At 32.0% G+C, this 57,671-nt stretch carries 59 protein-coding genes and 3 tRNA genes (2 of these 62 cut by a window edge); 3 read left to right on the top strand and 59 right to left on the bottom strand.

Annotation, left to right across the window (positions count from 1 at the left end; all coding sequences use genetic code 11):
- The 7 genes in view from pyk to murB are tightly spaced (at most 27 nt apart) and all read right to left on the bottom strand, a layout consistent with a single transcriptional unit that may run on beyond the window.
- A protein-coding gene (pyk, locus tag AB9Q04_RS00545; RefSeq protein ID WP_410023450.1) for a pyruvate kinase crosses the window boundary here: on the bottom strand, positions 1-751 show its 5' portion. Its footprint begins 1,028 nt before the window's first position; 751 of the gene's 1,779 nt are visible here — the first part of the coding sequence; the start codon lies at positions 749-751; its stop codon lies off the left edge, out of view.
- A gap of 18 nt (positions 752-769) precedes the next feature.
- Complete coding sequence (pfkA, locus tag AB9Q04_RS00550; RefSeq protein WP_410023451.1) at positions 770-1,729, bottom strand: 6-phosphofructokinase; 960 nt, start codon at positions 1,727-1,729, stop codon at positions 770-772.
- 9 nt (positions 1,730-1,738) lie between these two features.
- On the bottom strand, positions 1,739-5,191 hold the full coding sequence (locus AB9Q04_RS00555) for a DNA polymerase III subunit alpha (protein ID WP_410023452.1): 3,453 nt from the start codon (positions 5,189-5,191) through the stop codon (positions 1,739-1,741).
- 27 nt (positions 5,192-5,218) lie between these two features.
- Positions 5,219-6,118, bottom strand: coding sequence for a DNA-binding protein WhiA (whiA, locus tag AB9Q04_RS00560; RefSeq protein ID WP_410023453.1), 900 nt, complete (start codon positions 6,116-6,118; stop codon positions 5,219-5,221).
- Between the two features lie 8 nt (positions 6,119-6,126).
- Entirely contained in the window at positions 6,127-6,843 is a 717-nt protein-coding gene (locus AB9Q04_RS00565; protein ID WP_410023454.1) for a tyrosine-protein phosphatase, read from the bottom strand.
- Position 6,844: 1 nt separating this feature from the next.
- Complete coding sequence (gene rapZ / locus AB9Q04_RS00570; RefSeq protein ID WP_410023455.1) at positions 6,845-7,693, bottom strand: RNase adapter RapZ; 849 nt, start codon at positions 7,691-7,693, stop codon at positions 6,845-6,847.
- Positions 7,693-8,595 (bottom strand): UDP-N-acetylmuramate dehydrogenase, encoded by a 903-nt coding sequence (gene murB, locus AB9Q04_RS00575; RefSeq protein WP_410023456.1) that lies wholly within the window; start codon positions 8,593-8,595, stop codon positions 7,693-7,695. The genes rapZ and murB overlap by 1 nt, the downstream gene beginning before the upstream one ends.
- A gap of 154 nt (positions 8,596-8,749) precedes the next feature.
- Here murB and rpmB point away from each other — a divergent pair, with 154 nt between their 5' ends.
- A complete protein-coding gene (gene rpmB / locus AB9Q04_RS00580) occupies positions 8,750-8,938 on the top strand; it encodes a 50S ribosomal protein L28 (protein WP_394011777.1) in 189 nt (62 codons plus the stop codon).
- A 69-nt stretch (positions 8,939-9,007) separates the two neighbouring features.
- Here rpmB and AB9Q04_RS00585 read toward each other — a convergent pair whose 3' ends face one another.
- The 27 genes from AB9Q04_RS00585 to AB9Q04_RS00715 form a co-directional block, all read right to left on the bottom strand.
- A complete protein-coding gene (locus tag AB9Q04_RS00585) occupies positions 9,008-11,137 on the bottom strand; it encodes a catalase (RefSeq protein WP_410023457.1) in 2,130 nt (709 codons plus the stop codon).
- A 69-nt stretch (positions 11,138-11,206) separates the two neighbouring features.
- The gene (gene rpe / locus AB9Q04_RS00590; RefSeq protein WP_410023458.1) at positions 11,207-11,869 is read right to left on the bottom strand and encodes a ribulose-phosphate 3-epimerase; all 663 of its coding nucleotides are present in this window, start codon (positions 11,867-11,869) and stop codon (positions 11,207-11,209) included.
- Positions 11,863-12,732: a ribosome small subunit-dependent GTPase A gene (rsgA, locus tag AB9Q04_RS00595; RefSeq protein WP_410023459.1), complete on the bottom strand. Its 870-nt coding sequence runs from the start codon at positions 12,730-12,732 to the stop codon at positions 11,863-11,865. Before rsgA ends, rpe begins: the two co-directional genes overlap by 7 nt.
- A complete protein-coding gene (gene pknB, locus AB9Q04_RS00600) occupies positions 12,722-14,731 on the bottom strand; it encodes a Stk1 family PASTA domain-containing Ser/Thr kinase (RefSeq protein WP_410023460.1) in 2,010 nt (669 codons plus the stop codon). The genes rsgA and pknB overlap by 11 nt, the downstream gene beginning before the upstream one ends.
- A gap of 9 nt (positions 14,732-14,740) precedes the next feature.
- Entirely contained in the window at positions 14,741-15,463 is a 723-nt protein-coding gene (locus tag AB9Q04_RS00605) for a Stp1/IreP family PP2C-type Ser/Thr phosphatase (protein WP_410023461.1), read from the bottom strand.
- A gap of 2 nt (positions 15,464-15,465) precedes the next feature.
- On the bottom strand, positions 15,466-16,491 hold the full coding sequence (gene rlmN / locus AB9Q04_RS00610; RefSeq protein WP_410023462.1) for a dual-specificity RNA methyltransferase RlmN: 1,026 nt from the start codon (positions 16,489-16,491) through the stop codon (positions 15,466-15,468).
- Position 16,492: 1 nt separating this feature from the next.
- The gene (rsmB, locus tag AB9Q04_RS00615; RefSeq protein WP_410023463.1) at positions 16,493-17,773 is read right to left on the bottom strand and encodes a 16S rRNA (cytosine(967)-C(5))-methyltransferase RsmB; all 1,281 of its coding nucleotides are present in this window, start codon (positions 17,771-17,773) and stop codon (positions 16,493-16,495) included.
- On the bottom strand, positions 17,766-18,701 hold the full coding sequence (gene fmt / locus AB9Q04_RS00620) for a methionyl-tRNA formyltransferase (protein WP_410023564.1): 936 nt from the start codon (positions 18,699-18,701) through the stop codon (positions 17,766-17,768). Before fmt ends, rsmB begins: the two co-directional genes overlap by 8 nt.
- Positions 18,694-19,170, bottom strand: coding sequence for a peptide deformylase (gene def, locus AB9Q04_RS00625; RefSeq protein ID WP_410023464.1), 477 nt, complete (start codon positions 19,168-19,170; stop codon positions 18,694-18,696). The genes fmt and def overlap by 8 nt, the downstream gene beginning before the upstream one ends.
- A 46-nt stretch (positions 19,171-19,216) precedes the next feature.
- The gene (gene smc, locus AB9Q04_RS00630) at positions 19,217-22,735 is read right to left on the bottom strand and encodes a chromosome segregation protein SMC (RefSeq protein ID WP_410023565.1); all 3,519 of its coding nucleotides are present in this window, start codon (positions 22,733-22,735) and stop codon (positions 19,217-19,219) included.
- The gene (locus AB9Q04_RS00635; protein ID WP_394020244.1) at positions 22,717-23,808 is read right to left on the bottom strand and encodes an elongator complex protein 3; all 1,092 of its coding nucleotides are present in this window, start codon (positions 23,806-23,808) and stop codon (positions 22,717-22,719) included. Before AB9Q04_RS00635 ends, smc begins: the two co-directional genes overlap by 19 nt.
- Complete coding sequence (rnc, locus tag AB9Q04_RS00640; protein WP_394011788.1) at positions 23,801-24,514, bottom strand: ribonuclease III; 714 nt, start codon at positions 24,512-24,514, stop codon at positions 23,801-23,803. The genes AB9Q04_RS00635 and rnc overlap by 8 nt, the downstream gene beginning before the upstream one ends.
- A complete protein-coding gene (locus AB9Q04_RS00645) occupies positions 24,511-24,735 on the bottom strand; it encodes an acyl carrier protein (RefSeq protein WP_410023465.1) in 225 nt (74 codons plus the stop codon). Before AB9Q04_RS00645 ends, rnc begins: the two co-directional genes overlap by 4 nt.
- Entirely contained in the window at positions 24,725-25,708 is a 984-nt protein-coding gene (gene plsX / locus AB9Q04_RS00650) for a phosphate acyltransferase PlsX (RefSeq protein ID WP_410023466.1), read from the bottom strand. The genes AB9Q04_RS00645 and plsX overlap by 11 nt, the downstream gene beginning before the upstream one ends.
- Positions 25,709-25,756: 48 nt before the next feature.
- Positions 25,757-25,936 (bottom strand): 50S ribosomal protein L32, encoded by a 180-nt coding sequence (gene rpmF, locus AB9Q04_RS00655; RefSeq protein WP_394012234.1) that lies wholly within the window; start codon positions 25,934-25,936, stop codon positions 25,757-25,759.
- A 72-nt stretch (positions 25,937-26,008) separates the two neighbouring features.
- Positions 26,009-27,199: an acetate/propionate family kinase gene (locus tag AB9Q04_RS00660; protein WP_410023467.1), complete on the bottom strand. Its 1,191-nt coding sequence runs from the start codon at positions 27,197-27,199 to the stop codon at positions 26,009-26,011.
- 59 nt (positions 27,200-27,258) lie between these two features.
- Complete coding sequence (locus AB9Q04_RS00665) at positions 27,259-27,735, bottom strand: hypothetical protein (RefSeq protein WP_410023468.1); 477 nt, start codon at positions 27,733-27,735, stop codon at positions 27,259-27,261.
- Positions 27,732-28,223 (bottom strand): type II secretion system protein, encoded by a 492-nt coding sequence (locus AB9Q04_RS00670; RefSeq protein WP_410023469.1) that lies wholly within the window; start codon positions 28,221-28,223, stop codon positions 27,732-27,734. Before AB9Q04_RS00670 ends, AB9Q04_RS00665 begins: the two co-directional genes overlap by 4 nt.
- A complete protein-coding gene (comGE, locus tag AB9Q04_RS00675) occupies positions 28,195-28,545 on the bottom strand; it encodes a competence type IV pilus minor pilin ComGE (protein WP_410023470.1) in 351 nt (116 codons plus the stop codon). The genes AB9Q04_RS00670 and comGE overlap by 29 nt, the downstream gene beginning before the upstream one ends.
- Entirely contained in the window at positions 28,511-28,981 is a 471-nt protein-coding gene (locus tag AB9Q04_RS00680; protein ID WP_410023471.1) for a Tfp pilus assembly protein FimT/FimU, read from the bottom strand. The genes comGE and AB9Q04_RS00680 overlap by 35 nt, the downstream gene beginning before the upstream one ends.
- Positions 28,982-28,984: 3 nt before the next feature.
- Positions 28,985-29,689, bottom strand: a complete 705-nt coding sequence (locus AB9Q04_RS00685; RefSeq protein ID WP_410023472.1) for a prepilin peptidase — start codon at positions 29,687-29,689, stop codon at positions 28,985-28,987.
- A 2-nt stretch (positions 29,690-29,691) separates the two neighbouring features.
- Positions 29,692-30,060 (bottom strand): type II secretion system protein, encoded by a 369-nt coding sequence (locus AB9Q04_RS00690; protein WP_410023473.1) that lies wholly within the window; start codon positions 30,058-30,060, stop codon positions 29,692-29,694.
- 8 nt (positions 30,061-30,068) lie between these two features.
- Positions 30,069-31,088, bottom strand: coding sequence for a type II secretion system F family protein (locus tag AB9Q04_RS00695; protein ID WP_410023474.1), 1,020 nt, complete (start codon positions 31,086-31,088; stop codon positions 30,069-30,071).
- A 79-nt stretch (positions 31,089-31,167) separates the two neighbouring features.
- Positions 31,168-31,728: a ribosome recycling factor gene (frr, locus tag AB9Q04_RS00700; RefSeq protein ID WP_410023475.1), complete on the bottom strand. Its 561-nt coding sequence runs from the start codon at positions 31,726-31,728 to the stop codon at positions 31,168-31,170.
- Positions 31,728-32,444, bottom strand: a complete 717-nt coding sequence (gene pyrH / locus AB9Q04_RS00705; RefSeq protein WP_410023476.1) for a UMP kinase — start codon at positions 32,442-32,444, stop codon at positions 31,728-31,730. The genes frr and pyrH overlap by 1 nt, the downstream gene beginning before the upstream one ends.
- A 216-nt stretch (positions 32,445-32,660) precedes the next feature.
- A tRNA-Leu gene (locus tag AB9Q04_RS00710) sits at positions 32,661-32,747 on the bottom strand.
- 1 nt (position 32,748) lies between these two features.
- Positions 32,749-32,825 (bottom strand) — tRNA-His (locus AB9Q04_RS00715).
- 345 nt (positions 32,826-33,170) lie between these two features.
- Between AB9Q04_RS00715 and AB9Q04_RS00720 the strand changes: the two genes are divergently transcribed.
- Together AB9Q04_RS00720 and AB9Q04_RS00725 are read left to right on the top strand one after the other, a co-directional pair.
- Positions 33,171-33,776, top strand: a complete 606-nt coding sequence (locus tag AB9Q04_RS00720) for a regulatory protein RecX (protein WP_410023477.1) — start codon at positions 33,171-33,173, stop codon at positions 33,774-33,776.
- Positions 33,773-34,030, top strand: a complete 258-nt coding sequence (locus AB9Q04_RS00725; RefSeq protein ID WP_410023478.1) for a GIY-YIG nuclease family protein — start codon at positions 33,773-33,775, stop codon at positions 34,028-34,030. The genes AB9Q04_RS00720 and AB9Q04_RS00725 overlap by 4 nt, the downstream gene beginning before the upstream one ends.
- An 11-nt stretch (positions 34,031-34,041) precedes the next feature.
- Here AB9Q04_RS00725 and AB9Q04_RS00730 read toward each other — a convergent pair whose 3' ends face one another.
- From AB9Q04_RS00730 to AB9Q04_RS00850, 25 genes are all read right to left on the bottom strand, one after another.
- Positions 34,042-34,668 carry a P-loop NTPase family protein gene (locus tag AB9Q04_RS00730; protein WP_410023479.1) on the bottom strand — a complete coding sequence of 209 codons (627 nt, stop codon included), beginning with the start codon at positions 34,666-34,668 and terminating at the stop codon, positions 34,042-34,044.
- A 10-nt stretch (positions 34,669-34,678) separates the two neighbouring features.
- The gene (locus AB9Q04_RS00735; RefSeq protein ID WP_410023480.1) at positions 34,679-38,128 is read right to left on the bottom strand and encodes a penicillin-binding transpeptidase domain-containing protein; all 3,450 of its coding nucleotides are present in this window, start codon (positions 38,126-38,128) and stop codon (positions 34,679-34,681) included.
- Between the two features lie 11 nt (positions 38,129-38,139).
- On the bottom strand, positions 38,140-38,628 hold the full coding sequence (gene mreD / locus AB9Q04_RS00740; RefSeq protein WP_410023481.1) for a rod shape-determining protein MreD: 489 nt from the start codon (positions 38,626-38,628) through the stop codon (positions 38,140-38,142).
- Positions 38,629-39,513 (bottom strand): rod shape-determining protein MreC, encoded by an 885-nt coding sequence (gene mreC / locus AB9Q04_RS00745; RefSeq protein WP_410023482.1) that lies wholly within the window; start codon positions 39,511-39,513, stop codon positions 38,629-38,631.
- Between the two features lie 6 nt (positions 39,514-39,519).
- Entirely contained in the window at positions 39,520-40,530 is a 1,011-nt protein-coding gene (mreB, locus tag AB9Q04_RS00750) for a rod shape-determining protein (protein ID WP_410023483.1), read from the bottom strand.
- An 11-nt stretch (positions 40,531-40,541) separates the two neighbouring features.
- Positions 40,542-41,222, bottom strand: a complete 681-nt coding sequence (gene radC / locus AB9Q04_RS00755; RefSeq protein ID WP_410023484.1) for a RadC family protein — start codon at positions 41,220-41,222, stop codon at positions 40,542-40,544.
- The gene (locus tag AB9Q04_RS00760; protein WP_410023485.1) at positions 41,197-41,736 is read right to left on the bottom strand and encodes a Gx transporter family protein; all 540 of its coding nucleotides are present in this window, start codon (positions 41,734-41,736) and stop codon (positions 41,197-41,199) included. Before AB9Q04_RS00760 ends, radC begins: the two co-directional genes overlap by 26 nt.
- 3 nt (positions 41,737-41,739) lie before the next feature.
- Positions 41,740-42,123: a NusG domain II-containing protein gene (locus AB9Q04_RS00765; protein WP_410023486.1), complete on the bottom strand. Its 384-nt coding sequence runs from the start codon at positions 42,121-42,123 to the stop codon at positions 41,740-41,742.
- Positions 42,124-42,235: 112 nt separating this feature from the next.
- Complete coding sequence (locus tag AB9Q04_RS00770; protein WP_410023487.1) at positions 42,236-43,036, bottom strand: RnfABCDGE type electron transport complex subunit B; 801 nt, start codon at positions 43,034-43,036, stop codon at positions 42,236-42,238.
- 9 nt (positions 43,037-43,045) lie between these two features.
- Entirely contained in the window at positions 43,046-43,618 is a 573-nt protein-coding gene (locus AB9Q04_RS00775; protein ID WP_410023488.1) for an electron transport complex protein RnfA, read from the bottom strand.
- A 10-nt stretch (positions 43,619-43,628) separates the two neighbouring features.
- Positions 43,629-44,309, bottom strand: a complete 681-nt coding sequence (rsxE, locus tag AB9Q04_RS00780; RefSeq protein WP_410023489.1) for an electron transport complex subunit RsxE — start codon at positions 44,307-44,309, stop codon at positions 43,629-43,631.
- A gap of 9 nt (positions 44,310-44,318) precedes the next feature.
- Positions 44,319-44,858 (bottom strand): FMN-binding protein, encoded by a 540-nt coding sequence (locus AB9Q04_RS00785; protein ID WP_410023490.1) that lies wholly within the window; start codon positions 44,856-44,858, stop codon positions 44,319-44,321.
- Entirely contained in the window at positions 44,851-45,825 is a 975-nt protein-coding gene (locus AB9Q04_RS00790) for an RnfABCDGE type electron transport complex subunit D (RefSeq protein ID WP_410023491.1), read from the bottom strand. The genes AB9Q04_RS00785 and AB9Q04_RS00790 overlap by 8 nt, the downstream gene beginning before the upstream one ends.
- Before the next feature lie 10 nt (positions 45,826-45,835).
- The gene (rsxC, locus tag AB9Q04_RS00795; RefSeq protein ID WP_410023492.1) at positions 45,836-47,173 is read right to left on the bottom strand and encodes an electron transport complex subunit RsxC; all 1,338 of its coding nucleotides are present in this window, start codon (positions 47,171-47,173) and stop codon (positions 45,836-45,838) included.
- 66 nt (positions 47,174-47,239) lie between these two features.
- Positions 47,240-47,896 carry a lytic transglycosylase domain-containing protein gene (locus AB9Q04_RS00800; RefSeq protein WP_410023493.1) on the bottom strand — a complete coding sequence of 219 codons (657 nt, stop codon included), beginning with the start codon at positions 47,894-47,896 and terminating at the stop codon, positions 47,240-47,242.
- Positions 47,893-48,486, bottom strand: a complete 594-nt coding sequence (gene coaE / locus AB9Q04_RS00805) for a dephospho-CoA kinase (protein ID WP_410023494.1) — start codon at positions 48,484-48,486, stop codon at positions 47,893-47,895. Before coaE ends, AB9Q04_RS00800 begins: the two co-directional genes overlap by 4 nt.
- Positions 48,473-51,115, bottom strand: coding sequence for a DNA polymerase I (gene polA / locus AB9Q04_RS00810; RefSeq protein WP_410023495.1), 2,643 nt, complete (start codon positions 51,113-51,115; stop codon positions 48,473-48,475). Before polA ends, coaE begins: the two co-directional genes overlap by 14 nt.
- A 319-nt stretch (positions 51,116-51,434) precedes the next feature.
- Positions 51,435-51,521: transfer RNA gene (locus AB9Q04_RS00815), tRNA-Leu, on the bottom strand.
- Positions 51,522-51,554: 33 nt separating this feature from the next.
- Entirely contained in the window at positions 51,555-52,118 is a 564-nt protein-coding gene (locus AB9Q04_RS00820) for a phosphatase PAP2 family protein (RefSeq protein WP_410023496.1), read from the bottom strand.
- A complete protein-coding gene (locus tag AB9Q04_RS00825) occupies positions 52,118-53,416 on the bottom strand; it encodes a CapA family protein (RefSeq protein ID WP_410023497.1) in 1,299 nt (432 codons plus the stop codon). Before AB9Q04_RS00825 ends, AB9Q04_RS00820 begins: the two co-directional genes overlap by 1 nt.
- Positions 53,417-53,501: 85 nt before the next feature.
- The gene (locus AB9Q04_RS00830) at positions 53,502-54,017 is read right to left on the bottom strand and encodes a hypothetical protein (protein ID WP_410023498.1); all 516 of its coding nucleotides are present in this window, start codon (positions 54,015-54,017) and stop codon (positions 53,502-53,504) included.
- Between the two features lie 43 nt (positions 54,018-54,060).
- Positions 54,061-54,816, bottom strand: coding sequence for an iron ABC transporter ATP-binding protein (locus AB9Q04_RS00835; RefSeq protein WP_410023499.1), 756 nt, complete (start codon positions 54,814-54,816; stop codon positions 54,061-54,063).
- Positions 54,813-55,826, bottom strand: a complete 1,014-nt coding sequence (locus AB9Q04_RS00840; RefSeq protein ID WP_410023500.1) for an iron chelate uptake ABC transporter family permease subunit — start codon at positions 55,824-55,826, stop codon at positions 54,813-54,815. Before AB9Q04_RS00840 ends, AB9Q04_RS00835 begins: the two co-directional genes overlap by 4 nt.
- A complete protein-coding gene (locus tag AB9Q04_RS00845) occupies positions 55,823-56,788 on the bottom strand; it encodes an ABC transporter permease (protein WP_410023501.1) in 966 nt (321 codons plus the stop codon). Before AB9Q04_RS00845 ends, AB9Q04_RS00840 begins: the two co-directional genes overlap by 4 nt.
- A gap of 1 nt (position 56,789) precedes the next feature.
- Positions 56,790-57,671, bottom strand: the 3' portion of a protein-coding gene (locus AB9Q04_RS00850) for a siderophore ABC transporter substrate-binding protein (protein WP_410023502.1). 171 nt of this gene lie beyond the right edge of the window; the window shows 882 of its 1,053 coding nt (coding positions 172-1,053); its start codon lies off the right edge, out of view — the gene reads right to left on this strand; its stop codon occupies positions 56,790-56,792.

Below are 57,671 nucleotides of genomic sequence, written 5' to 3' on the forward strand. Positions count from 1 at the left end.
CACGAGCTACCATGATTCCATCAGATGCTTCGATAATTTCTTCTATATTATCTACACCTTCTTGGGATTCGATTTTAGAAATAATTTTTATGTGCTCTCCACCATGGTCTTCTAGGACTTTTCTTATATCATAAACGTCTTCTTTTTTACGGACAAAAGATGCAGCTATAAAGTCTATATCATTTTCTATACCAAATTTAATGTCATCAATATCTTTTGGAGTAAGAGATGGTAAATTTGTTTTACTACCTGGTAGGTTAACTCCCTTATGATTTGATAAAATACCAGTATTTAGCACTTTGCAAACTACATCTGTGCCATCTATTATCTCTGTTACTTCTAATTGCACTAGACCATCATCAATATAAATATTTGATCCTACCTCTACATCATTTGGAAGTCCTTCGTAAGAAACAGAAACTATATCCTCAGTACCCTCCACATCACGAGTTGTTAGGGTAAATACGTCATCTGGCTTTAGGTAAACTTCATCTACATTAAAGTTTCCCGTTCTAATTTCTGGACCCTTAGTATCAAGCATAATTGCGACTGGAGCATTTAGTTTTCTTCTAACTTTTCTAATAGATTTTATTTTTGCAAGATGCTCTTCATGGGTACCGTGGGAGAAGTTTAGTCTTGCAACATTCATTCCACTATTTATAAGTTCTTCAAGGATTTCTGGTGATTCAGATGAAGGTCCTATAGTACAAACTATTTTGGTTTTTTTAAGAATATCTGGTACTTGATTCATTATTAACTCCTTTACTAATTATTTTGATAAGTTATTTGCTAATTGGTATAGGTGTTCATCAAATTGAGATTTTGTATTGACTGCATCTTCTATACTCACCTCAATAAGCTCGCCATCTACATAACCAATAGCAAGATTTGTTTTTTCTTCTGATAATAATTCTACAGCACGCGCTCCCATTGTCGATCCTAATAATCTATCTGCAACTGATGGTGAGCCCCCTCTTTGTACGTGGCCTAGGACAGTTACTTTTGTTTCTATACCTGTTTTTTCTTCTAGTTCTTTGGCAATAGAATATGGGTCTCCAACTCCTTCTGCAAGTGTTATAAGGTGGTGAAGTTTTCCTCTTTTTCTACCATGTTCCATTTTTTCTACTATGTCATCCATAGAAAAATCATGTTCTGGAACAATTATTGATTCTGCTCCACCTGCTAGACCTGAATATAGGGCAAGGTCCCCACAGTTTCTACCCATTACCTCTACTACAACTGCCCTACCGTGGGAGCTTGATGTATCACGAAGTTTTCCTATAGCATCACTTACTGTTTCCATAGCTGTAAAAAATCCGATTGTAAAATCAGTATAGCCCATATCATTATCAATAGTCCCTGGAATACCTACGGTTTTTATTCCTAAATCTGATAGAGCCTTAGCCCCTTTTAAGGATCCATCTCCACCAATAACTATTAATCCTTCAATTCCGTAATCAGATAAGATTTGCGCAGCGCGTTCTTGGCCTTCTTTAGTGGTAAAATCTGTAGATCTTGCTGTACCTAGAATAGTACCACCCTTGTGGATAATATCAGCAACTGATGATACATTCATTTCATATATATCACCTTTCATTAGACCATCGTATCCATTTCTGATGCCCTTTATCCTCATGCCATTATTTAGGGCAGATCTTACTGCTGCTCTTATAGCTGAGTTCATACCAGGCGCATCGCCACCACTAGTTAAAATACCTATAGTATTCATATAAACTCCTTATTCTAACTTAACATTTTCTTTTCCTAAAAATTGTTCTAACTTATCTATATTTTGGCTGCTAGTATCTACCCACAGCCTTTTATCAAGCTTAAAGGATTTATTGCGGTCTGCAAAGTAAACCACAACTGGGGTCTCTCCCCTACAATCCTTTAGCACTTCTCTTAAATTATTATACTCGTTATAATTAGTTTTTAAGTATAGGGTTCTAAAATCCATGTTTTCTAAGTCTATAAATTCTTGAGATAATAATTTTACATCATCATCGTCCACTTGTAATTTACCCTTAACAAGGACTACTTTGTCATCTTCAATTAAATTTCTATACTTTTTATAGGTTTCTGGGAAGATTACCATTTCTATTGACCCATAGAGATCTTCTATATTTGCAAAAGCCATTAGGCTTCTTTTTTTGGTCATTATTTCGGATTTACTAGTAATAATTCCTGCCATGGTTACAAATCTATTATCTAAATTTGCTATCTGTGGCTCAGTTAGCTCCTCCTTATAATTTGTTCTAAAGCTAATAGTATTTTTTAATTTATCACTGGCCTCACTTAATGGATGGTCTGAAATGTAAAAACCTAGCACGTCTTTTTCCAAAGATAGTTTTACATTTTTTGGATATTCGCTAATATCTGGGAAAGTTATATCGCTGGTTTGATTTGAACTTTCATCAGCCATGTCTAGTAAATTCATTTGTCCTTTTACATTTACTTTTTGGCCCTCGTGGATATTTGCCATAGCTTTTTCATAAACAGCCATAAGTTTTGAACGAGCGTAACCCATGCTATCAAAGGCCCCTGCCTTAATTAAAGATTCTAAACCTTTTTTATTTAGCGCCCTGCTATCATAGGCTTCTACTCTTTCTAAAAAATCTTTGAAGTTTAAAAATTCCCCATCACTTTCGCGAGCTGCTATAATTGCACCTATAAAGTTTATGCCAAGATTTTTAATTCCTGATAAACCAAATATAATTTTGCCATCTTTAGCAAAAAACTTTTGATAAGATAAGTTTACATCTGGCGCAATTACTTCTATGCCCATAGATTTTGCTTCACTTACATATAAATATAGTTTTGAAGCACTATCCATAACAGAAGAAATAAGGTTTGCCATGTATTCTTCTGGATAATAGTATTTTAGATATGCTGTTTGGGCCGCTACTAATGAGTAGGCCGCAGAGTGAGATTTATTAAAGGCATATTTTGCAAAAGAAATCATCTCATCATAGATTTTATTAGCAGCTGCCTCACTGACACCATTTCTCACACAACCTGGGACTAAAATATCTCCGTTTTCATCTACTTTACCGTGGACAAAAACTTCTCTATTCGCTTCCATGATGTCCATTTTTTTCTTACTCATCGCTCGTCTTAGATTATCAGCCTCTCCTAGAGAAAATCCTCCAAGTTGCTGAACAATCTGCATTACCTGTTCTTGGTAGACAATAATCCCATAAGTAACTCCCAATATAGGCTTTAATTTTTCATCTATAAATGTAACATCTTCTGGGTGATTTTTATTGTGGATGTAGGTTGGAATCTCATCCATTGGCCCTGGCCTAAAAAGTGAGTTGGCGGCAACCAAGTCATCAAAAACTGTCGGTTTTAAATTTTTAAGGAAGTTTCTCATACCTGGAGATTCAAATTGAAAAAGACCAATAGTTTTCGCCTTGTTAAATTGATCTATAATATTTGGATCATTTTCATCTATGTCTTCTATATCAACCTCTACACCATGATTTGTTTTTACATCTTTTATAGTATCTTTAATAACTGTAAGGTTACGAAGTCCTAAAAAGTCCATTTTTAATAAGCCAAGTTCTTCTATCTCTGTCATATTAAATTGAGTTACCACTTGGTCATTTGATAAGGCTAGAGGAACAATATCGGTAAGTATTTCCTTACTCATAACAACCCCTGCAGCATGGATGGATGTATGGCGAGGAAGTGCTTCTACTTTTCTTGCAGTATCTATCAGTCTTTTACTTTCTGCATCATTTTCATAGGACTCACGAAACTTATCTGACTCTTCTAATGCGCGGTCGAGGGTCATATTAATTACAGCAGGTACTAATTTTGCTATTTTATCTACCTTGCCATAAGAAATATCTAATACACGACCTACATCACGGATGGCATTTCTAGCCTGCATCCTACCAAAGGTTATGATTTGAGAAACGTGGTCACGGCCATATAGCTCGTTTACATATTCTACAACTTCATCACGTCTAACATAGTCAAAGTCGATATCTATATCAGGCATAGAAACTCTTTCTGGGTTTAGAAATCTCTCAAAAATAAGATTATATTTTAATGGATCTATCTGAGTTATGTCAAGGGCATAAGAAACCAAAGATCCAGCTGCAGATCCACGGCCAGGCCCCACTGCTATATCATGTTCTCTAGCAAATCTTACAAAGTCCCAAACAATTAAGAAATAATCTATATAACCCATACTATTGATTACATTTATTTCTTTCATAGCACGGGCTCTGATCTCTTCATCTACATTTTCATATTTTCTAGCAAGTCCCTCATCAACTAATTGGGTGAGATATTCTAGATTCGTCATACCTTCTGGTAATTTTGAAAAATATGGCAAGTGGGGATTGTGAAATTCTATTTCAACATTGCACATATCGGCAATTTTATTAGTATTTTCAATGGCTCTTTCATAATTTTTAAAAATAGCATGCATTTCATCAGGTGATTTTAGATAAAATTCATCACATGGCATCTTCATCCTATCATCATCTTTTAAAAGAGCTCCTGTTTGTATACATAATAAAACATCCTGGTAGTAGCTATCTTCCCTATTTATATAATGGGCATCATTTGTAGCTACCAGTTCTATATCTAGGTCTTCATGCATTTTAACTAAGACTTCATTGACCCTTTTTTGCTCTGGCAGACCATGATTTTGTAATTCTAAATAATAGTTTTCCTTACCAAATACTTCTGCATATTTTTTTGCAGTCTCATAGGCTCCTTCTATATCATTTTCTAAGATTCTTTGGTTGACTTCCCCACTTAAGCAAGCACTTAGGGCTATGATATCTTCTGAGTAATCTTTTATAAAATCAAGATCCACACGCGGTTTATAATAATATCCATTCACATAAGCCTCAGAAACTATTTTTAAAAGATTTTGATAGCCATTATTATTTTTAGCTAATAAAATCAAATGGTAATATTTTTTATTACTAGGATCTTTTAAGGTATGGTCTTTTTCATTTATATAAACTTCACAGCCTATAATTGGTTTTATACCAGCTGCTGTAGCTTTTTTATAAAACTCAATTACCCCATACATTTGCCCATGATCGGTTATGGCAAGGGAATCCATGCCATATGACTTGGCTTTTTCAATTAATTGATCTATCCTAGAAAAACCATCTAGCAAAGAATATTCAGTATGCACATGTAAGTGAGTAAACTTATTTTCCATTATTTTTCTCCAATTAAAAAGATTTGCTTATAACAAATCTTCAGCCATTTTTATAAATTTTTGTAACCTATAATTTACCTTTGATTTGCTCATAGGCGGGTCTACCATTGCCCCTAGTTCTTCTATAGATGCGTATGGATTAGCAAGCCTTAGCTCACCAATTTCTATCATGTCATCAGCTAGCTTATAAAACTCATTTTGCTTTATTAAGAGATTTATAGCATCTACTTGCTTTAAAGATGCATTTACCGTCCTATCTATATTTGCTTTATCAAAGTTAGTTTGCCTATTAATATCATTTCTTATAGAACGCATAGCTCTAACATTTTCTAGTTCAAAAAGTGACTTATTTGCCTCAATAATTGCTAAAAAATCTGAAATCTTATCACTATCCTTTAAATAGACTACTTGGCAGTCTTTTTTTATATTTATCTTAGGATTTAGTTCAAAGACCTCCATAGATTTTTTGACTAAGTCTGCACTTTCTTTATCTGCAGTAGAAATTTCTAAATTATATCCCCTTTGAGGATCATTAACAGATCCTTTAAAAATAAAAGAAGTTTTTAAAAAAGATTTAATATACTCAAAGGGTACATCTTCTAAATCAGCAGAATTATTTATAAAAAATTCATTACTTTTTTTCATAATTTCTTCAGAAATCGGGTCATTATCTATAAGTACAGTAAATAGCCTATCTCCATTAGCCAAGTCTTTTATCTCAAAGACTGACGAATAGTTATAAGCATCTTTTATAATATTGTAAATATATCTGGCCTCTGTATTAGAATAAGTTTTAAAAACTATATTGTAGCCACCATTTGATATTCTTATAGAACCAATAAAATTTAATACACACAAAAGCTCCGCTTCTGGATTTATTGGTTCTTTTTTTAGTACTTCTTTTTTGCATCTTTTAGAAAAAGACATACCATCACCTAATTAGTTAATTTTTCTTTCACCTTATCTATTGTTACTTGACCTACCCTTGCGTATAAAAGATAGTCTTCAAATGTTTTATATTTTCTTTCAATATATTCGTAGGCTTCATTCATAGCATAAGGATTTGTTATCCTGAATACAGAATACGGTTCATCCTCATCATATCTTTCTATATAACCAAGATGGGCAGCAGAAACTTCATAATCTGCAATTATATCTGCTCTGCCGACATTAGCTAGGCCCATTAAAATCATAGAAATAATTCCTGTGCGGTCTTTACCTTCTTGACAGTGAAATAAAGTTGCTCCATCTGTATTTGCAAAAACTTCCATTATTTCTCTTATTTTTGGGAAATTATCAATAAGATTTCTATAGGTTGATCCGATTGATATTTCTCTATTTATTATTTGCTCCACTTCTTCCCTGCGAAATTCATCATTAGGTGCAAGAGATATGTTATTAAAGTTAAAGTTATCAGTTATTTTTTTATGTTCTATACTATCAAAAGGGATTTCTCTTTCTCTTCTTAAGTCAATTATAGTTTCTATCCCATAATCTTTTAAAATCTCTATTTCACTATCACTGATATCATCTAGGTTTGCAGTTCTTAAAAACTTATTCCATTGTGTGACCTTGCCATCTATAGTAGGAACGCCTCCTAAATCTCTTGCATTTTTTATATTTTCTAAAGGTAGTCTTTTATAATACTGCATTTCACCACTTTTCCTTGTCTCTATGTTTCTTTATTACTATGTAATTTTCATCTTTTAATTTTTTATAAATACGCTCAGTCATATAAACTGACCTATGCTTACCACCAGTACATCCAAAGGCTATGGTTACTGTGTTTTTACCTTGGTTTTTAAATTCTGGTATAAGGTAGCTTATGAGATTATAGACATCACTTTCAAATTGGTCAAGTATTGGAAATTCATCCAAGTATTCTTTAAGTTTTTTATTTGTCCCATTTAAAGGCCTTAGCTCATCTATGTAGAAAGGATTTGGGAGAAATCTCATATCAAATACATAGTCAAAGTCTTCACTAATGCCATTTTTATAGCCAAATGAAAGTATGTTTACAATCATCGAATCTTTCTTATCTAAAGAATTTTCTATAACTTTTTTTAATTCTTTAGCTGTATAATTACTGGTGTCTATAAATCTATCTGAAATTTGCCTGATATCCTTTAATAGTTCCTTTTCTTTTGCTATCCCGTCTGATACATTTCCAAACTCTCCTAAAGGATGTGGTCGGCGAAGTTCATTATATCTTTTTAAAATCATAGAATCACTGCAATAGATGTAAAGTATTTCGGTATCAGGATTTTTATCTTTTAAAGATATAAAGGACTTGTACATATTGCTATCCAAATTATGAGACCTAAAGTCAATAACTACAGCCATTTTTTCTATGGGTTTTTCTTGAGTTTCGTTTAGCTCTATAAACTTTTCAACTAAATATGCCGGGGAGTTGTCCATAGCATAGTAGCCCATATCTTCATAGGCCCTTAGGGCTGTAGTTTTTCCTGATCCACTTAAACCAGTAATTATTTTAAGTTTCATTATAATTCTCCGATTAATTTAACCTCACGCTCTAAAGTAAAGCCTGTTTTTTCGTAAACTATAGCTGCTACTTCTTCTATAAAAGCAAGCATATCACTACATGTTGCATTACCAGCATTTATTATAAATCCACAGTGTTTTTCACTTACTTGGCAGTCTCCAACCCTATAGCCACGTAAGCCACATTCATCTATTAGCTTTGATGCATAGGATCCTTCTGGTCTTTTAAAGGTAGAACCAGCAGATTTTTTATCAAGGGGCTGTTTTGTTTCGCGTCTATTGGTATAATCTTCATATTTTAAAACTGCTTGATCTAAACTATCTGGTAAAAGCTTAAAGGTTGCAGATGAAACTATCAAGTCTTGTTCAAATATTTTTGAGTGTCTATATGAAAAATTCATCTCTTCATTAGTAAAATTATATTCATTTCCTTCAAAGTCAAAAGCCCTTACACTTACACAAACATCTTTTATCTCTCTGCCATAGGCCCCAGCATTCATGGCTACTGCTCCACCAATTGTACCAGGTATACCAGATATTTCTTCCATACCTGTTAGGTGGTTGGCAATTGATGTTACTGCAGCTTTATTTAAAGAAGTTCCTGCAAGGACTGTCATTGATGTTCCATCTAGGGTTATATCATCATAATTTTCAGATAAAACTAAAACACAGCCACGGATACCCTTATCTGTTATAAGCAAGTTTGATCCAAGTCCAATTACTGTTGTTGGAATTTCATTTTCATAATTAAATTTTAATAAGTTTTTCAATTCATCTTCAGTACTTGGTTTTATAAGCACATCAGCAGGACCGCCTATGCCCCAAGTTGTGTAGTCTTTTAAGGGTTCGTCAAAAAGTAATTCGCCAAATCTCTTTCCCTCATAAATAGATTTGTAATTCATATTTCCTCCTAGATTTAATAAATTAAATCAAAGTTTTCTATCTAAATTACTATACCGTAATTTAAAATCTTTGTTTATTTTAAAAAAATTTGTAATTTGAGTAAATTATTGGTAAAATAATAAAGATTAATTGTAAAAGCTAGGAGGTGTTTATATGGCAAAAGTATGCGAAGTTTGTGGTAAAGGCACAAAAGCAGGTAAAACTGTAACTTTCTCACACAAAATCAACAACAGAACTTTTAAACCAAATGTGCATAGAGTAAGAGCTATAGTAGATGGATCTCCAAAATCAATCAATGTATGTACTAAATGTTTAAAATCTGGAAGAGTACAAAAAGCATAATCGAATGCTTTTTTTATTTTGAATTCAAAATAAAACCACTAGGAATTATCCTAGTGGTCTTTTTTTTATCTAGATAGAACCATCTCTATCCCAGAATCTTTGTTTAGTTAAGTTTTCTATAAATTTATCTATCTCTTTACTATCTTTTGTTACCATTACCCCTTCAGCTTTTTGTTTATCATCAGCAAGTATGTCTGTTGGATCTCCTATAATCCATAGTGGTTTATAGTGTTTAAAGGTTTCTTTAACAAACTCGCCTACATTTTTCTTAAAGGCTTGGCTTGGTTTTTCTGGTACTACTACAATAAGAGCATCTTCGAGTACTGGATGTACTGTTTCGTATCTATGAGTTACCATTACACCATCTTTTGTATCTTGTAAGTTTTCTTGGATAATTTCTGGTTTTGCTTTTTTATCTTTAAGGGCTTTTGTAAGGCCTTTAAAGTCAAAGTCATCCTCATCATCAGAGTAAATACCTACTTTTAGTGTGTCTGGCTTAAAGATAGTATCTTCTTGTGAGAATTCTGGCATTCTAACTTTTAAAGCTTCCTTAGTAGGTTTAACACCTGCTGGGTCAAATCCTCTCTCAGCATTTGGTGAATCAGCACCTATATTTTTAGCAATTTCTTTAGCTAATTCTTTATCAACGTTAGCAAACATATCTACTACATTTTGTCTTATCTCTGGCCTTTTAACCTTAGAAAGTTCAAATGAGAACGCATTTTTGATGTGGTCTTGTTCTACTTCACTTAAAGATTTATAGAATGCTGTAGCTTGACTAAAATGATCTTTAAAGCTTTCTGCACGAGCTTGAATTTTTCTAGCATCTATTTTTTCTTGGTAGTGTTCATAGCCACCTTCTTCAGGTGTAGCATAGTATGGTGATTGGTCATCAATAGCTGATTTCATATAAGAAACTGGTCCTTTTGGAATCATATGTTGGTGCCATCCATCTCTTTGGTTATTGTGAACATCTACTATTGGTCTGTTAATTGGAATTTGTGCAAAGTTTGGTCCACCAAGTCTGATTAGTTGCGTATCAGTATATGAGAATAATCTACCTTGAAGTAATGGATCATTTGAAAAATCAATACCTGGCACTACATTACCTGGGTTAAAGGCAACTTGTTCAGTTTCTGCAAAGTAGTTATCTACGTTTTTATTTAAGGTGATCTCACCAATTTTGATTTTTTCGATATCTTCTTCCGGCCATACTTTTGTAGGGTCTAGAATATCAAAGTCAAAATCAAATTCTTTTTCTTCTGGTAGAAGTTGTACACAGAAATCCCAAACTGGATAATCCCCTTCATCAATAGCATCATAAAGATCTTTTCTTTGACTATCTGGGTCATTACCAGAAACTTTTAAAGTCTCATCCCAAACTCTAGAGTGAACTCCTAGATGTGGGTTCCATTGGAATCTTACAAAGGTTCCTTTTCCTTCTGCATTTACAAATCTATAAGTATGAATACCAAATCCATCTATCATTCTAAGAGATCTAGGTATTGCCCTATCACTCATTTGCCACATTGTCATGTGTGCTGACTCTTGGTTACGAGTTACAAAATCCCAAAAAGTATCGTGGGCTGATTGAGCTTGTGGTACTTCTGTATCTGGCTCAGGTTTTACAGCGTGAACAAAGTCAGGGAATTTAATTGCATCTTGAATGATGAAAACAGGCATATTGTTACCAACTAAGTCATAGTTACCTTCATCAGTATAAAATTTTAAGGCAAAACCACGTACATCACGAGGTGTATCAGTTGAACCTCTAAAACCTGCTACTGTCGAAATTCTTGTAAATAAAGCTGTTTCTTTACCTTCTTCTGTAAATAAACCAGCCTTAGTGTATTCACTCATATCTTTTGTACATTTAAATACACCATGAGCCCCTACACCACGTGCGTGAACAATTCTTTCTGGTATTCTTTCGTGGTCAAAGTGCTGCATTTTTTCCCTAAAGTGGAAATCTTCTATAAGAGTTGGTCCTCTTTCTCCAGCTTTTAGAGAAAATTCATCTTCAGCTATTTTAAGTCCTTTATTTGTAGTAAAGGCTTGGTCTTTATTATCAACTTTATGGTTATTTAATTGTTTTTGTTTATCATTATCAGCAACTTCTTTTACCTTATCTAAATCCGGTGGAGTTAGAGGGGCTTTTTTAAAATTCTGTTCTTGATTTTTATCTTCTTTTTTAGCCATTGTTACCTCCTTTTTTATATTAACAATACGTCTTAATATACATACCCATAAATAAAAAAAAGTCACTGATTAAAGTGACTTTTGTTTAAATATTTCATAATATTTATCTATTTGATTTTTAATATCTTTACCAAAAACATCAGACCCTGACACAATGATATCTGCCCCAGCATCTATGACCTTTTCCACATTTGTAGTTTTAATACCACCATCAACTTGGAGTTTTACATCTAGATTATTCTTATCAATATAGTTTCTAAAGAATTTTATTTTATCAATAGAATCTTCCATAAATGTTTGACCACCAAAACCTGGCTCTACACTCATTACTAAAATTAAATCAACCTTATCTAAGTAAGGAATTATTAAAGATATATCAGTAGCAGGTTTAAAGGTAAGCCCTACTTCCATGCCAAAATTTTTAATTTCCTCTATAGTTTCATCTAGGTTTTCACAAGCTTCATAGTGGATAGTCAGTCTATCTACACCAACTTTTTTGAACTCTTGGATATATTTTATAGGTTCTTTAATCATAGCATGAGTATCAAAGAAATAATCATTTTTATCACGAATATCACTTATTACCTTAAAACCGAAGGAAATATTTGGCACAAAAATCCCATCCATTACATCGATGTGGATCATTTTTAAATCCGTATCCTTGGTTTGCTCCAAGTCACCTTGTAAATTTGAAAAGTCACAGCTTAATATTGATGGGGCTAGTTCTACCATTTGTTTTCTCTCCTATCTTTAATTGCATTAAACATCATTAGATAATTTTCATACCTTGATTTTGCTATCTTGCCTGTTGTAACTTTTGCTTTTACTTCACAATCTGGCTCGTTGATGTGATTGCAGTTATTAAACCTACAATTTATATCTGCCATTTCCCTAAAAGTATACTTTAGATTGTTTTCATCTTCTAAAAAGTCAAAGTCGAAACTATCAAAACCTGGTGTATCAAAAACATAGCTATCTTCTCCTAGGGTAAAGATTTCTGTATGGCGGGTAGTGTTTTTACCACGTTTTAGTTTTTCTGAAATTTCACCGATTTCTAAATTATTATCAACTAAATTATTTAAAAAAGTTGATTTGCCAACTCCAGATGCGCCTGATACTGCTGAGGTTTTCCCCTTTAGGATTGAGTTTATTTTTTCCTTTGGAAAATCATTATAGTTATCTAAAGTTATTAGTTCATAGCCAATATTTTCATAGATACTAGTAATATTTTTAATTTTTTCATCTGTAGCCAAGTCTTTTTTAGAAAGGACTATAACTACATCCATTTTTTCATATTCGCACATGGCTAGGTATTTATCTAGGTTATATAAGTTTAAGGGTGGGTCAGTTATAGTTACAAAAACTAACATTTGATCTACATTTGAAATATTTGGCCTTTTTATAAGATTTTTTCTTGCTAAAATCTCTGTTATATAGGCAGTGTCCTCATCTTGGATATCAATTATTACATCATCACCTACAAGAGGCTTGATTCCTTTTTTCCTAAAATTACCACGTGCCTTTGCCATATAAATCTTGGGACCAGTTTCTACATAATACAATTCTTTTTGAGCTTTGGTTATTTTACCCTTCATTTTTTACTTCATAAACTCCTAAAGTTTCATCATCTATTATTACTTCTAGCTGGGTTCCTACTCTAGCTTGGACATTTAAAATTAGCACTCCATTTTCATTTATATCTGCACTAGACATTTGTTGGTTAATTATAGCTTGATTTCTTTGTCCATTTACTACATCAAAGACCATTACATTAAAGTTATCTTTTGCTTCTGGCAATCTCACCCTTAATATGACGTTTTTAATATTATCTGTGGACTGGGTTTGATTATTTTGGTCATTTTGATTACTTTGTTGGTCTTCTTCTGGTCCTAGACTTACAGTGAGATCAATTTTTGATTGGTTTGCTACTTGGGTTCCTCTGGCAATTGATTGATTCATTACAATACCTTGAGCAACGTCTCTAGAATGTTTGTAGTTTACATCTCGCAAGCTTAGCCCATATTGACTTACTATTGCTCTTGCATCTTGTTCTGATTTGCCAACTAGATTTGGTACTTCTATGGTAGTTACCCTTTGATCAGGCCCTGTACTTACTGTAACATCTATTTCTGTCCCAGTTTGTAATTTTGAGTAGGCCCTAGGATTTTGAGTAATAATTAAATCTTTTTCTACACTATCGCTTGCTTGAGGATTTGTTCTACCAAGTCTAAGTCCTATTTCTTTTAGGCTCTCATCTGCTTGGGATAGGGTCATATTTCTTAAATCTGGTACTTCTACCTCACGACCTCCACTTATAACAAGATTTACAACCGATCCTCGGTCTACCTTGGTGTTTTGCTCTGGATCTTGGCCCATTACCTTGCCTATTTCGTATTCATCGCTTTCTTCTGTTCTAGAAATATTTGCTTTTAGTCCTCTTCTTTCTAGCTCATTTACCGCCTGGTCTTGGTCAAGGTTAAGAACCATTGGTACTTCTACTGTGCCAGTATTATTAGTCCTACCCTTTAGGAAATATACTGCTCCTAGTAAAATTATTGCTAAAAGAAATAATGGCCATATTTTCTTGCCAGTTCTTTTACTCTTATCTTTTTTTTCTGTTTCTGGATTAGAAACATAGACTGCTTCTTTTTCTTCTTCCTCTTGTTGATTTATCTTTGCTTGTTCATTGTAAACTTTTTGATAGGACCTCTCTTGGGGTACTACTATGGGTATTCTTGCAGTATCTGTCAGATCCTCTTCTTCTTTTATAAAATTTTCATCATCCAAGGCACCTATAAGTTCACGTGCATTTAAAAATCTGTTGGATGGCTCCTTATCCAAAAGTTTCATGATTATATAATTTAGGTGCTCAGAAAGTTCTGGATTTAAATTTTTAGGGGCCTCTGGCTTATCTTGGATATGCATAACAGCAATTCCCACAGAATTATCCGCATCAAAAGGTACACGCCCTGTAGCCATCTCATACATGACAGCTCCTAGAGAATATAAGTCTGATTTTTCATCTACTATCTTCCCCTTGGCTTGTTCTGGTGAAATATAATGCACCGTTCCTAAAATAGAGCTAGTATAGGTAATAGTTGCATTTGAAGAAACTCTAGCTATACCAAAATCTGTTACTTTTAATAAACCATAATTATCTATTAAAATATTTTGTGGTTTTATATCCCTATGGATAATGCCTGCATTATGAGCAGTTTTTAAGGCTTGGGCTATTTGTGTTGAGTAATCTATAATATCGTGGTTAGAAAGTCTACCTTCTTTTACGATTAAATCCTTTAAAGTTTGCCCATCGACATATTCCATTACTATATAATAAATACGCTCACCTTGATATAAGTCTTCTCCAATATCAAAAACATTTACAATATTTATATGGGAAAGTTTTGCTGCCGACTGTGCTTCGTTATTAAATTTTTTTAGAAATTCATCATCTTCAGCATATTGGTCTTTGAGTATTTTGATAGCAACAAATCTATCTAGGAGTTTATCTTTTGCCTTATAAACTTTGGCCATACCTCCTACACCGATTTGTTCTATAATCTCATACCTATCGTCCAAAATTATTTTTTCCATAACATCCTCTTAAATCTTAACAGTCGTAACTGTTATATTGTCTCTACCGCCTGATAAATTAGCAGCTTCTATTAATTTACTAGAAATATCATAGACATCTTTATTTTCACTGATTATATTTTTTATATCATCTAAAGATATTTCGTTAGTAAGTCCATCTGTAACTATTAAAATAATATCATCATTTTCCATGTCAATTGTCTTACTATCAATCTTTATTTTTTCTCCAATGCCTATAGCACGAGTGATTGCACTTTTATTGATAAAGTTTTCAGCCTCATCTTCTTTTAAGGCACCACTTTCTATTAACTCATTAACTAAGGAATGATCACGAGTTAGTTGGCTAATATCCCCGGCACGATATAAATATAATCTAGAATCACCAATGTGACTTATATGATATTTTTTATTTTTATAGTCTACACAAAGACAAACTGCAGTAGTACCCATTTTTTCTTGCTTTTTACTAGCTAGTTCATATACCTTTGTATTAGCATAAAATAGGGCTTCTTCTTGTAAATCTAGGATTGATTTATAAGTTTCAATATCACAATTTTCAATAAAATCTGTAAATGATTTACTAGCTAGGCTGCTTGCTAGTTCGCCATCGCTATGGCCGCCCATACCATCAGCAACTATAAAAAAATCATAATCTTTGATAGAAACATTGCTATAAGAGTCTTCATTTGTTTCTCTTAGCTTTCCAATGTTTGATATCGAACTAAATTTCATTTCTACCTCGCGTAATTATTTCTTAGCTGGCCGCAGCTAGCATCTATATCTTGGCCCATAGAATATCTAATAGTAGCATTTAGACCATTTCTAGTAAGTTTATCTTTAAAGTCATTTATCACTTTTTTGCTGGTTTTACCATGTTTAAATTCTTCTATAGGATTTAGAGGGATAAGGTTAATGTGGATATTTTTTCCACGCATTAATTTTGTAAGATTTTCTACATCAATATCCCTGTTGTTTACCCCATCTATTACTACATACTCAAAAGATACACGCCTTTTTGTTTTATCTAAGTAATAATCAGTTGCCTTTAAAAGCCCGTTTATATTATATTTACGAGCAACAGGCATATATTCTTTTCTCTGTTCATCTGTTGCATAATGAAGGCTTACAGCAAGATTTACATCTAGGCCTGTATCAGCTAGTTCATAGATTTTTGGTGTAAGACCTGAGGTTGAAAGAGTAATTGACCTATGGGAAAGATTTCTACCATTTTCATCTGTGATAATTTCTATAAATTTTGTTATATTTTTAAAATTATCCAAAGGCTCACCTATACCCATGATTACAATATTATTTATATCCCCATTTAATCTTTCAAGTTCATAGACTTCATCAATTATTTCTGCTGCACTAAGGTGTCTTACTAGGCCGTTTTTGGTTGATGCACAAAATGTACATCCCATCCTGCACCCTACTTGGGATGAAATACAAATAGTTTTACGGTCATCATATTCCATAAATACTGTTTCTATAATATTGCTATCATTTAGCTCGAAAAGATATTTTTTTGTAGAGTCTATCTTCGATGCATAGGTTTCAAGTAAATTTACTTTTTGAATTTCAAAGTCTTCTTCAAGCTTTTCTCTCATATCTTTAGGTAAGTCGGTCATTTCATTAAAATCATTTATTTTATTTACATGAATTTGACGATAGACTTGCTTAGCTCTAAATTTTTGAAAACCAAGATTTGTGAAAATCTCTTCTATATCTTTTATTGTCTTATCATTTATAGTTTGTTTCATATTATATCTTCTTAAATTTGCTTATAAAAAATCCGTCTGTCTTATCTATATAATTTACATACTCTATGTAATCTTTTCCATCGATTGGAATAACGTTTAAATCATCCATAGCAGATAAATAAGAAAAATTATCCTTATTTTCTATATTACCAACCGTACAAGTTGAATAAACTAGAATTCCATCTTTTTTCAAATATTTTATAGCTTGGTTAAGTATATCCTTTTGAAGTTTTGCTAAAGCTTTTATATCTTCCATAGACCTATTATAGCGAATTTCAGGTTTTCTTCCCATTACACCCAGACCTGAGCATGGTGCATCTACTAAAACATAGTCAAAAGTATTTTCATATTCCTTTTTAAAGACACTTGCATCAAAATTTGTCAGCTCAATACTTTCTAAACCCAGCCTATCAGTGTTTTCTTTTATCAATGGTAGTTTCTCTTTTGATATATCATTAGCTATTATATTTGCTTTATTTTTAGTATACTCACCAATATAAGAAGTTTTTGTTCCTGGAGCTGCACATAGGTCTAGGATTTTACTATTTTCTTTTGGATCTAGGATTTCGACTGTTTTCATAGACCCTTCTTGCTGGATAGTAAATAGTCCTTCTTTAAACTCACTTGTATTTACAAGACCAGCTGGATTAAAGATTTTAAGGGCATTTTTAGATAAGTGTCCCTCTTCTATTTCAAAGCCCTTGTCTGCTAATAATTTTAATAGACTCTCCCTATCAGTTTTTAAATTATTTACCCTGATAGATAATATTTGCTCATTATTTATATATCTTAGGAAATTTTTGGTATAGTCCATGCCATAGTTATTATAAATATAGCGGGTTAACTCTTCTGGTAAAGAATATCTAATGGAAAGTGATTTTATATCATCGCTTTCTTTAATTTTTGCAATCTCTTCTTCATCCCTTATAAAGTTTCTTAGAATTGCGTTTACAAAGCCAGTTGACCTCTTGTTTTTCTTTTTTGTTAGGTCTACTAGCTCATTTACAATAGCATAGTCCTTGGTATTTAAAAAGCGAATATTGTAAATACCGATTTCTAAAATAACTAATACAGATGGATGAATTTTTTTAAGCCTAACTGTAGATAATTTTCTTATCATATAATCTATATAAATTTTATTTTCTAAAACCCCATAGATATTTTTTGTTATAAAGGCAAGGTTACTGGCTTCATCTGCAATTTTATTTATTTCATCATTTGACTTGGCTTCTTCATTTATGACCTTATATAGGATACTAAAGGCTAATTCTAAGTCAGTCATCTAACTTAATTCCCTTTTTAAAATCATTACCCATCAAAAATGACTTGGTATCCATGACTTTTTTACCTGGAAATTGCAACTTATTTATCCTTATAGCCCCATCTCCAGTTCCAATTATGATATTATTTTTATTATCTGCTTCATAAATGTAGCCAGGATTTGCCTTATAGTTATTTAAAACTTCTGCTTCTAAAACTTTTACATTATCCCCTTCATAAGAAAAATATGCCTTTGGAAAATCTACTAGGGCTCTTATTTGATTATAAATTTCAAAGCTAGATTTTTCCCAGTATATCTTACCCATTTCTTTTGAAATTTTAGATGTATAAGTAGCCTTATCATCATCTTGTTTGATACGGTTTTTATAAAGTTCATCAAAATTTAATAGGGTATCTCTAATAGCTTTTGATCCTAAGTCTGACATTTTTTCTTCTAAAGAATAATAATCATCTTTTATATCTACATCCACAATGTTTTGCATTAAAATATCACCACTATCCATACCTTTTTCAATAAGCATAGTAGTTGGTGCTGTTTTTTCATCACCATTTAGCAAAGTAAATTGCATTGGTGCTGCTCCCCTATATTTTGGCAGTATTGATGGGTGAAGATTTATAATGCGATCGTTAAATTCTTCTAAGAGTAGCTTGCCTATCAGTTGACCAAAGGCAACTACCACTATAAAATCAATTTCTAAGTCTTTTAATTGCTTTACAAATTCTTCTGTATTTACAGAATCTGGGGTTACCACTTTTATATCATTATCCAAAGCATATTGCTTGATTGGGGTTGGGCTTACTTTATTTCTTGATCTTTTCTTATCTTTTGATGAAACTACAAGTTTTACATCAATATTTTCTTCCTTATAAAGAACATCCAAAGTCTGCACTGCAAACTTTGGATTGCCCATAAAACATATATTAAGCATTTTCGACTTCATATGAAATCTCTTCTATATATTTATCTCTAAATAATACTCCATTTAAGTGGTCTATTTCGTGAGATAAAATTACTGCTGGGAAACCATGAGCATCCCAGATTTTCTCTTTTCCATTTTCATCTAAATATTTTACTTTAACGTGTTCTGGTCTTTTTACAGTTGCGTTAAAATTAGGTATAGAAAGACAACCTTCTACTCCTACTTGTTCTCCATCAGCTTCTATAATTTCTGGGTTTACTAACTTAACTAGCCCAGTTTCATCATCATGTGGATCTACAACTATAACACGTTTTAATATTCCAACTTGAGGAGCTGCTAGGCCTACTCCATTGGCATGGTACATGGTTTCACCCATATCATCTAATAATATTTTTATTCTATCTGTTACTTCTGGAACTTCCCTACATACTTTTCTAAGAATAGGGTCGCCTTCAATTCTTATATTTCTAATAGCCATAAAGTCCTCCTATTTACTCATATTTTACTTTTTGACTAGGATATAATCAATTTTTATCAAAGTCTATAGAATATACCTTACTTATCCCATCATCACCTATGGTTACCCCATGGATTTTTTCTGCAAGTTGCATAGTAGTTTGCCTATGGGTAATCATAATAAATTGTGAATGAAATGATAAGGATTTTAGATATTCTATATATCTTTTTATATTTGTCTCATCTAAGGCTGCATCTATCTCATCTAAAATAGCAAAAGGAGCCGGGTTTGTTTCAAAGATTGCAAATAAAAGTGCAACTGCAGTCAGTGCTTTTTCTCCACCTGATAAAAGTGAAATAGATTTTAAAGATTTAGATGGAGGACGAGCTACGATTTCTACTCCTGCTAGTAACTCATCATCATTATCTAATTTTAACCTCGCATCTCCACCCATAAATAATACTTTAAATATTTCAGAAAACTTGTTATTTATAATATCAAAGTTTTTCTTAAACTCATCCTTCATTTCTGATTCTAAAGTTTTGATTAGCTTTTCTATATTATTTTTAGATTCTTTTAAGTCTTTTACTTGGGAGTCTATAAAGGCAAATTCGTCCTTAGTTTCTTTATAATTATTTAAAGAATCAGCCGTAAAATAACCTATATTATTTATCTTCCTTTGAAGGTTAATAAGGTCAGTTTTACTTACTTTTTCGATTTTTAAATCTCTAAAAGTTTCTTCTAATTCATCCATTTCTTTACTTAAAAATGGTTTTATCTCATCTAAGAGGTTGTCATAATCTTTTACAACACCCTCTAATTTATAGGATAGCTCTACTTTTTTAATATTTATTTTATTTAAGCTTTCTTCTAAGTCTTTGGATTTTTCAATTAACTTAGCATTTTCTTCTTGAGACTTGTTTAAAAAATTATTTTTATCTGATAATTTAGTTTCTAAATCCGCAATTTCTACTGTGAATTCTTTTATTTGATTAGCTAATTTTACATTATTAGCTTCAATATCAGTAATTATTTTTTCTGTCTCACTTTTTAGCTTGCTTTCTATTTTTTTGCTTTCAGATAAGTTTGCTAGTTCTGCCTTAAAACCTGCTATAGCATTTTCTATCATAGTAATATCACGATTCAAAAGCTCGACTTTATTTTCATTTTTATTTAGGTCATTTTCTAAACCTTTTATACTAACTTCATTAGTCCTTAGTTTTTTATTATTATCTTCTAATAAGCTTTCATATTTATTTTTAGTCGCTTTTAATTCACCTAAGTCTAAATCGCTAGCTTCTTTTTCTACTATTTCTAAACTATTACATAAGTCTTTCTTTTGACCTTGTAAGTTTTGTAGTTTATATGATAGGTTTGCTATTTCGTTATTAGTATCATTAATTAACTTTTTCAACCCTTCAAAATCTGTTTGATATTTTTTCTCTTTATTAGCCAGTGCATTTTTAGATGATATTATCTCGTCTAATTTTTCCTTTGCCTTGTTATTTTCACTCTTTAAGAAATTTATTTTTTCCTTAGTTTGATCAATTTTTTTATTACGATTAAGTAAGTTAGTATTGGTCTTTTTATTTTTATTTGATCCCGCAACCATAGATCCCCAGCTATTTATCACATCTAGGTCTAGGGTTATGATGCGATAGCCCTTTATTTTTTTTGATAGATTTGTTGCATCATCTATATTTTTTACAACTACAGTTGAGCCTAAAAAGTGATTTATAATACCTGCATATTTAGGATCAAAATCTAAAAGTTCATTGGCCATAGCAATTACTTCTGGCTCATTTGGTTTTGATTTTTCGTAGGATTTTATGGAATCTACTGGTAAAAATGTTATGCGACCAATGTTGTTTTTATTTACAAAATTAATAAGTTCTTTACTATCATCCTTGGTACGAGTCACAATATTTTGCACAGCTTGTCCCATCAAATTATCAATAATTTCTTCATAACCATTTTTTACATTTATAAGGTTTGCTAGGGTATCTTCGTACAAGTGGTCTAGCTTATTTGCCTTTGTTTTATTTAAAAAATTTTGTACCGAATAAAAATATCCTTCGTTAGATTCTACCAAATTTTTGTTAAACTTATATTCATTTATAGCTGTTTTTAAATCAATATTGATATTATTTAATTTTTTTTGATAGCTTGATATTTCCTTATCAGCCTTGGATAAATCAGCTTGGATATTTTCTAAAGACTTACTTAGCTTATCACTAGCTTCTAAGTCTTTGATTTTTTTTGCTGAGAGTTGGTCAATATTTTTATTAACATTTTCTATTTCTAAGTCTAAATTTTTAATTTTTTCTTGATTTTCACTTAGTTCTTTAGATCTTCTTTCTTTTAAAAGCTCATTTGTCTTAGCATTTATTTCTAAATCGTAAATTTGCCCAGCTATTTTTTCACTTTCTTTTTTTATAGTTCTTATATCTAAGCCTAGCTTAGTATTTTTTTCTTTTAAAGACTTTATCTCCAAGTTTAAGTTTTCTATATTTTCCTTAGACTCATTTAAATCAATTTTTTTATTTTTAAAATTTTCCTCATCAGCAGCTAATTTTTCATTGAATGTTTCATATTTTTTTTCATTTAAGGTAAGATTTTCTGTAATTCTTGCTAGGTCTTTTTTATTATAAGTTAACTCTTTTTCGTTTAGTTCGATCTTATTTCTATTAGTTTCAATTAGCTTTTTATTTTTGGATAATTTACTTTCTATATTTTCCTTTTCACTTGATAAGGATTTGAAGTGTTCGTTAAAGGGATTAAGGTCTGCTTTTATATTTTCTAGGCTCTTAGTTTTTTTATTTATATCATCAGAAAGATTTTTAATTTCTGTGATTAACTGCTCTTTTGAATTAAGCAAGTTTGTAGATTTTTCCCTAACATAGCCGTAGGCTTTTTTATCCAATTCTGTACTTAACCCCTGCCATTTTTCGTAATTTTTTGCCTCATTAGCAAGTTTTTCTAAATCTTTGGCCTTATATTCCCACTCACGTTCTATAATTTCAAGGTCATCAGTAACTTTTGTAAGTTTTTTACTAGCTTCATCTCTTCTGTACTTATGTTTTGAAATTCCACTAGCTTCTTCAAATAAGGCCCTTCTTTGTAGGTTTGATGAGCTAATTATTTCATCAATACGACCTTGACCTATTAAAGAGTAGCCTTCTTTACCAATACCAGTATCTAAAAATAGTTCTCTAACATCTTTTAGTCTTACTTTTTTACCGTTAATCTTGTATTCATTTTCTCCATCACGGTAAATTCTCCTAGAAATGACTACTTTTTCATAATCTAGGGCTAGGGCATGATCTTCGTTTGAGAAATATAAATTTACCTCTGCAAGATTCATCGAATTTTTACCGCCTGCACCTTGAAAGATTACATCATTCATTTTTGATCCACGAAGGGATTTTACGGATTGCTCACCTAAAACCCACCTAATGGCATCAGAAATATTTGACTTTCCAGAACCATTTGGGCCTACTATGGCTGTAATTTGTTTTTCAAAAGGGATTATTGTTTTGTTTGCAAAGGACTTGAAGCCCTTAAGTTCTATACTTTCGAGTCTAATAGTAAATCACCGCCGTAGTTTTCTCTTACATAATCTTCTATAAATTTATCTATATTAAAATCTATTTTTATACCTTCATATAAAATATAATTACTATCACTTGCTTTAAAGTTTAATTTTATCCTATATCTATCATAAAAATATTTTTTATTAGCCTTATTATTTCCAGCTATTAAAGAAATATTTCTGTTATTTGTATAGATAGTAAATTCATTAGATATATTATTTTTATTTATAATTTCTTCTAGGTATTTTTTATAAATTTCTGCTTCAACCAGCTGCCTAAAGGCTGGGTGGAAGGGGCCTGCTACCACATCCGCCCCTTCATTTATATTTTCTGTTGGTTGGAGACCTATTCTTATAATATTAACTCCCGCATATTTATAAAGCATAGCAGCTTCAGCAGAAACTTTAATCGCCTCATCTATGGTTAGTGGATGATAAATCCCAGCATCATAGAGCATTTCTAGTTTTGTATCTTTTATCACAAGAGTTGGATAAATTCTCACTAGATCTGGTCCAATGTTTATAGATTTTAAAACTGTATCTATAGTTTTTTCGTAGGTATCATTAAAAAGCCCAGGCATTATTTGATGACCTAGGGTAAAACCATAATCTTTTATAAGCTTTGAGGCTTCATAACTTGCCTTTACACTATGGCCACGCTCGTTGGCATCTAAAACTTTTTGGTCTAGAGACTGAATACCTAATTCTATGATATCAACCTTATATTCTTTTAATGTATCAAGAATGAAATTATTTATATAATCAGGTCTGGTTGAAAGTCTGATTCTATCAATAATTCCCTTCTCTTTATATGATTTTGCAATTTCTAGATAACCTACCATTACATCATAATCAAGACCTGTAAATGATCCTCCAAAAAATGCAATTTCTTTTATATTATCATTTTGAGGAAAATAAGAAAGATTTTTCTCTATCTCACCTATTACCTTGCTAGGGTCCATTTTGTCCTTATAGTTAGTAATTTTTATCTGATTACAAAAAGCACAATCATGGGGACAACCTAAAAATGGGATAAATATTGGTATAATATATTCTTTTTTAGTCATTTTTTATTCTTTCATAGGCATTTTTTGCTGCATCTTGTTCTGCTTTTTTCTTATTTTTGCCAATACCAGTCGCAAGAACTTTATTACCAGCTTTTACTTGCATAGTAAATATTTTATCGTGCTCTGGCCCTTCTTGGGCTATCAAAGTGTATTTTAATATTTTTTTATCATGAGCATTGTGGTATTCTTGTAGCTTGGTTTTATAATCGTTAAAGATAGTATCATCATCTATAATTTCTTTGGCATCTTCGGTATAATTTTCTACTAAAAAATTATATAAATAGTTAAAACCCGCATCAAGATAAATTGCTGCACATACTGCTTCAAAAGTGTCTGCTTTTACATGTTTTTTAAGCTGACCACCGTGTTGTTTTTCTCCCCTACCAAAATTTAAATAGCTAGTTAAATTATATTTTTCGCTAGCCTTTGCAAAGGAATCTGTACACACTAAACGAGACCTAGTTTTTGTAAGCCAGCCTTCTGGTTTGTTGTTGTAATTTTTAAATAAAACCTCACTTACAACTAAATCTAGGACACTATCTCCTAAAAATTCTAAACGTTCATTTGATTTTGCCTTAGTTTTTGCTTCATTTGTGTAGGAAGAATGAGTAAAGGCTACATCTATCAATGATTTGTCATTGAATGTGTAGCCAATCTTATCTTCAAATTCTTTAATTTGTTCTAAACGTACTTGTGATATCATCAAAGTTTGCTCTCTATAAGACTTGCTATATCATCTAAGCTTTCGATTTCATCTAGCTCATCTTCTTCAAATTCTATGTCGTACTTTTCTTCTATAAGCATGATAAAATCAAGCATATCAATAGAATCTATATCAAGGTGTGATAATTTTGTATTTATATCTAAATCACTTGTATTTATGTCAAGATTTTCACTTGCTAGTTTAGTTAACTCATCAATTATCATGTAATTCTCCTTCAATTTTTTCTATTACATTCATATCTATATAGTTTAATAGGCCTAGGATAGCATTTGAAAATGCAGTTTCGTTGGTATTACCATGGGCCTTATATACATAAGATTTTACCCCAAGTAAGGGTGCTCCTCCAACTTCATCTGGGCTAAATTTACCCGCTAATGATTTGATATCATTTTTTAACATAGCACCTGCAAGTTTATTTTTAGTAGAACTATAGATGAGATTTTTTAGCTCTGATCCTAGGGTCTTTAAAACACCTTCAGTTGTTTTTATTGCAATGTTTCCATCAAAACCATCTGCAACTATTACATTAACTTTTCCTGTAAATAAGTCCCTAGCTTCTAAATTTCCTGTAAAATTCATATCAGACTCTTTTAAAAGCTTGTAGGTTTCTTTAGTTAAAGCATTCCCCTTATGTTCTTCTACCCCTACATTTAATAGACCTATTTTGGGATTTGAAATATGCATAGCATTTTCTAAAAATACCTTACCCATTAAGGCAAATTCGTATAAAAATTCTGGCTTACAGTCCATATTTGCACCTGTATCCATTAATAAAGTTATATTATCATTTATTGATGGAATGCTTGCAGCAAGGCAGGCTCTTTTTATGCCAGGGATTCTACCTGCGATAAATAACCCACCAGCTAGTAAGGCTCCTGTAGATCCTGCTGATATTAGGCCATCATAGCCTTCTTCCTTTAATTTATTATAGGCTAAAACTATAGAGGCTTCTTTTTTCTTTCTTATAGCTCTAACAGGGTCTTCGTTATTTGAAATAAATTCATTTGTAGGAATTATTTCATAATTTTTTATCCTATCACGTACTAAGAGTTTAATCTCCCTATCATTTCCAACAAAAACCGGTGTAAAATCTCTTTTTTCTAAGGCTTTTATAGTACCTTCTATAATAGGATTGGCTCCAGCATCTGCTCCAAAAGTGTCAATTAATATTCTCATATTTTTCCTCATTTTTTGTATAAAAAAAGATAGTGCATTAACACTATCTTATTCTACATCAATTCTTGCTTCGCCTTTATATTCTCCACAGTTTGGGCAAACTCTGTGTGGAAGTTTTGGCTCGTGGCAATTTGGACACTCAACATAGTTTGATCTGTTCAAAGTATAAGCTGAGGCTCTTCTTTTATTTTTTCTAGTTTTAGATGTTCTTCTTTTTGGTACTGCCATCATTACACCTCCTCTTATCAGATTTAGCAATCTTTTATATTATATATTGACTTATCCTCTATGTCAAGGTAATTATTTTACTAATTCTTGTGTATCCCTTGCAATCATAAGCTCTTCGTTTGTAGCGATTACCATAACTTTTACTTTTGAGTCATCTGTTGAGATTATGTGTTCTCCACCGCGTACTTCGTTAGCTTCTTTATCAATTTTGATACCGAATTGTTCAAATCCTTTAAGGATGTCTTCTCTCATATCAATTGAGTTTTCACCAATACCACCTGTAAATACGATAGCATCTGTATTTTCTATTTCAGCCATATATCCTGCAATGTATCTTTTAGCTCTTGTTGTAAACATATCAAGGGCAACTTGTGCTCTTTCATTGCCATCTTTAGCTGCATCTTCTAGGTCTCTAAAGTCTGAGCTTACGCCTGATACTCCAAGTACACCAGATTCTTTATTTAAAATGTTATTCATATCTTCTGGAGCAACTCCATCTTTTTCTTCAATGTATGTTACTACAGCTGGGTCTAAGTCACCAGATCTTGTTCCCATTACAAGACCTTCTAATGGAGTAAGTCCCATAGTTGTATCAAATGATTTACCTTCTTTAACAGCTGTAATTGATGAACCATTTCCTAAGTGAGCTGAGATGATGTTTGTATCTTCTACTGATTTTCCTAATAAATCAGCTGCTCTACCTGTGATGTATTTGTGGCTTGTTCCGTGGAAACCATATTTTCTAATAGCATCTTCTTCATAGTATTTGTAATCAATACCGTAAAGATATGTTTTTGCTGGCATTGTTTGGTGGAAAGCTGTATCAAATACTGCTACATTTGGTACACCTGGTAGTAATTCTTCACAAGCTTTAAGTCCCATTAAGTTAGCTGGGTTATGAAGTGGTGCAAATTTAGCAGCTTCATTGATTGCATCTTTTACTTCATCTGTTATTAGAGCAGATTTAGTCATTTTTTCTCCACCGTGAACGAATCTGTGTCCTACAGCATTGATTTCTTCAAGACTATCGATTACTCCGTTTTCTTTGTCTAAAAGTGCATCAAATACATGTGATACTGCTTGTGTATGGTTTTCCATAGCTTCATCGATTACAAATTCATCTCCGTTGTTTTTTTGAACTAAACGGCTCCCTTCAATACCAATTCTTTCTACAAGACCTTTTACCATTACTTCTTCATTTTCCATGTTGAATAATTGGTATTTAAGTGATGAACTTCCGCAATTAATTACTAATATTTTCATTTTTTCTCCTTATAATTTAATACATACATTATTATACCTATACCCTAATATTATAAAAGTTAGTAGGTATATTTTGCCATTAATTTTATATCTTTTTGACCTGAATTTCCCTCAGGATCAATTACTTTAAAGATAGCCTCAGCTCGTGCAATGCTATCTCCTACTTCTATTTTACTAGTTTCTATCCTATATACATCCGAAAGTTTCGCTTCTTCTTTTCTATACATATAGGCTATTTTAAAATAATAAGTTTTCCCATCATAAATTAACATCTCATCTTCTGAAACCCAGTAGGATTTATTTTTATTACTTTTATAAGATTTTTCATCTTTTAAAATATTTTCTTTTATAGTTGCATAATTTTCATCTATATAGATATTTAAGACTGTTTCTGCTAGGTATTGGGCTTGTTTTTTATTATAAAGATCGCTTGCATATAGGCTTGTAGCTTCATTTTGCTCGTATATAAAGCTTAGAGTAAGGCTAAGACCTATAAAAACTAATAAGGTAAGTATTGATATAAAACCTTTTTTCATAGGCGGTCTCCAAGATATATTTTAGTCTCTTGTCTAAATTTTGTATCATTATTTAAAATGATAGTAACTACTTCAGTTGACCCATCATAGTAAAGATATAAACCATCACAAGCAGCTATTCTTATAGTTCCATCCCTGCTACTTTTATTACTAATGTTATCCCTAACAGCCATTAGGAACCTTTGCTCATTTTTTACTGTAGTTTTAAAATATATACTGGATATCTCATTACTACTTTTATCCAATACATAGGCCTTGAAATTAGTTTCGCCAGTATCTGCTATTAGTTCTATCTTATAGGCACTTTTTACAATATTATCTATATACATCATAGCAAGATTTGTTTCTTTATATGAATTTTCATTTTCAAAAGCACTTTTACTAGCTTTTATATTTACAGAAAATATTAAAACTGCGACAGTAGTTAGTAGGGAGCAAATAGCAAGGCTTGCCAAAAGCTCAATTAGAGTGAATCCTTTTTTTCTCATGATTTTCCTCTATTACTTCTAGCTTATATTTGCCATAGTTTACTGATATTTTATCCAAATTATCAGTATAAGGCTCTCTATTAATTTTAATTGCAAATTCATTTATATTTTCTAATTTGCTACCATAATTAGAGTCTACATTTGCTTTTTCTTTTTCTATAGCAGCTTCCATGGCAAATATTATTTTACTTTCATTCTTCAATACGTTTGAGCTAGTCATTAGAGTATTTAAAGATGGTAAAAAAAGGCTTGCTATAAAACCTAAAATACCAAGTGCAAATACTGCTTCAATCAAAGTAAACCCATTCTTTATTTTTTTCAATTCTAGAATGCCCTCCTGCCACAGTTACTACTAGTTTATAAACTTCATCTATATCAAGTCCATCTTTTCTTTTGATAAAAACCGTTCCAGCATTATTTACACTTCCACTAGCAGTGTAGGTAATTGTTTTTGCAAAATTATTCTCATTAAAACCTATATCTAGGTAGGTTAAATCTTTTTGTATAATTTGATCTTTACTTTCTTCACCTAATGGTTTTATTACATAGGCATCTTTGGTTAAAATTAAGTTATAGGGTCTACCCGTAGATAATGCTTTCATCTTAGCAAAGTTTATGTCATTTATCATAGTTTGGATCTCATTGCTGGCCTTAAGTCTATCAATAATATTAAGTCTAAAAACTCCTATACCGATACATATTGACATTATAGCTAAAACAGCTATTAGTTCTATTAAAGTAAAACCGCGTTTTTTCATAAGTTAACTCCAAGATAGAGATAAAATTAGAAAAGCCATAAAAATATAAATACAAAAAGGGATTTCTATTTTAGTAGACTTATTTTTTATAGCAATAAATATGCCAGATAAGGCACCAAGCCATAGGGAAATTAAAATAAACCATAAAAGCTTATAATTTGGTAAAAATAAGAACAAGGCTAGATAATAGTAAATATCTCCATTACCCAGGCTACCCTTAAAGAAATAATAAATAATCCCATAGAAAATGCTAAATATTAGGATATTTTTAATAAATAAAAAGTCTAAGCCCACAAACTTTATTCTATATATAAGTCCTATGATAGATAAATATAGAATTTGAACCATATAAATATCAAAGGTTTTAAAGTCTATTACTGCTATAATTAAAGCAAGCATTATGCCAAAATATAGGAGACTAGATTTTAAAATATTTCCAGGATCAAAAAATATAAGCAAAAGTAAACCAGAAATAATTTCTACAAGCAAATTTTCTTTAGAAATCTCTGCCTTGCAATACTTGCACCTACCCTTTAAAAATATAAAACTAAATATTGGCACTAAATCTAAGGGATGTAGTCTATGGTCACAAGAATCACAGTGACTAGGTGGGCTTACTATGCTTTCTTCTTTGATAGTGCGGTTTATTACTAGGTTTGTAAAAGATCCAAAGATTGCGCCTAGGAAGAATATAAAAGTATTCGTCACTATTACTTTGTTAAATCCTCTTCTGAAGGTTTTATATCAATGCTTGTGGAAGAGATTGTTACAGTGTAAGTCTCAGGAACCTTGTTATTATCTTTTGATTTTAAACCCGCTGGAACTTTTGGCCATTTTTCCACGTAATTATCGGGTTTTTCATCTATTGGCCAAGTAACACTCTGGTTTCCTGATAATTCATTTTGCCTAACTAAAGCAGCAGACTTTAACATCTGTACATTACTCTTATGAGCTGCCTCAGCTGCCGCTAGTCTTGAATTGTTGTATTTTGGAAGAGCAACTGCAGCCAAAATTCCTATAATCGCTATTACTATTACAAGTTCTATTAAAGTAAAGCCTTTTTTCTTCTTATTTTTCATATTTTCTCCTAAAATCCAACCCCATTAACAGATTCAAAAATCGGTAGGGCTATGGCAAAAACTACAAAACCTACGACCACACTCATAATAATTATCATAAGCGGCTCAGCAAGACCTGCTATGTATTTTAGCTTATAAATATAGTCTGTAGCAAAATATTCACTCGATTTCTTCAAAGTCTCTGTCATCTGACCAGTATCTTCACCAATTTTTACCATAGAAATTAGTAAAGGTGAAAATATTTCTTTACTAGCTAAACTAGTACTTAGCTTATAGCCTTTTTCAAGATCATAAATGATTTGACTTAAAACTCCTTTTATATATGTATTTTTGAATGATTCCTTAATAATATCTAAACTTGTCACTATGTCAATATCCCCAGCCTTTAATATATAAAGTAAGGATGTAAGCTGATATTCTAAACTTAGCCTCCTATATTTAAAAAATGGTAAATGTAAGTAGGTAAACTTATCTAATTTTAAGCGGATATTCTTATCTTTTCTTAACACTAGGATACAAATGCTAGATAAAACTAGAAATAAAAAGATAAAAAATCCGTAACTTTTAAAAAATTCTGCAATCTTTAAAAGTATTTGTGTTATAAGTGGCAATTCTTTGCCATAGGATTTAAAAATACTTACAAAGGTCGGCAAGACAAAGTTAATTACTATTATATTTATAATGACCATTACAAACATAATCATAATGGGATAAGTCAGGGCCTGTTTGATTGTTTTTTTATTTTTACTTTCTTCGCTAATATAGATTGAAAGCTCATCTAAAACCTCAGCCATGCGACCACTTTTACTACCACTTTTTATAAAAGCTACTAGGATAGGATTAAAATATTTTTTATGGAGGTCAAAGGCTTTATCTACTGATATTCCTTTTGCCAAAACTAGATTTATTTTATGTAAGGCTTGGCTTAGCTTTTTATCTAAATTTTGCTCTTCTATTATTTTTAAGCTCTTATCTAAAGGAAGGCCTGTCCCAATTAGCAAAGATAGTTGCTTTAAAAATAAGGACATAATCCTACTGTCAATTTTGACAGAGGATATATCCTTATTTAAAAAGTCTTTTATTTTATTTAAATCTAAACTAGCCACATTACACTGTAAGTAATTCTTGGTTTTTCTTATCAGCTGCTTGTTCTAATTCGTTGATGTATTTATCTGTGATATCTTGAAGTTCTTCTTCAAGTGAAAATCTATCATCTTCAGTAATATCTCCAGATTTCTCACTTTTCTTCACTTCATCCATAGCATCACGTCTTTTATTTCTTATAGAAATTTTTGCATCTTCAGCGTATTTATTTACTTCTTTTGTATATTCTTTACGTCTTTCTTCTGTAAGAGCTGGGAATGGAAGTCTTATAACTTCTCCATCATTTTGTGGGTTAATACCTATATCAGCTTTTTGAATAGCCTTTTCAATTGGTCCTATATTTGTTTTATCCCAAGGTTTTATAACTAGTAGTCTAGCTTCTGGGATAGTTACTGTAGCCGCTTGGTTGATTGGTGTTTCTGTTCCAAAATAGCTAAAAGTAATACCATCTAAAACTGCTTCTGAAGCACGTCCAGCTTTAATATTAGCAATTCTTCCTTCAAATGATTTTACAGCTTCCTGCATTTCCTTATCAGCTGTTGATTTAATTTCTTCGTAATTCATTAAAATTTCTCCTTTACAATTGTACCAATGTCTTTATTCTCAGTAAAAATCCTTACCATGTTATAAGGATCATCTATACCAAAAGCAATAAGGGGCATTTCATTATCCATTGCCAAGCTTGTTGCTGTAGTATCCATAATTTTAATTTCTTGTTGTAAAATTTCTTTGTAAGTTAACTTATCATATTTTGTTGCATCATCAAATTGATTTGGATCCTTATCGTATATTCCATCCGTACCTGTTTTGCCTAGAAGGATTACATCCGCATCAATTTCTAGAGCTCTTAAACTAGCTGTGGTATCTGTTGAAAAATATGGTAGTCCAGTTCCAGCAGAAAATATTACAATTCTATTTTTTTCTAGGTGTCTTATAGCCCTACGTCTGATATATGGTTCAGCTACTTCTTTCATGTCAATAGCTGTCATTAGTCTAGTATCCATACCCATTTCTTCAAGGCTACCTTGGATTCTTAGACCATTCATAACTGTTCCAAGCATACCAATAGTATCAGAGCTAGCTCTTTCTATTTCAACCCCTGAACGTCCTCTCCAGAAATTACCCCCGCCAACAACTATGGCTATTTCTACTCCTAAGTCGTGAACTTTTTTTATTGATGAGCAAATATTTTCTATTACCTTATCATCAAAACCAAAACCCTTATCACCTGCAAGGGCTTCTCCACTTAATTTTAATACAACTCTTTTAAATTTTTGCAAAACTGCCTCCTATTAATATAAATTATAACCTATTTTAAATTTATAATAAAGATGGGTAACAAGAGTTTTCTTAACAAAACTTACACACTATTAATTATAACATACCCTATATAAAAAAGCAGAAAAAAAGAAACCATTTAAATGGTTTCCAAAAAGCTTGTATTGATAACTATAAAAAAAGAAACCGTTGAATTAACAACGGTTTCTCATATTTATTGGTGCGGGATAAAGGAGTTGAACCTTCACGAGAAAATTCTCACTAGATCCTAAGTCTAGCGCGTCTGCCAATTCCGCCAATCCCGCATGGGGTGAGTAGTGAGATTCGAACTCACGGCCTCCTGGGCCACAACCAGGTGTCTTAACCAACTGGACCATACCCACCAGGTCATTACCCTATACATTATATAACATATAATTTGTTTGTCAAGTTTTTTTAATATATTTTTTACAATAACTTAACATTCAGATTATAGCCATATCATAAGGCCATCCATGCATTTCTTAACTGCAAGAATTATTATAATACTTTTAGCTATACCTTGTCAAGCTTTTTTTTGAATTTTTTTATTAAGTTTTCTAATGTATTTTTTTGTTTAAATAGTAAAGTAAACAAGAGGTGAATTTGATGAAAAATAACAAGACTATACTTAAAATTTTTGCAATTATTATAGCTATTGCCATGGTTGCTCCAATACTTTATAGCGCTTATGCTTCATTTGCTGGTCTATGATTATTGAGGCTATAGATTATTCTGATAAGTACAATTTAGTGATCCTAACCATATCTGGTGAGGATTTTTCTATATCTTATGACCTATATAATGATTTACTTTTAAATGTAGATGATGAACTAAGCTTTGCCACTTATAAAGAAATTTTGGCTGATGATGAGTTTAATAGGGCCAAAAATATTGCTCTTAGCAAAATATCTTATGCCCAAAAAACTAGTTTTGAAGTTGAAAAGATTCTAAAAGAAAATGATTTTTCGTCTGACTCTATTGAGAAAACCATAGATTTTTTAAATGATTATGGAATATTAAATGATGAACTTTATGTAAAATCCTATGTATCTGATAAGCACAATATTGCTAGATGGGCAAAAAATAAGATAAGTTATTCTTTGAAAGCAAAAAAAATAAATGAAGACTTAATAAATACTTATCTAGATCAGATAAGTGATGAGGATGAGTATGAAAACGCCTATAATTTTGCTGTAAAAAAGGCTCGCAATGATTTTTCTATAGAAAGCAAACAAAAAGTTTATAGGTACCTGTCCGGCAAGGGATTTGATTTTGATATTATAAATAAAGTTGTAGGTGAACTTTTCAAATGAGTTATGGCTATGTTTATATTTTAAGATGTAAAGACAATTCTTTGTATACTGGCTGGTGTGTCGATCTAGAAAAAAGATTAGCCTTACATAATGCGGGCAAGGGTGCCAAATATACTAGAGCCAAGGGGCCTTGTAAATTAGTTTATTATGAAGAAATATCAAATAAATCTGAAGCCCTAAAAAAAGAATTAGCTATAAAAAAATTATCAAAGACAAAAAAAGAGGACTTAGTTAGAAATTTTAATCTAACTTAGTCCTTATTTTTTTATCTTCTAAAGCTTGCTTTCAATTTTTCAAAAAAACCTAATTTAGGTATATCTACTGCCCTATCGGCTACTAAGTTTTCAATGACATTTTTAAAATATTCGCCATTTTTTACTGAACCTAGGTAGTTACTATTTTTACTATCAATAGTATCCTTGTAGTTTCTTATATCAAAGTCTTCGCTTTCTTTATTTATGAAAAAAGCATCACTATCATTTACAAGGTTTAATTCATTTTCGCTAACTATATCTACCGATGTTTTATTGGAAATAATATTTTTATCAACACCGTCTATAACTACATAGTCATAGGATACACTGCTTAAAAGGTTGTTTATATCATTTCCTGTAATTTCATATTTATCTTCTAAAAGTGGACTTATGATGAAATCTAGGTTTTGATTTTCATGGACTATCACTGTTTCAAGAGGCACTAAACCTGTAAAATAATCTGCCAAATCATAGGTTATCATCCCATCTTTTTGAAAATAATCTTCTATATTAGAAGTAGTAGCACGTTTACCTTGTAGTAATAAAACTTTATTATTTTGTTGTAAAAATTCAGCTAAATTTACTGAAAAATCTGTTTTACCAATGGCCTTAGGGCCATTTATTACATAAACTTTCATTTTTCTTCCTTTAGTTTGGACTACCACCAGCTTCAGGATTTTCTTCTGCTGGTTCAGTTTCAGAATTTTTTTCCTCTTCTAGAGCTGCTGGTAATTCCTGGTCATCATTTGTCACAGAATCTCCCAGTTCTGCTATATCAGCATCTTCTGGAGTATCACCTGAGTTTGTAATAAATACATCTAAATCAAAGTATTTAGATATAACATCACGCATGATTGGTGTAGCATTGTAGGATGTATCACCTTGGGTTAGGACAATACTTATGGCAATTTCTGGGTCATCATATGGTGCAAAACCTACCATCCATGCATAAGAATCATAATCTGTACCATCTAGGTTTTTACCTTCTACTTCTGCTGTACCTGTTTTTATACCAATATCTACTGGCATTTGATTTAAAATTTTATTATTTTGAGAAACTAGAAGTGTACCGTATTTGATATCTTCCAGATATTTTCTATCCTTTAAATCAATTCTTTCTCTTTCGGGAACATTATTAAATAATACATCACCAGAATCATGATTAGTTACCTTATCTACCAGAGTAAATTTATTTAAATATCCACCATTTGTAAGGGTTGCTACTGCTCTATTCATCTGAATTGGTGTATAAGCGTTTTGTCCTTGGCCAATTACGATATTAAGCATGTCTGTAACATCCCACTCAGCTTGATTAAGATAAGTATATCTTATGGTATCTGCTAGACCTGCCCTATCTTTTCCGAGGGCCACTTCTGCGTTATATCCTTTTTCATCTAAAAATTCTATAATATTTTTTCTTGTCCATTCGCTAGGATTTGTTGTCATTTTAACTATTTCTAGGACATCATTTTCAAATTCACTTCTTGATTTTTTGACCCCATCTTTTAGGTATACTGGCAATTTATCTTCTAGATAAGTTTGTAGCATCATTTTTGTGATTTCTACCTTTTTACCAACTGATGGAATATTACCAGTTGTTTCTTTTGGTATATTTACTTCAATTCCTGTTGGTTGATCTAGTCCTAATTTTTCTGCTGCAATCCTAATATCATTTAGGTCTAATTTTGTACCTATAGACCTACCATCATGTGGATTTTCTCCAAGAGCTAATACATAAAAATAATAGTTACATGAATCTCTAATAGCTCCATATAAGTTTTCTTCCCCGTGGGTTGTACCATATTCTGTCCATACCAAATCGTTAAATCTTCTATTACCTACTTCTACATAACCATAGTCTGTTATAACTGATTGTGGATCTAAGCCACTTTCTAAAGCTGCAAGACTTGTTACAAGTTTAAAAGTAGATCCTGGCATTACCGCAGTTTGGCTGGCAATATTAAGCATAGGACGAGGTACAAGTGGTCCACTATCTTCTTCTACTTGTAAACTCTCCCAGTCTGATTGGGAAATACCAGTTGAAAATAAATTTGGATCATAGTCTGGGAAAGAAGCCATGGCTAAAACTTCACCAGTTTTTACATTTGAAACTACAACAGCCCCACTTGAAGCATGAGGAGCTTGTCTTAATGGCATAAAACTTCCATAGTCTGATTCGTATTGGTAGCCTTTGCTTATAGCATCAAGTACTCCTGTTAGGGATTTTTCAGCTTGTTCTTGTAAATCGGCATCTATTGATAAATATAAATCATCTCCAGGCTCAGATGGTGTCTGAGATATGGTTTGTCGTCTATTTCCAGCTGAGTCAACTGTTACTAAAGATTTACCATTTTTTCCTTTCAGGTTATCTTGGTAAGATTCTTCAATACCTGTTTTTCCTATGATCTCATCACGCAAATAATCACGTTCGTTTACATATTTATCAACTTCTTCTGCAGTTGCAATAGGCCCCATATATCCTAAAATGTGACTAGCCAGGTATCTATTTGGATATGATCTTATAGGTATAGTATCTACTTGGATACCAGATGTTGCATCTATATTTTCTTCTATTTTTAAAACTGTAGATTCGTCTATATTATAAACTAGATTTATTGGTCGATAGCCGTAGTTACCTTGGCGACTTATTTGATTATCTATAGTTAATATACCTACAGCTTCTGGGTCAGAATAGTCTTCTAAATCATTTATTTTCTTTAGGTAGTCTAAGATAGCCTTAGCATCTTTTTCATTTTCTAATACTGATACGACTTTGTCTCGTTCATTTACCTTATCCTTTGCCGCATAATAAGTATAGAAATTATGCTTTTCTATATTAAAAGTGTAGTCCCAGTCATCTGGGTCTTCTTCTGATATATCTATGGATGGATAAATATTATTTAAAGTGTTGGCATTTTGAGCCATATACTTAATTTCTTCTGATAAAATAAGGGGTTTTAATAAACCATTTTCGTCTGCAATTCTTGCCAGCTCATCAACAGGAGAGCCTGCTTGAGGGTTTTTGAAATTTATATTTACTGTATATGTATTTCTATCATCCTCAGTTTGGGTTATAACTTCTGTTTCAAAGTTTGCATATATTCCCTTATTTTCTAGCTGTTGGATTAAAATATCAGCTGGGATTACATAGGATCCATCATCATTTACATTTGCCTTTGTTAAAACATCATTTATGGTGGAGGTTTTTACAATTTCATAAAAATCATCGCTTGGATGACTTTTTAGAGAAATTTCAGGATAAACTTTAGAAAGCTTTGCCTTTTTTTCTATCATATCTTCACTAGCCTTAACTACATAAGGTTCCATGGTAATGCTTCCAAGCAAATTATTTGTTTTTAATATATTATAGGCTAGGATTCTAGAGTTAGAGTTTTGCAATATGGATAGTAAAACCGACCTATCATTACCCACTGCATCTATTACTACATCTATGGGATTATCATTTTCGCTATAGCCAACTGCTTCTAGTTTATTTTTTGAATTGTCCCTGTAAGTAACTTTTAACCTGCCTTCTTCTTGGCTAACGTTGGCTGGGATATCTATCCCACGTTTTTTTAGAGCAAGCAGGGCAGTTCTCATTGTTTCGTATTCTATATTTTCATCCTTATAGACAGATGTTAAAAATTCTTCTACTAGATTATTGTCTATCAAGGTAGAAACAACGACCTCTGTTGGCATCTGTCCTAGGATGAAGTAGTCTTCGTCTCTTTTATATACAAATGAATTTAACTTTAAAGCAAAATCATCTGTATAGTTTACCCCATCAGCCTCTAGAATATTTACCAATTTTGCTAAATTTTGTGTTATTTCTTCCGGTTCTTTTTCTAATAGCTGGTCCTTATAAATTTGAACAGCAAAGGATGGGATACTTGTTGCAAGGATTTTTCCATTTCTATCATAGATATTTCCACGGCTTGCTATCTCATCTACTTCTTTAACTTTTCTATTATCCGATAAGTCCCTGTAATAATCCCCCTGGCCTATCATAACTGAAAAAAGTCTTCCAATTATTATAGCCATTAGGAGGATAACAAGAACTTGTATAAATACTAAGCGTCTTTCTTTTTGTTTTTTCACAGATTTTACTCCTAAATTCTATAAGTTGGAATATACATTATCCTCTTTATTAATCTGTAATAAATTAAATAAATGAGTGTATTTAATACAGATTCCACTAGGAGAGGTAGTGGGAAATAATTTGTAAAATTATTAACTCTTATGAAGATATAGTAAATTAAACTTAAAAACAAGAAATTAAATATACTTGCTAAAAATGTAATAATAAGTCCTGTAGTTTTATCTTTAGCAAAATTAAACCTATCGCTAGATACAAAAGATCCTATTAGAAAATACGACAAGGCACGAGGACCTATTAAACTTGTAAATAAAAAGTCTTCAAATAATCCTGTAATCATAGACCCGTATGGTCCTATTTTGCGTCCAAGAATTTGAGAGATGGCTATTACAGCAGGTATCATTATATTTATATTTGCTCCAAAAATATCAATCTTTGAAAAAATAGTTGTTTGGAGGATAAAGGTTACTAAAAACACTAAAAAAGTTTTAAATTTATTCACTTATATTCTCCTCCCCTTCAATTTCGTTAGATTCTCATTAGTTTCATAATCTTGATTGCCTTTTAAAACTAAAACTCTGTATATGTGTGAAAAATCTACTGGTGAATCTACTGTAATATTTTTTCTAAGACTATCTTGGCTCATAGAAACATTGCTAACTGTTCCTATATAAATTCCATATGGATATACTCCACCAAGACCACTAGTCATAAGAATATCAGAATTTTTAGCTTCACTTTCTACATCTAGCATATAACCTTGGATGGTTCTTGATGTAAATTTATCAATAACCCCATAGTCACCACTACGAGTATTTATAAAAGAAACATCATTTGCTTGATTGTTTATTGTTTCTACTCTAGCAGTAGTATCATAAACTTGTGTAACTTTTCCAACTAGGCCTGTGTAGTATTTGCTATCTCCTATGGCTTGAAGGATGATGTCATTTTTCTTAATGCCATCTTTCTTACCCTTATCAATGGTAAAGTTGCTGGTTAAGGATGTGACATCAGAGTTTACTACATTTGCCTTTAAGAATTCATTTGGAGAATTTTCGATGGCTTTGGCTTCATTTCTTAAAAAGTCTTCTTTATTTATAATGGATAAAAGTCTAGCATTTTCCATAACTAAAGACCTATTTTCTGATTCTAATCTCATAACTTCAGACCTTGTTTCTTTAGAACCTACTGTTCTTTCTATTTGATTCATAATCTCTGATGAAACAGAATAGGTGAAACCTTCTATTGGTTTAAATATTGTATTAGCAAGGTTAGAGCCAGCACCTGTTAAGGCCTGTGTCTGAGATGATACACCTATGGTTATAAGTAATGCTAAAGTTGTTATTAAAAATGATTTATTAGATTTCTTTCTTCTTCTATATGCCATTTTTACCTACTTACGATATTTAAAAAATCTATCTGGATCATCTAAAATCTGTCCAGCTCCTAGAATTGCATCTGTTTGTGGGTCATCTGATGTATAGGATGTTAAATGTAATTTATTTTCTATATATTCACGCAGACCTCTTACCTGGCTAAGACCACCACTTAGTGCAAATCCATCTTTTTTGATATCTGCTGTAAGTTCTGGTGGTATTTTTTCTAGTACTTCATAGATCATATTTACAATTTCATCTGCATATGGCATGATGCACTCTACTAGATCCTTACTTTTAATATCCACTGACTTTGGAGCAGCTGATACTAAATCTCTACCATCAACATTCATAGAATTTTCTGCATCTTTTACTCTAAGACTGAGCAAATTGTTTTTTATTTCTTCTGCTGTTGCCTCTCCAATATCCATTTGTCTTTTTTCTCTAAATAAATCTATAATTGCATCATCTATGTAGTCTCCACCCTTATTGATGGTTTTGCTTGTTACAATACCATTTAGAGAAATAACACTTATCTCACTTGTCCCAGCACCTAGACTTAATAATAAAATACCCCTAGGATCTTCTGGAGTAAGCCCCATACCAAAGGCTGCTGCAAGTGATTGTTCAACTAAAATAATATCACGGCTGCCAGCATGTAAAGCTGCATCTTCTATAGCACGTGATTCTATATCTGTAATCCCACTTGGAACGCAAATTACTACTTTTGGTTGGATAATGGCAGTACCTGGATTTACCTCAGCAAAAAAATGTTTTAGCATAGCTTCTGTAAGGTTAAAATCTGTTATCACTCCATTTTCAATTGGTTTAACAACATGAATATTTGATGGGGTTTTGCCAATCATATCCTTTGCTTCCTTGCCAATAGCTAAGACCTTAGTATTATTTTGGTCTAGGACTATCATAGAAGGTTCGTTTATGATTACACCCTCATTTTTTTTATAAACTAAAATATTGCTAGTGCCAAGGTCTATGGCAAAGTCTGTAGCAACCATTTTTAAACTCATTTGTAGTACTCCTATAATAAATTTTCTTTCTTAAAACTATAATAACCATCCTTACCGATTATTATATGGTCTAAGACTTCTATATCTAAGATATCTCCTGCTTCTACAAGTCTTTGGGTAGTTTTAAAGTCATCATTTGATGGAGAAAAATCTCCACTAGGATGATTGTGGGCAAAGATAATAGATTTTGCCGATTTTTTAATTGCAGGTTTAAAGGCTTCTCTTGGATGAACTAAGGATGCATCTAGAATGCCTACACTTATTACTTCTTTAGATATTATAACATTTTTAGTGTCTAAAAGGATAGCGTAAAAGCATTCGTTTTTCATATCAGCTAGCTCATTTTTTAGATAATTATAGATATCCTCACTAGAAGAAATTTTTCTTATTTTTTTCTCCATAGTTTTTTGAGCAATTCTTTGCCCAAAGCGAAGTGAAGCAACAATAGAGCTTGCCTTAGCAGATTTGATGCCCTTTATTTTTGTAAGCTCACTTACCTCTATATCGGATAAACTCTCATAAGAAAAAGTCTGTAAAATTTCTCTTGATAATTCTACCACATTTTTTTCTCTAGTTCCTGTGCCTATTATGATAGCAAGAAGCTCCTCATCACTTAAACTATCAGCACCCTTACTTATTAGTTTTTCACGTGGTCTATCTTCTTGATCAAACTCTTTTATTGACTTTCTCATCTTTCATATCCCTAATACCAATTTTTTCCATGTGACTTGCTACATAATTTACACCTAGACCAACAAAAAAGCTTGTAAATACTCCCATAATTACTAGGGCTGGAAAATAAATAAGCATTTTTATATTGCTCATAAATACTGCAGCTACTAGTATTTGACCTAGGTTATGAAAAAATGCACCTATTTCACTAATACCAATAAATGAAGTAAATCTATTTAAAAGTTTAAGTGATGCTGCCATACCTATAGATGCTAAAACAGCTCCTGCAAAGGAGTAGAAAAATGCTGTAACTGATCCTGTTATAAGCATAAGTAAAAACGATTTTAAAACTCCAACTAAAAGGGCTGATTTAAAACCATAAAAATATAGACTTAGTAAAATTATCATATTAGAAAAACCAAGCTTGGCTCCGGGTATGGGAACAGGAAGGGGAATCATATGTTCTATCAAAGAAATAGCCAGTGCCATAGAAGTTAAAAGTGCAATACTTGTTACTTTTTTTAAATCTTTCATCTATTACCTACTTATCCTATCTATGCCATCATCGTTTGATTGGTCAGTATCAATTACTTCTAGAAAAACTCTATTTGGTAAGCAAATTATAGTCTCTCCATTAATACTTATCGGTGGCATATGAGTACAAATCTGATCTCTACAATTTGCCTCTTCCATATAAGCTTTACCATCTTTTATGACTACCTTATTGTAGTGAACCCCATCATCTATTTCTATTACTTTGTCTTCATTTAAGGAAAATTCCCCATACAATTCAGAATTATGTTCAATTCTTACTATTTTCCCACTTGTTTTTGGGCTATTATTTGAAATCCCAAAGGCCATTACTATACTTAAAAGTAATAGACTCAGGGAAATAATTATATCACCTTTTTTAATTTTCATAAAAAATACCTCATTATATGAGTTTACGTTTAATAGTTTTTCTTGTCAATTTAGGGCAAAATATGAGTTTATAAAAAAAATAAACCGGCAAAACCGGTTTATCTTTATACTATTAATTAAAAACTTCTATACATTTGTTTGGACATTTATCTGCAGCTTGTTGCAATAATTCTACATCAAGGCTTGGATCAATGTTTTCAACTGATAGGTTTTTCTTCATTTCGAAGCCTTCTGGATAAGTTTTTGCACAAAGTGTACATGCTATACATGCCTTATCACATTTTTTACGTGCATCCTTACCCTTTTCTTGGTTAGAACACAAAACTACAGCCTTTTGTGCGTATGGTACTAAAGTTATGATATCTTTTGGACAAGCTTCTACACATTTTCCGCAAGCAACACACTTATCACGGTCTAATTTAGCTACTCCATTATGTACGTGGATAGCATCGAATGGACAAGTTTTTTCACATGTACCGCATCCAATACAACCATAGTTACATTCTTTTTTACCACCAAATAGTGCAATTTGTGCCCTACAATCATCAAGGCCTGAGTACTCAAATAAGTCTTTGGCACTATCACAATCTCCATTACACTTTACAACAGCTACTTGCCTACTATCATTAGAAACAGCTTCTACCCCCATAGCTTCTGCTACAGCTTCGGTTACTGTTGGTCCACCGATAACACAAGCACTTACTGGTGCTTCTCCTTTAGCAATTGCTGCTGCACAACCATCACAACCTGGATAACCACAGGCACCACAATTGGCACCTGGTAGAGCGTTTCTAACTGCTTCTTCTGTAACTGATGTTTCTACCTTAAATTTTGAACTTATAAGTCCTAGAGCTACAGCAAATAAAAAACCTAATGCCCCCAGAACTACAATTGGTAATAATATTTCATTCATAAATGACTCCTATAATCCTGCAAAGCCCATAAATGTGATTGACATAAGTCCCAGGATAATAAGACTCATTGACGCACCCTTAAAGGCTTCTGGAGTATCATTTTCTGCAATTCTTTCTCTTATGTATGATAGGATCATCATAACTAGCATAAATCCTAATGATGCTGCTAGAGCATAAACTATTGTTTGAAGCAAATCATATTGGTTTCCAATTGTTTTTATAGCTACACCTAGTACTACACAGTTAGTTGTAATAAGTGGTAAGAATACCCCCAAAGCTCCATATAAGCTAGGCATATTTTTTTTCATTACAGTTTCAACTGATTGTACTAAAGATGCTATAACCAAGATAAATACTACAGTTTGTAGGTACTCAATATTTAATGGTTCCAATAGGTAATATTGTATAAACCATGTAACTATAGAAGATATAGTAATTACAAAAATAACTGCAAAGCTCATACCACGAGCAGTCTCTGGTTTACTAGTTACACCTAATACAGGACATATTCCTAGGAATTGTCCTAAGACGTAGTTTGATACAAAAATTGCACCAATAATTATTGAAATTAAATCTGTCATATGTCCCTCCCTATTTAGCTAAAGCAGCTTTTCTTTCTTTTTTGTTAGTATAAGCTGCATATGCTGCAAATAATAAACCTAAAACTATAAATGATGATGCTGGTTGTTGTAAGAACCCAATAGTGTATTCTGCTGGAATAATAGTTTTTCCAAATACTGTTCCTGCTCCAAATAATTCTCTTACAAAAGCTAAAACTGAGATAGCAAGAGTATAACCAAGTCCTTGACTAAGTCCATCCACAATTGATGCAATAGGACCATTTTTTGAAGCAAATCCTTCTGCACGAGCAAGGATTACACAGTTTACTACGATTAGTGGGATAAATATACCTAAAGATTTATATAAAGAAGGTACATACGCCCTAAGTACTAACTGAACTATAGTTACAAATCCTGCAATAATTACGATAAAAGCTGGGATTCTAATTTCATCTTTTATAAAATTTCTAAGTAAGGATACTACTAGGTTACTCATCACTATTACAAATATAACTGATAATCCCATACCAATGGCATTTTTCATAGTTGATGAAACCCCTAGTACCGAACACATCCCAACTAATTGTACAAAGACTGGATTATTTTTAAATATACCATCGGAAAATACCTTACCTAGGCTTACTTTTTGTTTTCTTTTACTATCTACTTTTGCATCTTCATCCACAAAAGGTCTATCTAATTGTTGTTCCATAAATAACTCCTAATTTAGATTAGCTAGAACTTTTCTAGCATCATTTATACCATTTACAATAGTTTGAGTTGAATATGTTGCTCCAGAAATACCTACTATTTCATTTTCGCCACCAGCTTCTGAATAGCCAACTTCATTATCCATATTTACTCCAACCATTCCTTTTTTAAAGAAATCTTGTTCCATTTCAGCACCAAATCCTGGTGACTCTAAGTGATCTAATGGAGCAAATCCTGTTATGTTATGGTCTGGATCAACACCAATTAGGTATTCGATGTCCCCACCATAACCACCTGGAGAATTGATTTGGAATACATACCCTTCTCCATCACTTGTAATTGCTTTATAAACATTTTCTATTGTTTCTGGTTTGTCTACATCTATTTCTTCATAAGAATCTGCAGGATATACTACAGATAAGGATTCTTTTAATTCTCGCGCTTGATTTTCTGCAACTACTGGAGCTGTTAGACTATTTGTAAAAGCAAGAGCTAGGGCTACTACTGCTGTTATGGCAAATAATCTTAAACCTAACTTAAAATTATTCATTTGCTACTCCTTTTTGTTTGCTATAATCTACACCAAATACTTTTGGTCTAGTATATTTTTCTATAATTGGTACAACTAGATTTGCAAGTAAGATAGAATAACTTACCCCTTCTGGATATCCACCAAAAGCTCTAATGATAGCTGTTAGTAATCCTGCAAGTACTGCATAAACTACTTGTCCTTTTGGGGTTACAGGGCTAGTTGTATAATCTGTTAGCATGAAAAATGCTCCTAAAAGCATACCACCGGATAGTATATACTTTAATATGTCATCAAATCCTTGGAATAATCCACCTAAAACTGTTGCTGTTACTATGTATATAAGAGGCATTTTGATATTTACTACTCTTCTTGCTAGTAAGTAAATAAAACCAATTATTAAGGCTAGAGCTGAAACTTCTCCTAAAGAACCTGGGATATTTCCTAAAAATAAATCCATTAAAGAATATGTCCTAGGTTCTACAAGTGGTGTTGCAGCTGATAAGGCTGAGACTGTGCTAACTGATTTTAAGGTTGCTACTCTTTGTGGTGGTACAAAGGTTGACATATTTTCTGACCAAGATGCAAGTAAGAATGCTCTTGCAGCCAAGGCTGGGTTTACTATATTTTGTCCAAGTCCACCAAAAGCCATCTTTACAACTACTATTGCAAATATTGCCCCTATAACTAATTGCCATACTGGTAAAGTAAATGGTACGTTAAAGGCTAGTAATATACCTGTAACTACTGCTGAGAGATCTTTTATAGTTTGCTTTCTTTTTGTAGCTTTATTAAATAAAAATTCTGATAATACACAAGCGATTACTGATGCTAGTATTAAGATTAAAGCCCTGTAGCCAAAGTAATATACTGCTGCAATACCTGCTGGTACTAGAGCAATAATAACATCTCTCATCTCGCTTTGAACGGTTTTATTGCTTCTCACATGAGGAGAAGATGTGATTAATAATTTTTCTCTATTTTCCATTTATCTACTCCTACTTACCTTTTCCTGCTTGTCTTATTTGCCTTTTACCAAATCTAATAGCCTCTACTAGTGGTCTTTTTGATGGGCAAATGTATGAACAAGACCCACACTCGATACAATCCATAATTCTATAATCTTCTGCTTGGTCAAATTTCTCATTTAACGCAAATTTATGGATATATAAAGGCATAAGATTTACTGGACAAACATCCACACATCTTGCACATCTGATACATGGTTCAATTTCTGCTGGTATAGCTTCTTCTTTTGTTTGTACTAGGATACAGTTAGTAGCTTTTTCTACAGGATTACCAGAATTTGGTTGAGCAATACCCATCATAGGTCCACCACTTATAAGTTTTCCTATTTCTCCGTTAAGACCACCTACAGCATCAATTGCATATTCAAAAGAAGTTCCTACTTTTACAACCACATTTTGTGGATTTTTTACATTATGACCTGTAACAGTCATCACTCTTTCATAAAGAGGCTTGTCATAGTAGATTGCTTCATAAACTGCATTTACAGTTGAAACATTGGATACTATTACTCCCGCATCCATTGGCAGACCACCAGATGGCACAACCCTATTTAATGTTGCATCAATTAATCTTTTTTCATCCCCTTGTGGATATTTTGTAGCAAGTTTAACTACTTTTAGATTAGGTTTGTTTGTAGCATTATTTGCATAAGTTTCTAGATATGAAGAGATTGCTTCAAAAGCTTTTGGCTTGTTATCTTCTATTGCGATAATTCCTTCTTTGGCTCCTGATGCTACTACTAAGATCTCTAGACCCTTTACAATATTTTCTGGTCTATTTTTTAATATAAAATCATCACATGTTACATAAGGCTCACATTCTGCCCCATTTACAATAACTGTATCGATTTCCTTTGCAGGTGTGTATTTGATGTGAGTTGGGAATGCAGCTCCCCCCATACCAACTATGCCTGCCTCTTTTATCTTCGCTACGATTTCTTCTTTATTTAAGCTTACGTTTTCATTTAATATGTACTCTTTTTCTTGATCGTAGCCTTCTGTGTCTATAACAACTGCTTGAGAATTTTTACCAGATGCTGTTTGAATATCTATTATGTCTTTAACAACCCCATTTACTGATGAATGGATATTTGCTGAAAAGTTACCAACAGCTTGGCCGATTAAATCTCCAATATGTACTTCATCTTTTTTGTTTACAAGACATTTACTTGGTGCACCGATATGTTGAGTTAGTGGGATTACTACCTCTTGTGGTGTAGGAAGGTTGAGTAATTCACTGTTTTCAGAAAGTTCTTTAAACTCTTCAATGTGGACACCCTTTTTAAATGTCAAAGCATTTCCTGCCATATACATCTCCTTAATATTTTTTATGTTCTTTTTTATTATAAATGAAATTTAGACATTCATCAACAACTAAGCTATATTAAAAAATAGCTCGTTGATGAATGTCATAAAATTATTATAGCTTAATTGTCCTAAATCAGATAACTCAGTATTTGTAGGTAGTCCATCCTTATAAAAAGTTTTGTAAACATCATAGGTTGATTCTACCTTTGTCACATATTGTCTTGTTTCTTCAAAAGGTATTTTTGATATGTCCGGATTTTCTTTATCAAGAATGCCTTCCTTAATCCATTTATCGACATTTCCTACACCACCGTTATAGGCTGCTAGGGCTAATTTTTGGTTGTTATAATATTTTATTAAATAATTATAATAGCCTACCCCTAGTTTTAGGTTGTAATCAATATCATTTAATTTTTCTGGATAATACTCCATGCCAATTACTTCTGCTGAGTGTCTGGCTGTATCATCAAGAAGCTGCATTAACCCTTGAGCTCCTTGGTGGCTTTGGGCATCATTATCAAAGTCTGACTCAACTTTTACAATAGATGCTGTTAAAAGCGGATCTATATTAAAATTTTCTGAAGTTTCAGTGATCTGATCTTGGTAATTTATTTTCGTTCTTGAAGTCTGGTAGGCAATTATACCATAGGATAATACTATTGCTAAAAGTATAGCAAGGAGAATATATCCTATAACTTTTCCTATAAATTTTAAAACTTTCATAATAAATCCTTTTGTTTTAAAACAATTTCTAATTCTTTTCTTAGATTTTCTATACTTGTACTATTGTCAAAGACTACATTACTATTTTCTTTCATAGTAAGCAGTTGGTCTTGACTTTCTATCTTTGCTTTTGCATAGTCGATATCAATATTATCGCGCATCATTAGCCTTTGTAGCTGGGTTTCATAATTAGCTACTACCAGCCAAACCTCATTTGCAGCAAACTTTTCTTCCATTTGAAAGAAAAGTGGAATTTCGATAAAAACTACACTTTCATCTAGTTTTGCAATTTGATTTTCTATCTCATCCAGGATATTCCTATGAGTTAGCTGGTTTAATTTTTTTAATTTTTGAGAATCACTAAAGATTATTTGAGCTAGGGCCTTTTTATCTAGGCTTTCATTATTAAAAGCTTCATCAAATTCACCTGAATTTTTAATTGCTTCAAAATTTTTTGACCCAGGTTCTAATAAAGCTCTATTTGCCTCATCTGCGGAAATAACCTTATATCCCATTTCTTCTAAAAGTTTACAAAGGGTTGATTTTCCCGATGCAATTGTCCCTGTAATTACAATTTTACTTGGACTCATACATGCTTTCTCCAGTATCAATTTCAACTAATAATGGTACTTGAAGTTTAGCTGCTGACTCCATAGAATCTCTTAAAATTTCCATGGCCTTATCCTTATCTTCTATAGATGATTCAAGGATAATCTCATCGTGGATTTGTAGGATTATTTTTGCATCAAGGCCAGCATTCTTTAGATTTTCTTCAGTCTTTATCATAGCGATTTTTATAATATCTGCTGCTGTTCCTTGAATTGGTGTATTTAGAGCAACTCTTTCACCAAAGCTTCTTACATTAAAGTTTTTTGAAGTAATTTCTGGTATATATCTCCTACGGTTAAATAAGGTATCGGTGTAGCCAAGCTCTCTTGCTTCTTTTATGATATTATCCATATATTTTTTTACATTTGGATAACCTTCAAAGAATCCTTCTATATATTCTTTGGCTACAGGTCTAGGAATATTTAAGTTTTGAGATAAACCATAATCACTTATCCCATAAATTATACCAAAATTAACTGCCTTAGCATTATATCTTTCTACTTTTGTGACCTCATCTAGGGGTCTATCAAATACTTCCGAAGCTGTTTTTGTATGGATATCAACACCATTTATAAAGGCATCTATCATATTTTGATCATTTGTTAATGAAGCAAGGATTCTAAGTTCGATTTGAGAATAATCCGCATCTATTAAAATTTTGCCCTCACCTGCCTTAAAGGCTTTTCTAATTTTTCTGCCTTCTTCTGTCCTAATTGGTAGATTTTGTAGGTTTGGCTCTGTTGATGAAAGTCTTCCAGTTGATGCTATACTTTGCTTAAATGTTGATCTGATTCTGCCATCTTCATCTATAGAATTTTCTAGCCCCTCTATATAAGTAGAACGAAGTTTGTACATTTCCCTATATTGTTCGATTTTTGGGATTATTTGATGTTCATCACGTAGTTTTTCTAAAACTGACGCATCAGTGGAAAAACCTGTCTTTGTTTTTTTGATAACTGGTAAATCTAAGTCCTTAAATAATACTTCTCCTAGTTGTTTTGGAGAATTGATATTAAATTCTGATCCTGCAAACTCATAGATTTCTGTAGTAAGGTCTTCTAAAACATCATCAATTTCAGCCTTTAGTTTTTCCAAAACATTAATGTCAGTTACAAAACCACTTATTTCCATATTAGCTAAAACTTTTGAAAGCTTTATTTCTATATCTTTATATAAATCATACATTTCTAAGTCTTTAAGTTCTGCTACTAATTTTTCCTTAGAATTTTCTATGGTATAAAGAATAGAGGCAAAATAAGGATTTAACTCGTCTTGGTCAACTTCTTCATATTTTTTAGTTTTTTTACCTTTGCCAATTAAATCTGCTTCACTAATCACTTCAAAATTTGAGTAAGTTTGGCTTAATGTTTTTACATCATAAGATGATCTAGATGGATCTATTAGATAATGCATCAACATCAAATCATCATAAGGCAAGGCTAAATCTATACCTAATTTATCAAGTAAAACCACATCTTCTTTAATATCAAAAGAATTTTTTATAATCTCTTTATCAGCAAATATTTCTTTAAAACTAGCTATAAAGTTTTCATCTGGTTTTACGATATAAGTATCTGTATCAGTTGTTTTTATAGCCAATTTATAAATTTTAGAATGGATATAGTTTTCTCCATCATAAAATGATTTAAAGGTAAATTCTTTATTTTTCTTTATAGAATTTATCAAATCATCATAACTATTAGCTTCCACAAAATCAAAGTCCATATCTATATCGGTATCTGCTACATCACCCTCTATTTTTTCTAGAAATTTATTAAAGTTATACTTAGAAAATTTTTCTTTAAGGGCTGGATAGTCTGGCTCGGTAAGTTTTAAATCATCTAACTCTATATCAACTGGGGCATTTTTAACGATTGTCCCAATTTTTTTACTCATATATGCAATAGCTTCACTATCGATTAAAGTTTGCTTGGTTTTTTTACCAGAGACTTCATCTATATGCTCATATAGACCCTCAATTGAACCATATTGTTGGATAAAGCCAATAGCTTTTTTAGGCCCAATTCCATCTACACCTGGGATATTATCTGATTTATCTCCTTCAAGACCCTTTACATCTATTAATTGCGCTGGGGTAAGTCCATATTCTTCCTTTATAGAATCAAGATTATACTCAACCATATCAGAAATACCTTTTTTGGTTAGGTAAACTGTAATATTTTCATCCACAAGTTGTAAATAATCACGGTCTCCAGTTATAACAACTACTTCATAGCCTGATTCTTGACCCATTTGTGCATAAGTTCCTACAATATCATCTGCTTCAAAACCATCAAGGTCAGTGTAGGCTACTTTCATAGAATCTAATATATCTTTTAAAATTCCAAACTGGTAGGAAAGCTCGCTTGGCATCTTATCACGAGTTGCCTTATAATCTTTAAATTCCTCATGGCGGAAAGTCTTACTTGACCTATCAAAGGCCACCAGTACAGAATCCGGTTTATATTTATCAAAAGCATTTTGGTACATAGTTAAAAAACCATACACACCGTTGGTCATGACTCCATCGTTATTAGTAAGGTTTGGGAGGGCAAAAAACGCCCTAAAAATTAAACTAGAACCATCAATTAGCATAAGTGTTTTACTCATTTGTCACTCCTTAGTTATAGTATAACGTAAAATGGGGATATTTGAAAGAAACAGATGAAAAAAGCTTATGGTCTTTAAGAGGATAGAAAATTTAGAAAAATAAAGAAAAACTCGCATTCTAAATGACTACGAGTTTTTTATATATTAATTTTATACACTTTTAAACCTAATCTATTTTGGTCTTGCCATAACTTCTAGACTATAGATCACAAGAATATATCTAAGATGAACTGAAAAAATATCATCAAGCACGGTTGGTAACTGATTGGTTACAAGCAAAAAAGAAACCGTTGATAGTTCAACGGTTAAAGTTAGCTTTTGGTGCCGGTGGAGGGGATCGAACCCACACGCCCTAATGGACAACAGAGTTTGAGTCTGTCTTGTCTGCCAGTTCCAACACACCGGCTTAATGGTTACCCATTAATTATAGCACAGTTGGTTAATTTTGCAAATATTTGACTGGCAGCATTTTCCTTAAGTTTTTATTAAAATATATCTTTATTGCAAGGATACCAAGAAAAAAACCTATGATAGATCCTGCTAGGACATCTGTTGGGAAATGGACATATAAATAGAGTCTACTAAAAGCTATTAAAAAAGATAAGACCCCTGTAAATATTTTTAATGATTTTGATTTTGTCATAAATAAAATTATGGCAAAAAATGTAAAGGCATAGGAGCTATGGCCTGATGGAAAAGACCCGTCTTTTAAAGGTGGGATGAGCAAATTAAAATTGCCCACTACTTCAAAGGGTCTTGATCTATCAAAAATATTTTTTAATAATAGATTTACTATTATGATATTTAAAATAAAACCTATTATCATCACCTTGCCCACTCTTTTGTACTCCTTAGTAGATAAAAAGATAATGATAAAGGCTAGCCATAGGATAGAAAAATTACCCAAGCTTGTTATATCTACCATTGCTCTATCTAAGATTGGTGTTGATATGTTTTGAATGGCATCTAAAATCCCTAATTCAAAGCTAGTCCACAGACTCATTAATAATTTACCTTGCTAGTTATAGTTGCTGTGGTCGCATCATAAGCTTTTTGTATCCTATCCCTTTGATTTTGATCGACCTCATCATAGTATTTTCCACCTTCTAAGAAGTCTTCTGCAATATAAGTTCTTACACTGCGTCCATAATCATTATAGGTCATGCCAACCCAAAGTGGATAAGCCTCAAATTTATCTATAGATGTTGAACCATCAGCAAAATTTTTGCTAAGTTCAAATTTATAAGACACAGATTGCTCAGTTCTGATATCATTTACAGTTTCTAGATTTTGTATACTAATGAAATTTCCACAAGCATAGGCTATAAAACCCTTTCTTCCATCTTCACTTTCATATTCTTCATATGGCTCTACAACGTGTGGGTGATTACCTATTACCAAATCCGCACCCCAGTCTACCATCTTGCGGCCTAACTCAATTTGCTTAGGATCTGCTTCAGAACGTAATTCGATACCCCAGTGAGGGTAAACTACTACAAAGTCTGCCCCTGCTTCTTTAGCATCTTCTATATCTTTTTTTATTTCATCTTCGTGTAGGTAATTTACTTGATCCACTTCCTCACGAACTTGAAATAAGTCTTCTATGCCATTGCAACCATAGGTATATGATAAAAATGCAATATTTATATCATTTACTTTTTTTATTATAAATCTACTATCATCACCCTCAGCACGTGTACCTACATGGTCTAAACCTGCATCTTCAATTGCAGCAATAGTTGTATCTATTCCCTCAAGGTCTGTATCTAAAGAGTGGTTGTTGGCAGTTGTAACCACATCAAAGCCCGCCTCACTTATAGCCTCCAAATACTCTCCTGGTGCATTAAATCTAGGATGGCCTGCATAAGGCACATTTGGATTTGTAGTTGTTTCATAATTTGCAATAGCAATATCAGCATCTTTTATAAAATCAGAAACGTACATAAAAGAGTCAGAGTAGTCATAATTTCCTCCACCCTTATTGTAAGCATATTCAGTTTGACCCATATTTGCCATGAGGTCTCCACCTGCTATTAAAGTCACAGTTTCAGTTCTTTCTTCTGGCTGATCCTTATTTTCTGTATCCTCTGTTTTTTCATTTTCTTCTATGATTTCATTATTGTCTATATCATTTTCTTCACTAACAGTGACTTTTTGATCACCATTTGTCCTAATATTTTCTATTAAGTCTACTGTTCTTAAAGGCTCTTTTGCTACTTCCTCTTTTACTTCATTTGCCCCACAAGCTGTTAGGGCTGCTAGGCTTAATAGTAAAGTAAAAGTTCTTTTTATCTTTTTCAAGGTTTCCTCCTAATTTATTACTCCTTCTATTGTAACCCATAAGCTTAAAAATAAGCAAAAAAAACACCTATTACTAGGTGAATTTTTAAAGTAGATTGTTATAGGCTTCTTTTTTACCCTTACTATAAAGAATAATAAATACTGCAATAGCTAATATTAAAATCAATATAGAATTAAAATATTTATTTGAATTATCTGGTATAAGACTTGCTTGGGTGTGGATTAGATAATAAATAAATGGTACGAGTATGATTAGTAGGATAGATATAATTGCATCTTTCCTGAAGTTTTTCCTACTAGATTTTTGTTCTAAATCTATAAATTCTACTGCTGCTACTGTGTACTTGCTAAGTTGCTTTTCTTTTAACTTGTTTCTTGCTATATTACTAGCAACTGCCATTACAAGGCCTACAAGAACAATTATAATAGAAGGTAGTATCCTATTTTCTACTTTTGGATCGGATATAAGTAGGTATGGTATTATAGAAACTATAATAACAAATATGCCTAGGGCAAATAATAAAGAATAAATATTATACCTACTTACATATTTTCTTACCCCATCAGTATCTTTGTAGTCTGAGTTAAAATTTTCGTTCATATTTATCTCCTTAAAGAATTTATACCCAATAAAGAGCTAAAATTTAATTATAAACTGCAATTTTCCCGTAAGGACCATTTACTATATTGATACTTGTATCAAAAATTTTGCTAAGTCTTTTACCATCCATAACTTCATCGACAGAGCCTTCACATATCAATTTCCCATTTTTCATAGCAAATATCCTATCAGAATATTGGGCAGCTATATTTATATCATGAATTACTAAAACAAATGTTTTATTTAAGGCATCACAAGCCTTTCTTAAGTGTTTCATCATAGAAATAGATCTAGCTACATCTAAGTTATTTAAAGGCTCATCTAGTAGAACATATTTTGTTTCTTGGGCTAAGACCATGGCAACATAGGCCCTTTGCCTTTGCCCACCAGATAATTCATCTAGGTATCTATCTTCTAAACCTCTTAATTCGAAAAAGTCTATATATTTATCAATAATTTTTATATCTTCTTCTGTAAGCCTTCCCTGGCTATATGGAAATCTACCAAAGCTAATAAGTTGTTTTACTGTAAGTTTGCTAATAAAATTATTTTCTTGTTTTAAAATTGAAACAGTTTTAGCCATTTTATTTGAATCTGTATCATCTATATCTAGGCCGCCTATAGAAATTTTTCCACAATCTTTTGGGAGCAATCTTCCTATCATCATAAGAAGGGTAGACTTACCGGCACCATTTGGGCCAATAATAGAATTGATCCCACCTTCTTTTATATCAAGATTAACTGGTCCTATACTTACTTCATCATTATATTTCTTCTCTACATTTGTTAGACTTATCATAATTTTTCTTCCTTAAATATTAAAATTAGGAAGGCTATTCCTCCTATAAGTTCAATTAAAACAGAAACCACTCCATTGGCATTAAATATGTGATTCATTATAAAATATGATCCAGATAAAATTACAAAAGCAAGTAATATAGCCATGATAAAGATATATTTGTGGTCATAAGTTTTTGCAATTTCATAAGTTAAAGTAGCTATTAAAAATCCATAAAAAGTCATCGGTCCTACTAAAGCAGTTGAAATACTTATTAAAATCGCTACTGCAATTAAGGATAAGAAAGTAGCTTTTTTGTGGTTTAGACCAAGATTTGTAGCAACATCCTTACCAAGACCTATTACATTTATCTTGTTAGTATTTAAAAATATAGCTGTTATAACTACAAAAATAATAGCTATAGATAGGGTGAAATATTCTGGATCTGAGTTATTTACTGATGCAAAAAGTTTTGCTTGTAATATATCAAATTCAGATGGTGAAAGAAGTCTACGCATAAAAGCAGATATAGACCTTAACCCTTGGCCTAAAATCACTCCTATTAAAAGCATAAGCTCAATATTACCATCTCTTTTATTAAATATTCCTATAAAAAGTAAAAGACATATGCCTACCATAAGGATAATTTGAAATATAAAAAACTTTTTACCGCCTATAGCCATAAAGCCACCTATGCCTAAAATATACATGATAGCAGTATTTATAGTAGAATAAATAGCCTCAAAACCTAGGATAGATGGAGTTATTATTTTATTATTTGTTACACTTTGAAAAAGAATGCTACCCACTGCTTGGCAAATAGCTGCTATGGCCATGGCAATGATTGCATTTTTCCTGCGTTTTACCACTGGTAAAAACGAAGGCGAATCAATGGCTACTGGATTGTTATATACTAAAAGGCCGTAAATAATTAACATGGAGAGTAAAGATAAAATTATTAAAGCTAGTATATAAGATTTTCTTTCCTTATCTGATCTAAAACTACTTACCATCAAAGATTTATCTTTCATATTTTAAATCTCCTTTGGTTTAAAAGAATTATAATAAATATAATCGAACCTGCACTTCCTAAAATTAGTGAAACTGGCAATTCAAAAGGAGCGATGATTATCCTAGATAAAATATCAGCAACAAGCATTACTATCATGGATACTAGACATACCCAAGGGATATTTGCCCTTAAATCATCTCCCCTATAAAGAGAAACAAGATTTGGTACAATAAGTCCTAAAAAAGGAATATTTCCTATCACTGCAGCAACTATTCCACAGGCTATGGCAATTAAAATATTGGCCCTTAAAATAATTTGATTATAATTAAGACCAAGGTTAGTTGTAATATCTTCTCCAAGTCCTGCTATAGTTAGTTTATCAGCATACCTATAAATTGCTATAGTTATAAGAATTATTACAAATAAATACTCATAACGCCTACGCTGAACTGGGGCAAAAGACCCTTGAAACCAAACTTCAATAACTTGGGTCATATTAAACTCAAGCCCTATAAAGGTAGATACTGCTGATATTACTGCTCCAAGCATAATTCCAACAATTGGAACAAATAAAGATGATTTGAGTTTTATATTTTTTAATAAATAAAAAAATACCATTGACCCTATAAAGGAGGCTATAATTGCACCAGTCATTCTTTGAAATAAGCTAGGACTTGGAATTAGTATATAAACTAAAACCAAGCCTAAGCCCGCCCATTCGATAGTACCTGTTGTGGTTGGTTCTACTAATTTATTTTGAGAAATTAATTGCATCACTATACCAGATAGGCTCATAGCAACTGCAGCCAGCATTAAAGCCAGAGTTCTAGGAATTCTAGTGATAAATATCATCTGAGGTGAATTGCCCTCTTTAAAAATATCATAAGCTCCTATAAATATAGAAGCTATGGCAAGGACAATCACAGTAACAATTGCTGCAATAAATGGTTTTGTAAATATTTTTTTCTTAGTATCTTCCATTTTATTTACTAAATAATTCTGCTAGGCCATTAAAGATTTCTGTGTAGGTTATAATTGACTCATTGGTATAGGTGTCATTTGGAGCGTAATAAATCTTATCATTTTTTATAACATCTAAATCCTTAAGAGCTTGTGATGCTTCTAAAACTTCTTTGGCTGGTTTTGCACTTTCTTCAGTGCTTATACCTGCATCCCTATCTAGAACCATTAGATAGTCTGGTTTTGATTCTGCTATTGCTTCTACAGAAATATCATCACCCTTGTGGTCTGAAGAGTCATTATTTACTTCTAAAGAAGGTTCTAGGTTTAAGATTTCGTAAATAGGACCCCATACTCTGCCGTATTTTGGAGCTGAATATCCAATTTCACCACCTGATGTTATAACTCCCATAACAGAACCACCTTTATAGGCATTTTTAGCTTTTTCTATAGATTCTTCTAAATCTGCAATTAATTCATTAGCTTTTTCTTCTTTATCAAAGATTTCTCCAAGGATAGTAGTTGAGTTTATAAAGCCTTCTAATAAATTATTGCCTGGTGATTCTGCTTCTTCTGATACATCAGTATTTAGATCGATTACAGATGCATTTGGAACAAGCTCTTTTATATCATCATAGTAATCACCAAATCTTTGACCGACAATAACTAAATCTGGATCAGCTGCTGCAATTAACTCTAAATTTGGCTCTCTATGATCACCAATATTTTCAACTTTTTCATCCTTTAAGTATGAGCTAGTTGCTGGCATTACATCTTTTGGAGCTGCTACTAAGTCTACACCCATAGCTTCTAGAACTTCGTAATTTCTACTATCTAGAGCGACTACTTTTTTAGGATTTTTTGGGACTTCTACTTCTCCATGATTGTCAGTAATAGTAACGGT

The sequence above is a fragment of the Anaerococcus groningensis genome, from assembly GCF_046365465.1.
Lineage (GTDB): Bacteria > Bacillota > Clostridia > Tissierellales > Peptoniphilaceae > Anaerococcus > Anaerococcus groningensis.

What these genes read in the sequence shown, in the direction of transcription:
- pfkA (WP_410023451.1), bottom strand. Translation starts at nt 1,729, where the DNA reads ATGAATACTATAGGTATTTTAACTAGTGGTGGCGATGCGCCTGGTATG.
- AB9Q04_RS00555 (WP_410023452.1), bottom strand. Translation starts at nt 5,191, where the DNA reads ATGGAAAATAAGTTTACTCACTTACATGTGCATACTGAATATTCTTTG.
- whiA (WP_410023453.1), bottom strand. Translation starts at nt 6,118, where the DNA reads ATGTCTTTTTCTAAAAGATGCAAAAAAGAAGTACTAAAAAAAGAACCA.
- AB9Q04_RS00565 (WP_410023454.1), bottom strand. Translation starts at nt 6,843, where the DNA reads ATGCAGTATTATAAAAGACTACCTTTAGAAAATATAAAAAATGCAAGA.
- rapZ (WP_410023455.1), bottom strand. Translation starts at nt 7,693, where the DNA reads ATGAAACTTAAAATAATTACTGGTTTAAGTGGATCAGGAAAAACTACA.
- murB (WP_410023456.1), bottom strand. Translation starts at nt 8,595, where the DNA reads ATGAATTACAAATCTATTTATGAGGGAAAGAGATTTGGCGAATTACTT.
- rpmB (WP_394011777.1), top strand. Translation starts at nt 8,750, where the DNA reads ATGGCAAAAGTATGCGAAGTTTGTGGTAAAGGCACAAAAGCAGGTAAA.
- AB9Q04_RS00585 (WP_410023457.1), bottom strand. Translation starts at nt 11,137, where the DNA reads ATGGCTAAAAAAGAAGATAAAAATCAAGAACAGAATTTTAAAAAAGCC.
- rpe (WP_410023458.1), bottom strand. Translation starts at nt 11,869, where the DNA reads ATGGTAGAACTAGCCCCATCAATATTAAGCTGTGACTTTTCAAATTTA.
- rsgA (WP_410023459.1), bottom strand. Translation starts at nt 12,732, where the DNA reads ATGAAGGGTAAAATAACCAAAGCTCAAAAAGAATTGTATTATGTAGAA.
- pknB (WP_410023460.1), bottom strand. Translation starts at nt 14,731, where the DNA reads ATGGAAAAAATAATTTTGGACGATAGGTATGAGATTATAGAACAAATC.
- AB9Q04_RS00605 (WP_410023461.1), bottom strand. Translation starts at nt 15,463, where the DNA reads ATGAAATTTAGTTCGATATCAAACATTGGAAAGCTAAGAGAAACAAAT.
- rlmN (WP_410023462.1), bottom strand. Translation starts at nt 16,491, where the DNA reads ATGAAACAAACTATAAATGATAAGACAATAAAAGATATAGAAGAGATT.
- rsmB (WP_410023463.1), bottom strand. Translation starts at nt 17,773, where the DNA reads ATGACTGACTTAGAATTAGCCTTTAGTATCCTATATAAGGTCATAAAT.
- fmt (WP_410023564.1), bottom strand. Translation starts at nt 18,701, where the DNA reads ATGCTTAATATATGTTTTATGGGCAATCCAAAGTTTGCAGTGCAGACT.
- def (WP_410023464.1), bottom strand. Translation starts at nt 19,170, where the DNA reads ATGGCTATTAGAAATATAAGAATTGAAGGCGACCCTATTCTTAGAAAA.
- AB9Q04_RS00635 (WP_394020244.1), bottom strand. Translation starts at nt 23,808, where the DNA reads ATGACTAAAAAAGAATATATTATACCAATATTTATCCCATTTTTAGGT.
- AB9Q04_RS00645 (WP_410023465.1), bottom strand. Translation starts at nt 24,735, where the DNA reads ATGATAATTGATGAGTTAACTAAACTAGCAAGTGAAAATCTTGACATA.
- plsX (WP_410023466.1), bottom strand. Translation starts at nt 25,708, where the DNA reads ATGAGAATATTAATTGACACTTTTGGAGCAGATGCTGGAGCCAATCCT.
- rpmF (WP_394012234.1), bottom strand. Translation starts at nt 25,936, where the DNA reads ATGGCAGTACCAAAAAGAAGAACATCTAAAACTAGAAAAAATAAAAGA.
- AB9Q04_RS00660 (WP_410023467.1), bottom strand. Translation starts at nt 27,199, where the DNA reads ATGAAAATATTAGTAATTAATTGCGGAAGTTCATCACTTAAATACCAA.
- AB9Q04_RS00665 (WP_410023468.1), bottom strand. Translation starts at nt 27,735, where the DNA reads ATGAAAAAAGGTTTTATATCAATACTTACCTTATTAGTTTTTATAGGT.
- AB9Q04_RS00670 (WP_410023469.1), bottom strand. Translation starts at nt 28,223, where the DNA reads ATGAGAAAAAAAGGATTCACTCTAATTGAGCTTTTGGCAAGCCTTGCT.
- AB9Q04_RS00680 (WP_410023471.1), bottom strand. Translation starts at nt 28,981, where the DNA reads ATGAAAAAACGCGGTTTTACTTTAATAGAACTAATAGCTGTTTTAGCT.
- AB9Q04_RS00690 (WP_410023473.1), bottom strand. Translation starts at nt 30,060, where the DNA reads ATGAAAAATAAGAAGAAAAAAGGCTTTACTTTAATAGAACTTGTAATA.
- AB9Q04_RS00695 (WP_410023474.1), bottom strand. Translation starts at nt 31,088, where the DNA reads ATGTCCTTATTTTTAAAGCAACTATCTTTGCTAATTGGGACAGGCCTT.
- frr (WP_410023475.1), bottom strand. Translation starts at nt 31,728, where the DNA reads ATGAATTACGAAGAAATTAAATCAACAGCTGATAAGGAAATGCAGGAA.
- AB9Q04_RS00720 (WP_410023477.1), top strand. Translation starts at nt 33,171, where the DNA reads ATGATTATTGAGGCTATAGATTATTCTGATAAGTACAATTTAGTGATC.
- AB9Q04_RS00725 (WP_410023478.1), top strand. Translation starts at nt 33,773, where the DNA reads ATGAGTTATGGCTATGTTTATATTTTAAGATGTAAAGACAATTCTTTG.
- AB9Q04_RS00730 (WP_410023479.1), bottom strand. Translation starts at nt 34,668, where the DNA reads ATGAAAGTTTATGTAATAAATGGCCCTAAGGCCATTGGTAAAACAGAT.
- mreC (WP_410023482.1), bottom strand. Translation starts at nt 39,513, where the DNA reads ATGGCATATAGAAGAAGAAAGAAATCTAATAAATCATTTTTAATAACA.
- mreB (WP_410023483.1), bottom strand. Translation starts at nt 40,530, where the DNA reads ATGAGTTTAAAAATGGTTGCTACAGACTTTGCCATAGACCTTGGCACT.
- radC (WP_410023484.1), bottom strand. Translation starts at nt 41,222, where the DNA reads ATGAGAAAGTCAATAAAAGAGTTTGATCAAGAAGATAGACCACGTGAA.
- AB9Q04_RS00760 (WP_410023485.1), bottom strand. Translation starts at nt 41,736, where the DNA reads ATGAAAGATTTAAAAAAAGTAACAAGTATTGCACTTTTAACTTCTATG.
- AB9Q04_RS00765 (WP_410023486.1), bottom strand. Translation starts at nt 42,123, where the DNA reads ATGAAAATTAAAAAAGGTGATATAATTATTTCCCTGAGTCTATTACTT.
- AB9Q04_RS00770 (WP_410023487.1), bottom strand. Translation starts at nt 43,036, where the DNA reads ATGAATGAAATATTATTACCAATTGTAGTTCTGGGGGCATTAGGTTTT.
- AB9Q04_RS00775 (WP_410023488.1), bottom strand. Translation starts at nt 43,618, where the DNA reads ATGACAGATTTAATTTCAATAATTATTGGTGCAATTTTTGTATCAAAC.
- rsxE (WP_410023489.1), bottom strand. Translation starts at nt 44,309, where the DNA reads ATGGAACAACAATTAGATAGACCTTTTGTGGATGAAGATGCAAAAGTA.
- AB9Q04_RS00785 (WP_410023490.1), bottom strand. Translation starts at nt 44,858, where the DNA reads ATGAATAATTTTAAGTTAGGTTTAAGATTATTTGCCATAACAGCAGTA.
- AB9Q04_RS00790 (WP_410023491.1), bottom strand. Translation starts at nt 45,825, where the DNA reads ATGGAAAATAGAGAAAAATTATTAATCACATCTTCTCCTCATGTGAGA.
- rsxC (WP_410023492.1), bottom strand. Translation starts at nt 47,173, where the DNA reads ATGGCAGGAAATGCTTTGACATTTAAAAAGGGTGTCCACATTGAAGAG.
- AB9Q04_RS00800 (WP_410023493.1), bottom strand. Translation starts at nt 47,896, where the DNA reads ATGAAAGTTTTAAAATTTATAGGAAAAGTTATAGGATATATTCTCCTT.
- coaE (WP_410023494.1), bottom strand. Translation starts at nt 48,486, where the DNA reads ATGAGTCCAAGTAAAATTGTAATTACAGGGACAATTGCATCGGGAAAA.
- polA (WP_410023495.1), bottom strand. Translation starts at nt 51,115, where the DNA reads ATGAGTAAAACACTTATGCTAATTGATGGTTCTAGTTTAATTTTTAGG.
- AB9Q04_RS00820 (WP_410023496.1), bottom strand. Translation starts at nt 52,118, where the DNA reads ATGAGTCTGTGGACTAGCTTTGAATTAGGGATTTTAGATGCCATTCAA.
- AB9Q04_RS00830 (WP_410023498.1), bottom strand. Translation starts at nt 54,017, where the DNA reads ATGAACGAAAATTTTAACTCAGACTACAAAGATACTGATGGGGTAAGA.
- AB9Q04_RS00835 (WP_410023499.1), bottom strand. Translation starts at nt 54,816, where the DNA reads ATGATAAGTCTAACAAATGTAGAGAAGAAATATAATGATGAAGTAAGT.
- AB9Q04_RS00840 (WP_410023500.1), bottom strand. Translation starts at nt 55,826, where the DNA reads ATGAAAGATAAATCTTTGATGGTAAGTAGTTTTAGATCAGATAAGGAA.
- AB9Q04_RS00845 (WP_410023501.1), bottom strand. Translation starts at nt 56,788, where the DNA reads ATGGAAGATACTAAGAAAAAAATATTTACAAAACCATTTATTGCAGCA.